We start from the raw sequence: 56,676 nt of genomic DNA on the forward strand, positions 1-56,676 counted from the left end.
CACGATCGAACCAGCCGTGGAGAACCAAGACTTACGGATATCAGATCGGCTGGTCTACAGAAGATTTCGACTGGGCCTGTCAGATTCACCGCGGAACACTCGACGCTGCCGGGATCGAGTCCCTACAGCAGCAACTACACCCCGGACAGCCGGTTGTCGGCACGCCTGAACTTGTCTTCGCCGGTACCGACGGATACTGAGATCAGAGGTGTCCGGGGGCCGATGATGCTTGCGAAGTTGATAGAAGCACTCGACCTGGTGACAGAGGAGCGACTCTACCGACTCTCAGAAAGGCAGCCACATGACCGAAACAGCCGCTCCCACACGCTTTGTCGTAATACCCCGCACCGAAGAACGCGGCGGATACGAAAACAAGTGCTTCACCCACTACGTCCAAGACAACGGCGGCCGCTACTGCCTCCGCGGCCGATGGTTCAGTGGGACGCGGAATGGCTCGCGAACAGCATGGACAGCAAGTAGGAATAACTCACCAAAGAAGGCCCGCACGGATTCGGTGCGGGCTTCACTGCTGTACCCCTACGCCGGGGCAGGACGCTCCCGCATCTTCATCATGGTCAGCTCCGCGCCGTCCTTGTACCGGTAAGCCCACCGACCATTAAACCCACCGGCCATCCGTCGTCAGCATCGTGCCGTCCTCGCCCTCGTCGGGGGCCGGGCTCCACTCTTGAACCTCATCCAGCTCTGCAAGTCTCGCTCATCTCGCTCGAGTACTGAACCATGTCGTCCATTATCGTTCGTGAGCTGGGTCGCCCGAGCACGCGCCTGTCGACGACAGTGATAGTGGTTATGGGGGCATCGTGCACAAGAACGCAGGTAGGGCCCTCGCTGTAGGGTGACGTCGTCGAGTCGTTTACGGTGATGAATGAGGTGCGAAACAATGGGATTCTCGGTCGAGCGGTTTGACCACATCGTGATCAACTGTCGTGATGTCGACGCCACAGCCCAGTGGTACGCGACAGTACTCGGAATGACGATCGAGCGATTCGGCCCTACGGCGCGCACTGCGGTGAAGTTCGGAAATCAGAAGATCAATTTGCGGCCGCTCGGAAGGGTGGAGCACGACCCGGGCTGGACGACCGGTGCCGTCGAGGCGGCAGGTTCCGAGGATTTGTGCTTCGTCACGTCGGCTTCGCCTGATGCTGTCAGTGCCCACCTGGAGAGCTGTGGGGTGGAGGTGCTCGACGGGCCCGTGACCAAGCTAGGTGCCCTCGGAGAGATGGTGTCGCACTATTGTCGGGATCTGGATGGCAATCTCATCGAGATTGCCGTCTATCCGTGAATTGAGCACGCCGAGAATGGCTTACCGTCGTGGCAACACGGTCCGATGTTGCCTCATTCGCGTTCGCATATTTCGTAGCAAGCAAGTAACGCACAGGGCCCGCGAGGAATGGTGGGTCTCCCGCAGGAGTTGACGAAGCCGCCGGAACCGAAAAGGTGTCCAGTGGCTTCACAGGGTCGGCGCCGGTCTTGCGCCTCTCGGCAAGTGGCCGCTCGAAGCGGCATCGAGAGGGGCGGGGTAGTCGCGGGTGAGCGTGAATCCGGAGCGAGCGAGTCGGTGTTGCGTCGTCATCAGTGCGTCCTATCGGGTCAGAGTGATGTGGATTGTGCCGCTCTCGGCTACTTCGGTCGTAATGGTGTGGGTGAGTTCTATGCTGCGCAGGTCGTCCCACAGTCGATGGCCGCGGCCGAGGAGAATCGGGGCGACCAAGAGGTGCAGGTCGTCGACCAGTCCGGCGCGCAGGAAGTCACGCGCCGTGCGGTACCCACCGCCGACGCGCACGTCGAGGTCGCCGGCGGCCTCTGTTGCCTCGGCGAGCACGTCCTCGATTGCGGTGTCGCGGAAGTGGAATGTGGTGCCCCCCTTGCATCGGGCGCGACGGGCGTGGTGCGGTGTGGGTGGGCACGTAGACGGCGGTGCCGAACGGCGGTGTATCGCCCCACCAGCCTTTCCAGTGCGCATCGTCGGGGAAGGCATGGAGCCCGAACATCCCCGCGCCCATGATCTCGGAGCCGATTCCCTCGGAGTGCGCGGCGGCGTATCGGTCGTCAACGCCGGTCGTGCCTGCGCCGCTGGTGTCGCCGAAGACGTTCTCCCGGAACGTACGGGTCGCGGCGTACGCAGTTGTGAGGCGCCCCCAGTCTTCGCCCATCGGGTTGTCCGGGGTCGGGTCGGACGGGGTGTAACCGTCCAGCGAGATGAATAGATCCATGCGAACGCGGGTCATGTCAGGTTTCCTTCGGGGGCGTGAGTGCTAGATGGATGCCGAGCCGGTCGGCTCGGTGTTCTGCGGGGGTTCGCGGCTCGCCGAGCCACAGGTGCAGCACGTCGAGGGCACCTGGTCGCAGTCTTACGGTGCGGAGCGTTCCTCTGCTCGTCGAGCGCATGGCGGGGGAGAAACTTTCCTTGCTGGTCGCGTCGTAGCCGAAGGTGTCCGCGGCAGAAAAGTCAGATATCAAACAGGCGAGAGTCTTTCTCGCATTGCTTAATTCGGAGATCGACGAACTGTCCGAGCGTATCGAATCCGCGCTGCGACTGGCGCGGGGTACGCGTCCGGCCGGATCGGCTCAGGCATCGGCAGCGCGCACCGACGCGGCTGCCCTGCGTAAGGACCTTCACCGAGTTCATCGTCTGGTCGAGCAATTGATCCTTCGCTTTCTTGCCACCAACTGTCCGGCTGATCATTCCTCTGCAGCCGATGGACTTCCGTTGCAACATTGATCAGGCTCCGCCCGCGGTCGAGCGGCTATCCTGAGTCGCCCTCCACTTCGCGGGCAGGAATCTACGGGGACGGTGAGCTGCGGGGATGGATCGGCAACCAGCATCAAGTACGGCCGCTGCTGTGGTCGACTGCGCCGTCTACGTCGACGGGATGCGACTCCCCGGCACCCACACACCGGAGAGTGCGTTGGGCGAGGTTTGGCGCCGCGGGTCAGGTTTCGTGTGGCTCGGGCTGTTCGCACCCACCTTCGAGCAGATGACGGCCGTCGCACAGACCTACGGCCTGCACGAATTGGTCGCCGAGGACTCGGTGCATGCGCATCAACGCCCCAAACTCGAACAGTACGACGAGGTGACGGTGTTGGTGATGCGCACGGCCCACTATCTCTCGCCGACGTCGATCCGGACCGCGCCACCCCGGCTGGTGAGGCAGCGCTGGTCGAGGACCGTGCGTCTTTGGCGGAATTGGCACGTGAAGTGCTCGGCCCGTCGTGGCCTGAGAACTGATCTCACCGAACAAGTTTCGTGGTCCTGCGGCATGCGGCGTAGATGAGCGTACCGATCGTGAGTACACCGATGCCGATGGCGACGGATGCGGTCGGCAAGAATGCCGCCAGCGCGACGCATCCGATTCCGCCGAGCGCCGGCACTACACGAGTGCGAGCGGTGGGGGGGCGGAGGCACCGAAGTTGATCAGACTCCGCCCGTGGGATGGTCCGACATCGTGTTTACGCCTAATCCCGGCACCGTCATGGATGGCACTTCCTCCGTGGTTTCGAAGAGTCATCCGCGCGCCATCCTCACGGCCAATGTGAACTGTCGCTCGGACGGTAGGTCTGCAATCCGGATCCTCGTGAATGGCAATGTGGTGAATAACAGTTCCGATATCGAGGGTTATGACGTTCGCGGCGGAACTGCAGTCGGCTACCCGTTGACCGCCGGGGACAGGGTGAAGGTTCAGTACAACGGAATCAGCCAGTTCGGCACCACTATCTTCACACGAATCGGCTTTACCGTTCTGTAAAAAAGGGCGCCTCTACCGGGATTCGGTGGGGGCGTCTTTTGCTGTTTCATACGGCGTGATTGGCCGAATAAACTGGGCCGAGTTGGTTGGCCCCGCAGCAGCGGTGGGTGGGCTCTGTTGGGACTTCAGCGGACGAGGCGGTGCCCGAGAGGTACGCCGAAGGGCTGAGTCGTGGCCACCGAACCGAGTGATCGGGTTACGAAGGCGATGACGAGAGCTCCGGTTATGAGGAGCAGTGCTTTTCGTTTCACGACATCTCCGTTTCGAGGTGTGTTAGATACGACGGGCTTCCTGCCGCAGGTAGTTGCCGAGGGTAACTAGATTTGGCGTTCTGCGCTCCGTAGCAAGGCAGCCCTGACGGCCACACAAGATAGGGGACCGTCAGGGCTGGTACACGAACAACTGTAGCGTTATGCGTTTACAATCCGACCATACCTGCAACGGTAGCCGTATCGTAACTTCGGGGTCTTTTCAGCTCCGACTTCGCCCTCTGCCTCAATTAGGCGGGGCGCGTGATGTGTGAGTTCGCAGTGGCAACCCGAGACGACGTCGAGAGCGACTCTCGGATCGGAATGACATCCGCAGGGCAGGAACTTCGGTGATCTTGCTGCAGTCTCAGCCGTTCGGTCGGCGAGATCCATGGGCCGTTGTAAACCACGCTGCTGCAGCGTCGGCATTGCGTGCAGTATGCACCGTTTTTCATCAGCTACTACAACTCTCGGCGTCCGGGGCCCGACCCGTAGAAGATCTTAGTCGGCGCAGTCGAAGTGAGCGCTGGCAACTCGTCGGACTGGGCCGTGTGGCTGACCGGGTTACCGACATCGAGCTGCCGCGGCAGCTGTCTACCGCGTGAGGGGAAGGTCAGACCTCAATCTCGTCGGGCATTTTCGAAATCCAGGGGTTACCAAGAAGGGCCACCAGCGAGTGTGTGATCAGCACGCTGGCGGCCCGGGGTGCGCCGAGAACCGAGGCCTGTAGCGGCGCACCGTTTGTGGTGCCCCGCCGGCTGTCTGGGGGATCGCGTCGGCAGGGCTACGCCATACTCGAAGTTTGGGGGTTCGAGCGATGCCGCCGAGGAAAATCTACGGATCCGAGGGTTCCGATACCAATCTTCGCGGCGTCACAGATACTTGAGTGTTGAACTATCCCCTATTCATGCACAGGGCATGGGGATTACTGATCCGGCTGCGCAACTCTCGAAGTGTTTCGCTGCGCGAAGGTTCAGAAACTCCGTGGGAAAATGACACCTATGTCGTCAGGATTCGCAACTTGGGTTCGTGACCAGATCGCGGCCTGCGGCTATCAGAGCCCCGAGGAGGCAGCTCGGGCGCTGGGTGTCTATCCATCGCAGATGCTTCAGTGGACGAGGATCTCGCGATCACCGACCCCGCAAGTGTTGAGGCGCGTCGCAGCGTTGTTCGATGCGCCTGTGCAGGAAGTGTTGATCGCCGCCGGGTTCATGACTGAAGAAGAAAACGTGCCGTTGTCGCCGACAAGAATGTCGCTGCAGCAATTGTCGAACAAGCAGATTCTCGACGAGATTCGGCGCCGGACTGCCGGAGACTTGGGAGGGCCGCCGATTCCTGTGCGCGTAAACGGAGTTCTTCATTCGCCGGATGGCCCGCCCACAGTGTTCGTCAGTTACACCTAGGCGGGCCGCGCACGCCGAGCCGGCAAAGGCGAACGTGCACGAGCGATACTACTTCTCGAGTATGGGGCCGAACCGCGCTTGGCGGTTGCACACGGTACTTAAGTATCAGGCAGGCGCGTCGCCAGCGCGTCCATAGTGCCTACGGTTCAACGTGGCGGCGTGAGCGTTTGGAGAGACCCACCCCCGGCGAGTGCACAGCCGGAGGGCAGGCCTTGCGCGGCCGAACTGATCACTCAGAATCGCCGCAGCAATGAAATGATATCCAATTTCCGCGTTCAAAATGCCAGATAGTACTTCGAGTGTGCGATCCAAGTGCGAAAATTCATTGCCGATAACTTATATTTTGCCATGCTAACTTCTGCATATATTGTGCCGCAGCGTCTTTCGCTTGCAGTGGCAGTCCAGCTGCCACCGCGAAACTGCACCGCGGTTTATGCAGTATTCGAAAGCCAGCCGTCGAACGAATTAGGGCGCAGTGCTAGCTGGAGTCGAGGTTTGGGCTGGTCAGACGATGCCGCCCAAACCTCCCATGCGTGTCGTACAACCGCTCCTGTCCTTCCACACAGCGACACCCTCCACGAGTCGCGCGCTCATGAATCCGCCGCCGTCACCCCACGGCCATGCGGTACCAAGGTCGGCCACAACGTCCTGGACCGAATCAGCCATCGCCCACAGCGCGAATTCTTCGTCCGAGTCGACGTGGGTCCCGATCCAGCTACCATCGAATTCGCCCGGATCGACGCCGGCAACCGTCACCGCGCTCAGCAGGAACACACCGTCGATCTCGGGGTCGTAGTCGATCTCCCAATCGACGTGTTCAATATCGTTGCCGTACTGGCGCACCCACAGGTCGCGGCCCAATCGAGACAAAGCCAACGTCCACGGCTCAGACAAGTCCGAGTGCACCACCCGAACCCCCAGCAAGGGAGACCACGTGGCACTCAAAGACAAATCGTGGTGACGCACCGAGCCAGTCTCTCAGCCCAGTGGTCCACACCCGACGTCGCGGGCGCGCCCCCCAGCCTGGCTCATTCCCCACGAACTCGGAACAATACGACCAATCTTGATATGCAGCGTTGTCAACAATGATCGAAATGTGCAGTGCAGCAACGAAATACATTCGCATTGAACGTGCATCGCGGTGTCGCTACCAGAGTGGGAGCGGACGTCCTGCAGCCTCGGCCGCGGCGATTCGCTCGTCGATGACGTCGCTTCCTACGTTCTGTTCGATCCCGGTCCGGATCGCGGCGGCGATGGCACGAGTGCGACCCGCGGGCCCGCGAACGTCGGCGAGTGGGCTGGCGATGTTGCGTCGCCGGAGCTTGTATTCGCCACGGGTTGCTGCGATTGGTTCCCAACTGCATGTGTGCCGGGTTGGTGCAGCCGGCGAAGTCGACGATGCGGTGCTGTGCCATCAATGCGACGCCGTATTCGGGCTGGTAGGCGAACAGATGCGCCGGCACGGTCCCGTGTCGTGACAGCCCGGGCAGGCTCGCCGCACGGAAAGATCCGTGCCCGGTCGAGGACACTCCGCCGATCCACGGCCAGCACTGCTCTCGCCGTCGGTAGCGTTTGGATTCGAAGCGGGACACGACGGCAGGATCGTCGAGCCAGGAACGCCACAGACGTTCGGGGATGCGTACAGGGTGGGGCTGCCCGATCAACATCATCTGGAACGCCGGCAGCGCGGGAGTGTTGTCGGGCATGCCAGGCAAGGGCGATGGAGCATCGTTGACGAACGTCATCAGCTGCTCCTGGCACTCGATCCGGACTGTTACCCGAACCGACTGTAGGAGCGTGCACCGACAGGGCCGTGCTCACGGTGGTCTCGGACGGACACGGGTAACAGCTCCAGCGAACGACAGCGGCATCCAGCACACTCGGCTCCGCGCGTTTCCTGAGCATGCGACGCTGGGCCCGAACGAAGTTGCTCTGTCAGAATCAGGCAGATGACCGACAAAAACGGCAAAAGCAAAGACGTGGCCGCAGTAGGTGCCCGAGTTCGAATCACGGTGTCAGACTCCGATGCTGATGGCGCCGTGACATGCACGGGTGTGGTGATCGAGGACTACGCGGACATGGTCATCGACTCCGGGTCGGTAGGGCGGGACTGGGCTCCGGTACATCGCTGGGCGATCGCACTGGATGACGGACGACTGATCTTCGCCAACGACGAAGACCTTGCCCCTGCAGACTAGAAGCACCCCGCGGCGCGTCTCGCTCTTCGAAAGCGGATTCGGCACAGAACTCCTGGATCGGGTAACAGCGCCAGAGCCGGACTGCGCCGTGGGAAGGTAGTCATCCGCGACGCAGAGCGGGAGTCGTTTCTCGGCTATGCGGTGGGCTGCTGTTCCTCGATGGTGTCGTCTGTTCGGATACGGTTGCCGGTGAACCGGTCTCGGTACTGGACGAGGTGCGGGGCGCCGATTTGTTGCGGCCAGAGTTGGACGTGGGGTCGTATCTGCCTCTCGATTGCGTATGCCGCGGGCCCCGGAGAATGTAGGCCGCCAGGATCTCAGCGAATAGGCAAGCGCGTTGTGGGGTCCCCGTTGCGGGTAGTCAGGTCAAGGGCTGGATGACCGTCTCAGCGGAACTGCTTGGCGTGGGATTGCTTCATTGAGCCAGGTTCCGCGCGTAAGTTCGATGCGTTTTTACGTGTTTACTGCCCTGCGGATATCCGCAGCCGAGGGGATTCGGCCTGTGGCTCTGCGAGTTTCACAAAATCGTTGACTTAGTAAATTTTTTCAGTATATTGAACGTAGCGCACATCACAGGAAGGACTTCTAATGACGCTTGATGCTACATCGCCAGCTGTCATGAAGTCCCTCCTCGTTAGCGTCGGAATCCAGGTCAAGGCATTGCGCAAGGAGCGGGGTCTCACGCTCTCGCAACTTTCTGAACTCACGGGGCTGAGCCCCGCGATTGTGAGCCAGATTGAACGCGGACTAGCGAACCCGTCATTTACTACACTCGCTCAGCTCGCCCACGGACTGGGGATCCCCGTTGGACGGTTCTTCCCTACCCAAGAAGAATCCACGTCCCCGGTCGTGCGGAAGGATGAACGGCGCAACCTCAAAGGAACTGCGCGAGAATCCGACGGGGGAGAGGTCTACGAACTTTTGACCCCCAATCTCAACGGATCCTTGGAGGTGCACTGGATTGTCAGCCCTCCAGGGTCCGACACCAGCTCCACCCCCTTCCGCCACGGCGGAGAAGAATTCGGTGTTGTGCTCTCCGGGAAGAAGGACGTCTACCTCGACGGAGAGTTGTACGTTCTCGAGGCCGGCGACTCGATCACCTATGCCTCCGATGTCCCCCATTGGTACATGAATCCATACGACGAAGCCTGCGTCTCCATCTGGGTGAATACTCCACCCACCTGGTAATAGTTCGCTACACCTAGCAGGCGTTTCCCCTCACTGATTGGCTCTAAACCGTTGTGCATTGTGCCCACCGGTTCCTCAGTCGATCCTTCATGCGCTCTGACGGCGCAAGTGAAAGAAGGAAATCATGGTAGAAACCGTTGTCTCCCCAGCGGCAAAACGCAACACATCACGCTTCTCTTCCGAGGTTCGCCGAGGCCTGTTCGGGCTCGGACTCGGCAATGCCCTCGAATGGTACGACTGGATGATCTTCGGTCTCTTGTCGGCGTTCATTGGGCCAAGTTTCTTCCCCTCGCACGATCCTGTTACCGCAACCCTCGGTGCCCTGGCCGTGTTTGCGGTGGGGTTCGCGTTCCGCCCTCTTGGCGGCATCCTGCTTGGCACCCTTGCCGACCAGATCGGCCGCCGGCGCGTGATGCTCCTGTCGATCATGATGATGGCAGCTACAACATTGGTCATCGCACTCACTCCCACCTACGCACAGATCGGTCCATGGGCAGGAGTCATCCTGCTGCTGTGCCGCGTTGTTCAGGGAATTTCGGCCGGTATCGAGGCTCCATTGTCCACCGCACACGCTCTGGAACTGGCGCCAGAAGGCCGCGAAGGTGCCGTCGCCGGCATCATGACGTTCTACGTCAACATCGGTGTCTTGCTCGCCTCGATGGTCAGCTTCTTGTGCAGCCTGGCTCTGAGCGGTGATGAGATGACCGCGTGGGGTTGGCGCATCCCATTCATCATCGGGGCAGTCTTCGGGTTCGTGGTTCTCTATCTGCGCCGCACGCTCCCGGAAACGATGAAGCCGGAAGAGTTGGCGGAAACGACGACGAAGTCTGTTTGGGCCGGTGTACGCAAGAACTGGCTGAGCGTTCTCGCGATCGTCTTTGTTGTCGGTGCGGTCCAGGCCTACAGCTACGCTTGGACCACCGGCCTGCCCAGCGCCGCACGCAGCGGCTTCAAGGAAAATCCGACTTCGGTCTTTGCCGTGACCACGATTCTTGGCGTGATCATGGTGGTCGGCAGCTGGATCATTGGAAAGCTCGTTGACGGCCGACCCATGTCGCGCTGGTTCATCGTGACGCGGATACTCGCGGTCCCTTCCGTTTTCCTCATGCTGGCATACACCGAGCCCGGCATCGGAGGATTCGCCGTGGTGCTTCTGGGCGGTTCGGTGGTGCTCGTACTGAACCTGACCCTCTACAACGTGGTCTCCAGCTCCCTGATGCCCAAGGCTTCACGTGGTGCCGGCGTATCACTGGGCTACGGCGTCGGCGTCGCACTCTTCGGAGGCACCGCTTCCTATCTGTTGGTGTGGCTGCAATCGGTCGGTGCTTCATGGCTCTTCCCGGTCTATGTAGCAGTTCTCCTCATTCTCAGCATCGTCTTCTACATCCTTGCCCGCCGTGCCAACGGCCTCTACATCGGAAAGTGAAGAACCACAATGACTGCACTAGACCTTCGAGTCACCCCCGCGACCTTGAAAGCACCCGTAGTTTCGCGCTCCGACGTCATCGTCGTGGGCGGTGGACCCGCCGGTGTGTCCGCCGCGGTCACCGCAGCGCGTTCCGGCGCCAAAGTCACTCTGCTGGAGAGGTACTCATACCTCGGCGGGCTCGCCTCCGGCGGCATGGTCCTGGTACTCGATGACATGGTCAACGGGTCGGAAATCTCCGTCACGGGCATCGTCTCCGAGTACATCGAACGCATGGACCGGCTTGGCCTCGTGGTGGTTGCACCGGAGGAAGACCGCTACGCATCGCGCGAAACCTGGAACAAGTGGGGCAGATACGGTCTCTTCGACTTCCATTCGCATGTGCAGCCAAAGCCGATCTGCTATGCAGCGGCGTTCGACCCCGATGGCTGGAAGCGGGTCTCGAACGACATGGTGCGGGAAGCCGGCGTCGACCTGCGTCTCCACACCTGGTTCAGCCAGCCCGTCGTTGAGAACGGCGTGATGAAGGGCGTGATCTGCGAATCCAAGGCCGGCCCGCAGGCATACCTCGCCGACATCGTCATCGACACCACTGGCGACATCGACGTTGCCTCCCGCGCGGGCGCCAGCCACATCCAGGACAGCTACCTGACCACCCTGGTGTTCCGGCTCGGCGGCGTGGACACGGATGCCGCGGAGCACTTCGAACAGGAAAACCCCAAGGAAGCACGCGCCATCAACCGCATCATCAAGCGCCTGCTCGGCGGAGCCTGGGAACTGTGGTGGCTGAAGACCCCGCTGCCCGGCGTGGTCTGGTGCAACGCTCCGCACATGACTGGCTACAACGGCGTTGACCCCGTCGATCTCACCCGCGCCGAGTTGGCGGCCCGCGACCGGATCGCCGAGGCTGCGTCCTATGTGCGGGAGAACTTGCCGGGCTTCGAGAACAGCTACATCGTCGATGCCGCACCACAGATCGGTGTGCGCCAAACGCGCCTGCTGCAGGGCGAATACGTGATGACCAAGGACGATGTCACCACCCGCCGCCACTTCGCCGACTCGGTAGCACGCGGTCGCGACTACTACTACCCGTACCGCTCATTACTTCCCAAGGAAGTCGACCAGCTGCTCGTCGCGGGCCGCCACTACTCGGCGACTCCCGACGCCCAGAAGTCCTCGAGGGAAATCCCCCCGTGCATGGCCATGGGACAGGCCGTCGGCGTGGCCGCAGCCATCGCGCTGGACAAGAACCTCCTGGTCCGGGATGTTTCCGCAACCGACATTCAGGCAGGCATGAAATTGCACGGAGCCGACCCCGGCGACGTTCCTGCCACGAACGCAACCATCGACGCCCCCGAGGAGGCACTGGTATGAGTATCACCGACACCCGTCCGAATGACCTGAGCGAACCAGGGGCAAAGGCCCTGCCGCTCCCGCTGGCCGGGATCACCGTTGTTGACTTCACCCAGGTCTTCATGGGGCCAAGTGCCACCCAGATGCTCGGGGACTTCGGCGCCGACATCATCAAGATCGAGCGCCCGGGCCTCGGCGACATCGCCCGCAACTCGTTCCCGGACAAGGACGGGCAGGACAACCCGATCTTCCTCTCGATCAACCGGAACAAGCGCAGCCTCTCGATCGACACCCGGGAGGAGGAAGGCCGCGCGGTACTGCGACGCATCATCGCCGAGGCCGACGTAGTGGTCAGCAACTTCCGCCACGGTGTCATTGAGCGCATGGGCTTCGGCTACGAGGAACTCTCGCGTGAAAACCGCGGCCTGATCTGGGCTTCCGGCACAGGATTCGGCAACGAAGGGCCGTACGCACACAAGGGCGGGCAGGATGCGATTGCGCAGGCCTACTCCGGAGTGATGTGGCGCCGCGAATCGCCCGAGATCCCCCTGTCCATGTACCCCACGACCCTCTGCGACTACACCACCGGAATGCACCTGGCCCAGGGGATCCTGCTCGCCCTGCGCACCCGCGACCTCACAGGGCAGGGCCAGAAAGTGGAAGTCACGATGTACGACTCGATGCTGCACATGCAGATGCAGGAGGCCTGCATGCAGCTTAACCGCGGCTACGAGGTCAACTGGGCCGAAATGCCGTTGAGCGGGGTCTTCGAAACCACCGACGGCGCCCTGTGCCTGGTCGGCGGATTCACCCAAAACCCGTTGCACCATCTGTCCCGGGCACTGGACCTAGAGGACGACCTCAGCGAGCGCCCCGAGTACGCAACGCTTGAACAGCAGTTCGCCCAAAAGCCGTCGCTGCAAAAGATCTTCGCCGCAAAGTTTGCCACCAACACCACCGCGTACTGGTGCCAACGGCTGGAGGACGAAGGGCTGCTCAACGCCCCGGTCAATTCCCTTGAACAGACGCTCGCGGATCCACAGACCGCCGCCAACAACATGATCGTCGAGGCCGAGCACCCGGTGGTCGGCACCGTCAAGATGTTGAACGCGCCGATCAGGCTTTCGGCCAACCCACCCGAGGTGCGCCGGGCCGCACCCCAACTCGGCGAACACAACGTCGAGATCCTCCGTGAGTACGGCGTGGACGACGCGACCATCGAAAAGCTGCGCGCGGACGGGGTGCTGCGATGAGCACGCCATTCGAGAAGCGCGACGGCGTGAGCTTCGAAGTCGCCAACCACATCGCCCGGGTGACGATCGACCGGCCCCAGGTGCTCAACGCGGTGGACGGACATGCCTTCGACCGACTCAACGAGATCTGGGATCGCATCGAGGCGGACAGCGATGTCCGCGTGGTCGTGGTGACCGGCGCGGGGGACCGCGCATTCAGCGTGGGGGCAGACATGACCCCCTCCGCGGTCGCCAAGACCGGCCTGGAGTACTGGGCGGACATGGATCCCAACGGGTTCGGAGGCCTCAGCCTGCGCAACACCCTCGACGTGCCGGTCATCGCCCGGGTCAACGGCTACGCGCTTGGCGGCGGCATGGAAATTGTGCTCGGTGCGGACATCGTTGTTGCCGCCGAGCACGCTCGTCTGGGGCTCACGGAACCCAACGTCGGGCGGCTCGCACTTGACGGTGGGATCGCGCTTCTGGCTCGCAAGATTCCGCACAACGTGGCCATGGGCATGCTGCTCACCGGCCGCAAGGCCAGCGCGCAGGAGCTGCACAGTCACGGGCTTGTCAACGAGGTTGTCCCGTACGCCGAGCTCGACGAAGCCGTCGAACGCTGGGTCCAGCAGATCCTGCGCTGCGCACCCACTTCGGTTCGTGCCGTCAAGCAGATGGTGACCCGCACCGAGCGCCTGTCGGCACGCGACGCCCGTGCGCTCCTGGTGCCGGCACTCACCGACGCACTCATGAGCAAGGAGCAGGAAGAGGGAGTCCTGGCCTTCCAGGAGAGGCGGGAACCGGTTTGGAGCGGCCGCTAGGCCGGACACCGCGCGTCGAAGCAACCAAACGAAGCAAGCAAGTGAAGCAACCACCGGAATGTTGCACACCAAGGAGTTTGAATATGACCACGAAGCGCACGGAAGGGCTTGTCCCCGGGGTCTGGGGAATCGTTGCCACGCCGTTCCAGGGAAGTACCTTCGACATCGACGAGGAAAGCCTTGCCACTCTTGTCGAACACTACGAACGAATCGGGGCGACAGGCCTCGCCGTGCTCGGCGTCTTTGGAGAGGCGGCAAGCCTGACCGCCATCGAGCGCGAGACCGTGATGGAAGTCGTGGTCGAGAGCACGACGCTGCCGCTGGTCGTCGGGGTGGCGAGCCTGCACACACGCCCCGCGCTCGAGGAATCCCGGCTGGCGTTGGAAACCGTGGGGGACCGGCTTGCTGCCGTGATGGTGCAGATCAACTCGGCGCGTCCGAACCTCGTGGTGGACCACCTGACGGCAATCCACGACACCCTCGGCGTCAAGATCGTGTTGCAGGACTACCCGGCGGTGAGCGGGGTATCGATGTCCAGCGCATCCGTCGCCGCCATCGTGCGGGCCTGCCCGTTCGTCATTGCGGTCAAGTCGGAGGCCCCGCCCACCAACCTTGCGATCGCGGAGCTCCGCGAATCCGTTGACGTCCCGGTCTTTGGCGGGTTGGGCGGACAGAATTTGCTTGACGAGCTGCTCTCGGGCGCCGCGGGCGCGATGACCGGTTTCTCCTACCCGGAGGGACTGATCGCGTGCGTTGACGCCTGGCAGAGCGGCGGTTTCGAAGCCGCCCACGAGGCGCTGGCCCCGTACCTGCCGCTCATCAATTTTGAGCAGCAGCCCCGCATTGCCCTCGCCGTGCGCAAGGAGCTGCTGCGCCAGCGGGGCTTCATCAAGGAGTCCGGAGCCCGCCTTCCCGCTGCGGCGTTCCCGGAGATCCTGCACGGTTCGCTTGTCACGCACCGGGAAGCCCTCGAGCGCGATCTGCTGCAGACTTCTTCAGCTCCCGTGGAGGCATAGTGGATCTCGGAGTTGAGGGACGCGTCGCCCTCGTTGCGGCATCGACCGGCGGCCTCGGGCTTGCGGTGGCCACGTCCCTGGCAGCCGAGGGTGCACGCGTGGTGGTTACCGGGCGCGATCTTGAACGTGCCCGGTCCGTGGCCGCGACACTGCCCGGCGCCACCGCCTTCCACCTGGACCTCGGCGTCCCGGGTGCGCCTGCGGAAACCGTTGACCGGGTCACCGTGGAGCTGGGTTCTGTCGAGATACTCGTGACGAACGGGCCCGGCCCCAAGCCAAAGCTCGCAAGCGACACGAGCGCCGAAGACCTTTCCGAAGCAATCGACGGACTGTTGCTGCCCCAACAGCGGCTGATTGCCTCGGTGCTGCCCGGCATGGTCAAGCGCGGCTGGGGTCGCATCCTCGCCATCGGCTCGAGCGGGATCACTGCGCCCCTGCCAAACCTCGTGCTGTCCAACGTCGGGCGCTCGGCGCTCGCCGCGTACATCAAGACTCTTGCCTCCGAACAAGCCCATCAGGGAGTCACGGCAAACCTGCTGCTGCCCGGCCGCATCAACACCGATCGCGTCGATGCACTTGACGCGGCGGCCGCGTCACGGCGGGACACCGACGTACAAACGGTGCGCGCCGAATCGTTCGCGGCAATACCTGCGGGCCGCTACGGCCGCCCGGAAGAATTCGGCGCCGCGGCTGCCTTCCTCTGCAGCGACTCCGCCTCCTACATCACGGGGGTTGCGCTGCGGTGCGACGGCGGACTTGTCCGCTCCCTTTAACCTGACACGGCATTGGAGAACACCATGACCAGCACCCTCGAAGCCTCAGCCATCGCCCAAAACCTCATCGGTGGTGAATGGGCCGGAACCTCGGATTTTGAACGCATGAATCCGGCCCGCCCCGGCCAGATCGCCTCCGTTTCACCAAGTTCCACGGTCGAAACCCTGAGTAATGCCATCGGCGCCGCAAGCGCCGCGCAAGGCAAATGGGCGGCGCTCCCCATGCCGGCCCGCGGCGCAATCCTCATGGCCGCCGGAGAGATCCTCCGAGGCCGGATTGGCATCGTTGCCGCCGACCTTGTCCGCGAAGAAGGGAAGACCCTCGCCGAGGCCACGGGCGAGGTGAATCGTGCCATCGATGTGTTGCGCTTCTTCGGTTCACTCGGGTGGGCCGCAAGCGGCGATGTGTTGCCCAGCGGGTTGCCGGGAACGAGCATCCACACGCGCCGCGAGCCGCTCGGGGTGGTGGGGCTGATTACGCCATGGAACTTCCCGATCGCCATCCCGGCATGGAAGATGGCCCCCGCGCTCCTGGCCGGCAACTCCGTGGTGCTCAAGCCGGCAGAGCTCACGCCGATGTCGGCAACACACCTGGCCATGGCCCTCATGGATGCCGGTCTGCCCGAAGGCGTACTCAACGTCGTCCACGGCAAGGGACGGGTCATCGGGGAGGCGCTGGCCAATGACAAGCGCATTGCCGCACTCTCGTTCACGGGATCAACAAACGTGGGTCTCGGTCTGCACCGCGCGCTGAGCGAACGCCGCGCCCGCGTGCAGCTTGAGATGGGTGGCAAGAACGGTGTGCTTGTCCTTGACGATGCATCCCCGCGTGACGCGGCACAAGTGATCGCGGCCGGCGGTTTCGGCCTCACCGGCCAGGCCTGCACCGCCACTTCCCGCGTCTACGCGACCCCCGGCATTTTCCCTGCGCTGCTCGACGAGCTCGCGGTCCTGGCACGCAACTATGTCCCGGGTGATGGCCTTGATCCGGCGACCGCCATGGGCGTGGTGGTGAGCGAACAACAGCTGGCAACGGACATCGCTGCCGTTGAAGGTGCGACCCGGCGTGGTGCGCGCGTGGTGCAGGGTGGCCGCTCAAACGGCCAGGCCTTTGAAGCGACGGTGATTACCAATGTATCCAACGACGACCCCGTCGTTACCGACGAGATCTTCGGCCCCGTGGTCGCGGTTCTTGAAGTCCCCGACTACGAGGAGGGGCTTGCCCAGATCAACAACTCCCCCTATGGCCTCACCGCAGGCATCTGCACCGACAGCCTCGCTCGATCAACCGACTTCACCCAGCGCGCCCAAGCCGGGGTCGTCAAGGTCAACCGACCCACTGCGGGGTTGGATCTGAACGTACCGTTCGGCGGGATCGGGGATTCATCGACAAACACCTTCCGGGAACAGGGCCACACTGCGCTGGAGTTCTTCTCCTGGGGCAAGACCATCTATACGGGTGTCTAGGAGCTGTGAAAAATGGCCTACGTCATTGCACTTCCCTGCGTGGATGTCCTGGACCGGTCGTGTGTCGAGGCCTGTCCCGTTGACTGCATTTATGAAGGTGAGCGATCAATGTACATCCACCCGGGGGAGTGCATCGACTGTGGGGCCTGCGAATCGGTTTGTCCTGTCGAAGCAATCTATTTTGACGAGGATTTGCCTGACATCTGGGCTGGCTATGCCAGCGCGAATGCCGAGTTCTTCACTGACATAGGCTCTCCGAAGGGGGCTGCAGCTCTGGGACCAATGTCCTTTGATGCAGCTCTCGTTGCAGCACTTCCCCGGCAAGAAGTAGCTGCCCATCAGGCATAGGAGTATCCCTATCTCCAAGTGTCCACCAGGCACGGATGACCTCGAGGTCGACGACAGCGCCGTAGCCTTCGACAATGTCGTCGAGATGTTCAGGGTGGCCAAGGGTCAATGTTGCCAGTTCGGACAAGGGATCGCCCTGCGCGGCTTCGGACCAGTCGATGACACCGGCGACGGCACTGGCACGTTAATCGAAAAATGAAGCAGCGAAGCATGTTTAGTGCAGTCGGCTACAGGATGCCACTGGCCCGTTCACTTTCACGCAACAACACCGGTCGCGGCGACTTCCCGCCAGACCGCGACCCGGTGGGTCATCTCGGTATGCCATTCGGGCGCCGGGAGTCTGTGTCGGCGGGATCGGAAAGCGGTGAAATACCCGAGAAGGTGGACAGGAAGCGTTTCGCGTGCCGGGCCGATGTGCACCGTTTCATGGCCCGTTCTCGCTGCCTGGCGGGTTGATGCGAGTTCTCGGCTTGATTGTCCAAGTAGTTGGATCGGCGATGCTCGACCGAGGCCAGCAGCTCGCGATGCGCCACTTGGTGGCTGCCGAGCTTTTCGGTGACGATTGCTCGCGGCACATCGTGCAAGCCGCTCGAGTAGCTTACGGAAGAATCGCTTGGCGGCGTTGCCGTTTCGTCGGGGCTGGACCAGTACATCGAGTAGGTTGCCGTGCTGGTCGACCTCCCGCCGCAGGTAATGTTCCCGGCCGTTGATTCGGATGAAAACCTGGTCGAGGTGCCACTTGTCGCCGGGTCGCGCCCGCCGTCGCCGCAATTGGTTTGCGTATGTCTGCCCGAACTTGGCGTACCACCGCCGGATCGTCTCATCGCTGACCACGACACCGCGTTCGAGCATGAGTTCCTCGACTTCACGGAAGCTGAGCGGCAAACCGAAAGTACAGCCACACGCAGCGGTTGATGATCTCGACCGGGTAGCAGCGACCTTTATCCGACGGCATTGGGGTGCCCATTCATTCTCCCAGTTGCCGTGAGCAACAACGTGACAGTGCCCTCAAGGGTATATCCCTCGCGTAGCCGTCAGTTGTTCGATTCTGTCACCACGCGCGTGATCTTCGGAAGCACCCGGATGGAGCGGACGAAGAAACCTACGGATGGGATGCAGTCGCGCAGCCGCTCTCGAAGTGGGCCTCTTTCAGAGTTGCCCTAATTGGGCCCCTCGCGTGCAGGCCGCGAAAGATGTTTTTTAACAAGCTGTCTGAGCCGCCACGTGCGGTCGGATTCCCATTCGAGGGCTCCATTGACGCTCGTCCAGTACCAGCCGTCGTCGAATGCTTGCGAGGTCGTCAGACTGTCGGCAAGGTCAGTCAGCATGGCGCTGATTGAGACCCAACGGGGTCCGGGTTCGTCTGCCCCGGTTTTGTCGAATTCGGTTACGCAACCGTGCATGGGGCCGGGGCGGGTGTCGACGCACAAGAAATTGCCGTCCATCCCTGCGAAAGGCACGAAATCCGAGAGGAAGGTGTCGGCTTGAAATCCCGCCTCGGTAGGGGCTTCAACGGGGCCATCGCCGAACAAGCGCGCACTCTCGTCCCAAATCTGAATAGACGATTCCCAATACCAGAGGACATCGTCCAACGTGAGAAGCGCGAAACGGTGGAGCAACCCCAGCAACCTTTCGTCGGAAACTCCGTCGACCAAGGTGTATAGCTCGATCAACTCGGCCGGCCAGCTTTGTCCCGTTCTCTCGATCGCGGCGTCCACACGGTCACGCTCGGCTCCAGTGATCGCCATGCCGGGAAAGTGGACTCGCAGCCACTCGGTGATCCGGTTCCACTGATCACGAACTGAACCCGCCGGCGTTGAATGCGCGGCTCTTCGCGCGTGCGAAGAACYGTCGATCATCGCCTCGACAGCGGCGCGGCGCTGTGCGTTCTGCTCCTCGGTGACACACCGGCGGATCTCGGCTTCGAGTTCAGTACGGCCAAGACTCTGGTCACCAAAGCCCGACACCCGAGCGTTCGCGCTTCCCAACGACACCCAGATCATCGGCCGCGAACCGTCCTCCGCCGTAGCAAACTGCAGACCTACGTCTGCGATCTGCGCGATCGCGGCATCGTCACCGACGACGTAACCATCGCGTACGAGAACCTCACCGGAACCCGAGTCTGGCCGAGCAACCGCCCAATAGGTCACGAAGTGCTCCCTTTCATCCGACAATGGAAACCGACTGTCTGTCTCCGGGGATTGTCTCAGCCGAGCAGGGCGGCACGGACAGTGGCGTTGTCCGTATTCGTAGTGTTCGCGTTCGGAGCAATTGATCCCGCGTCGCGTACCTGGTCGGGAGGTGGGAACGGCATTTCGTGTCCTGCTTGACAGGAGTTTTTTGAATTTATTTGTGGGGCAACACCTTTGAGGCGACCTTGAAGTCGCTCGTCGGATCGTCATCCGCGAGGCCCAACCCGCCTAAGTCCATCGCGGCAATATAGAAATCCAGCAACAACAGGCGTGGCATCTGAGCTCGGGTGCTCGTGCGCCAGGAGGGTTCGTTGGCGAGACTGAGTCGTGGATCGGGTTCAGTGCCGTCGCCATAGAGTTGACGGGGTCAGCGCCGAACGCGGCTGTCGTCGAGCGCTACCTCTCTGGCATTGGGGTAATTCATTTGTCATGTGACTGAACACCTTCCGGGTGGGGTGGATATTCAATGTCGCGGGGGATGTCGTGCGAGTTTGTATGTGCACCCCACTGGTGGCGAGGATGGTCGGTGGCGCCAGTTCTCGGCACGGGGCGGTGGAGGTGAACGCACCTGCGTCGGTGGAGGCTGCGATCATCGAGCGTTGATGGCGATGTCCTCGTCGTACCGGCGACCAGGTCGACTTCCCCTGCGTCGCGCTCGCGAACGAGATCGATTACAGGAGATCAACGTACTGAGGTCGGGCCTTCATGGCGTGTATGAGTAGCTCGTTTCCGCTGTCGAAGCGCAGCACAACCAGCTCTAAGAGACGCCCGTTCGGGTCGACGCCCAGCCGGAACTGGCGGGCAGGATTGTCGTCGTCCAAGTCGGCGACCAACACGTGGTGCTCTGCCGCGTAGATGCCGGCGTCTTCGCTGATTGCGTGTTTGAGTGCGGATTTATGGGCTTTCACGCGACCTGGGTCCAGGCACGCACTGCTTCTCTGATCGCTTCGGATCGGGAGACGTGTTCTTGCTCTGCGCGGGCGTTCAACGCTTCGAGCAATGCGGCGTCCATTCGTACGGGCACTACTGCGCCGGGGCCTGCTCCGAGAGTGGGCCGGCCCCGTTTGCGCAACTTTTCGACGTCGTAACCGGTTTCGGCTTCGTCTGCCCATTCTTCCATCATGTTGTCGGTGACGGGCTGATCGTTGATCGTTTCGTCAGTCATAGTTATTAGTGTAATACGAAATTGTGGCGGTGAACGATCGTTCCGGATCCGGGTCCGGTGTGTCATCACAGGCGTCCGTAGCCAAAATCCCGTCCCTACCCGTCTGGAGTGCATCGGGATGCGTCGGCGAGGCGCAGCAGGGCGGCACCACGATGGCCAGCATCGTTCGGGACGCCGGTCCTATGTTCTGGGTTCTGCTGCAGGACCGGCCATGCCCTGATCATCTGGTTGCTGACCGAGTCAGCCAGCCGAGGCGAGTTATCGGGAGTGTGCGAGTACCACCAGGGCATCAAGGTGTCCTACCGGTATCGAGGGCTTGTGCACTATTGGGGCCGCTTTATTCGCCGTTCGCCTTTCGGGAAAGATATCGAGACTCTGGCTCGTTCTTCGTCATATCCGCGGCCGCGAGGAAGTCTTCTCTCGCCGCGACGGCATCTCCTTCCGCTTCGCGGAGGTGTGCACGGATCGCGTGCGCGCGATGCCGGGTCAGGGGATGCTGGAGAAGTCGGTGGTCGCGATCTAGTTGCTCCAGCAGGACGGTGGCGCGAGCAGGGCCGAAGGCGTGGGCAACGGCGACGACTCGTGCGAGCATGACGAGCCCGCTGGGCTCGACTTGTTCGAGCGCCAGGTAGAGCGCAGCGATCTGTTTCCAGTCGGTTTCCTCGGCGATAGGAGCGGATGCATGAACGGCGGCGATGGCGGCCTGTAGGCGGTACGTTCCCACGTTCCCTTGCGACCATGCGGTGAGGATCAGTTCCGATCCTTCTTGGATAGTTGCGTGGTCCCACCGCGTTCGGTCCTGGTCGGCTAGCGGAATGAGATCACCGTTCTCCGTGGTGCGCGTTGCGCGGCGCGAATCGATCAGCAGCATGAGCGCGAGAAGGCCTGCCGGTTCGGGATCATCGGGAACGAGCGCGTGGAGGAGTCGCGTGAGGCGAATCGCCTCGCCGGTGAGGTCGGTTCGGGTCAGCTCTGAACCGGTGGTCACCGTGTATCCCTCGTTGAAGATCAGATACAGAATACGCATCACTGCGGAGAGGCGGCCCGAGAGGTCGTCGTCCACCGTGAATTCGAATCGGGCACCGCTCTTTTGGATCTGCTGCTTTGCGCGGCTGATCCGCACGGCCATGGTCTGTTCGGTTACCCCGTAGGCGTGTGCGATGTCTGCGGTCGTCAACCCGCCCACCGCGCGCAGTGTGAGGGCGATGCGGGACGCGAAGGACAGGGCGGGGTGACAGCACAGCAGCAGTAGGTTCAGGCTGTCGTCGTGGTCGGTCAGGGGTGGGTGCGAGAAAGGAGTGTTCGGCTGGGCCGCCACGTACTCTTCTTCGCGGCGGCGGTCCGCGGACTCGGCGCGGAGGGTGTCGATCATCCGGCGGTAGGCGATGCGAATCAGCCAGGATCTGGGGTGTTCGGGGAGCGCGTCTGGGTGCCATTGCTGGCTTGCTGTTAAGAGAGCGTCCTGTACTGCTTCTTCGGCGATGTCGAAGTGGCCGAAGCGACGCACCAAAGCTCCGAGGACCTGCGGTGCCTCGGAGCGCAGCAGGTCCTCGATCGCGTCGGTTCGGGCGGTCACGCGAAGTCGTCGCCCATGATGGGTCGTATTTCCATCGGCTCGCCGAGCATCTCAACCATCCGTGCGACGATGTCTTTCGCTCGCTCCAATCCGGACACGTCGATGACAGCGAACGACGCGAGGACTTCTTTGAGCTCCACGAATGGACCGTCGGTTATGACGATGCTCCCGTCGGTCTTGCGCACGGTCGTCGACATGGCTGGGTGTCCGAGTCCTTCTGTGCTGACGAACTCACCGCTGGCACGCAGCTCCGCTTCGAATTCCTGATATGCGGCGAATGCGGCAAGCGCATCTTCGGTGGGGGCATCCGCGGTTGAGGCGTCCCAGCTGCTGCTCGGCGTGTAGCCGAGGATGAGGAACTTCACGTTCTCGTCTCCTTGGGTAGGCGGGAGTCCAGGCTAGCGAGGTACGTCGGCGACTTCAGCAAGGCGATGGCCGTCATGGTGCACCAGCCGAAGGCGAAGAGTCCGGTGATCGCCACCTGGATGCTGGCGATGTCGGGGATGACAGGGGCGAGGAGGGCGATCGCGACGATGCCATTGCCGATACCGGCGGCCACACGACGCTCGCGGATTGCGCGCACGAGGGCGATGATGGCTGCCACGGCCAGCGCGGTGAACGCGACGATTGCCGCCACCATGTGAACGAGAGCGTGCCACGTGGGCTCGGCGACCGGGCCGTCGGCCACGCCGAGGGGGAACCCGTTCGCTGGGTCCTGCGGGAAGACGCCGGCGGCGATGAAGCCCACCCCGCTGATCGCGACGAGGACTGGAATGGCGGCGCGGCCGAGGCCGCTGGCGGCGACTCGCCGGTGGCCGATCGAGAGGCAGATCAGTCCGAGCCCGACCAGGACGAAGGTGAGGATTTGGATCCAGCCCTGATCACCGGTGGACAGCTGACTGAGTGGATGGATGCGAAGGTCGAATCCCGGGCGTGTCAGCATCTGCACGATGGCAGACAGATAGAACAGCGGCCCGGCGAACGCACCGGCGAGCAGAAGGGACCGCGTCGAACGAGGCAGAGCTCTGCCCGCGCTGTGCGTGGTGCGTGGTGCGGAGTGGTTGATGGTCACCGTGTGCTCCTCGTGTCGATTTGAAGGTCGTTGCACAGATACCTCGGAGCCAAATGGCGAACCTTGACATCTTGCTGCCGCGACCTTCGTCCGACCGTCCGCGGGCGAATCGTTTCCAACGAGTTTCCGCACAGATGTCAATCGGCACCGTTCGGCTCCGAGGTATCTGAAAAGGCTGCCCGCCGGGCCGCCCGCGAAAGGACATCTGATGAACGAGAACCCGCTGGAGAACATCACGGCCGAGCAGATCGACGCCTACGGACTCGGTGAGCAGCCCACGCCCAGCAGCGCGGTCACGGCGCTTGACCGACTGGTCGGCGAATGGACAGTGTCAGGGGGCGCTGAGGGCGTCATCCGGTACGAATGGATGGCTGGACGATTCTTCCTGCTCCAGCACGTCGAGCTCGAGCAGTTCGGCCAGGCCATCACCGGCATCGAAGTCATCGGTCAGCTGCGTCCCTTCGGAGAACCTGCCGGCACTGACGTCGTTTCCCGGTTCTATGACTCGATGGGCAACACCCTCGACTACGTCTACGAACTGGAGGGCGACAAGCTCACCATCTGGGCGGGAGCGCAAGGAAGCCCGGCCTACTTCACCGGCACCTTCAGCGGTGGCGATCGCGTGCTCGATGGTGCCTGGGTATACCCCGGTGAAGGCGGATACGTGTCCACGATGACTCGCCGCTGAGACAGTCGACCTCTCGAAACGGACGGAACCACAATGCCGAAAAACAATGCCGCTCCCGATCCCTCGCTGTACCAGGTCACGTCCGCGGACGGCACGGAGATCTCGTTTGAACGCAGCGGGCAGGGACAGATTGTCATCCTCGTCGCGCAGGCGTTGTCCGATCTTCGGGACAACCGTCGCCTGGGCGCTCTGCTCGCAGTCACCCACACCGTCGTGAACTACGATCGGCGCGGCCGCGGGAACAGTGGAGACACCGGCGCCTGGAGTGTCGTTCGCGAGATCGAGGACATCGAGGCGCTCATCGATGCGCACGGAGGTAGGGCCGTCCTGTTGGGTGCATCATCCGGCGCGGTCCTCGCGTTGGACGCAGCCGCAGCGCTACCCGCGAAGGTCGTAGGACTCATCGCCTACGAGCCCCCCGTGATCGTGGACGATCGACGCGCACCCGTTCCTCGAGACCTCGCAGACCGCCTCGAGGAACTTGTCAGAGACGGGCGTGCATCTGATGCGGTTCGCGAGTTCAACCGAGTCGCTCTCGGTGCGTCCCCCTTCATGATCGGGGCGATGCGATTGATGGTCGGTCCATGGCGAACCATGGTCGCGATGGCCCAGACGACGGTCTACGACACGCGGCTCTGCGTGGGGCTGCAGGACGGAGTACCTTTTACCGCCGACCGGTGGAAAGGCCTGCGGGGGCCCTCTCTCGTGCTCGTCGGAAGCAAGAGCGAACCGTTCATGCAAAGCGGAACCCGTGAGCTGTCATCGTTGATCGGAGCCAGCTACGCGACGGTCGATGGCGCACATCACGCGACGCCGATGATGAAACCGTCCGCGCTGATTCCGTCGGTCCTGTCGTTTCTCAGCGCCGCACATCCATGAGGTCGCCCCCGCCGATTCGATGAGCCGAACCATGTCAACACGGAGGACGGGAGGTGCGACTTGATCTCAGATGAACCCCCCACAGAGAGGCGGACCGTGGCTTTCTGGCTGGGGGACGCCACCCGGCGCGACATCCTTGCGCGCGTGCTGCGCGAGGAGCAGTCGGTCAGTGCGCTCGCGCGTCGCTACGACATGAGCTTCGCGGCCGTACAGAAGCACGTCGCGGTGCTCGAACGCGCTGGACTCATCGTCAAACGTGCGCGCGGGCGGGAACGGGTCGTGAACGCAGAACTGGCGATGATCCAGCGGGCGTCGCAGCTGCTCCGCGCCTACGAACACTTTGACCAGGAGCGGGCGACCGACTCGCCAGATTCAGATGACGTTTGGAGGATGAGTGTGCTCGAGATTCCGCAGCCTGATGATGTGACCCCCTCGACCAGGGGAGACTTGACGAACGTGCGTTTCCTCAAGAGTGATGTCAATTCGCCTTTGATCGAGGCCGGTGACTATACCTACTATGACGATGAGGGTGCAGGGGGCCGGTTCGAAGAAGTGAACGTGAAGTACCTCTATGGTCCGCAACGACTGATCATCGGGAGGTTTACCGCGCTCGGACCAGGCGTGACGTTCCTCATGCCTGGAGGAAACCATCCGATGGTCGGGCCTTCGACGTATCCGTTCACGATGTTCGGCGGAACCTGGGGGGACAACACTCTCGAAACCTTCATGGCGATCGAACAACCCGCGGACACGGTCGTCGGCAACGACGTATGGATCGGCCGTGAAGCCACGATCATGCCGGGCATCTCCATCGGTGACGGCGCGATCATCGGCGCGCACAGCGTTGTGACCCGGAATGTCGAACCATACGCAGTCGTCGCAGGCAACCCCGCACGGCGGATCCGGGTCCGGTTCGCCCCTGAAGGTGTTCAGCGGCTGATGTCCAGTCGCTGGTGGGACTGGCCGATCGAACTCATCACAGAGCACGCGGCGACGATCATGGCCGGGACTCCCGCTGAGCTCACGGCCATCGACGATGAAAGGCGGATGAACACGTGACTGACACGACTGAGCCCATCGCTGCACACAGCGTTGCGGTGCTCGACTATGGAATGGCCGGTCCATACGCCGTTGCCTTCGGGCCCGGCGGGGACATGTGGGTCACGCTCGTCAATACCGGAGAGCTCGTGCGGCGGTCCCCGGACGGGCGCGAGCGCCGGTTCACCATCGGTGAGCGGCCCGGACAGCTCACCGTGACCTCCGAAGCGACCTGGTGCGCGGTCACCGGCGCAGATCGGATCGCCATCATCACGAGCGATGATCGGCTGAACTTCATCGACGTTCCAGGTGGGCCTTACGGCATCGCGGCTGACGGCCCCGGTGCGTTGGTGACGCTCACGCAGGGCAATAAGCTCGCCGTGGTCAGTCGAGACGGAATCCGCAGCGAACTCGCCGTCCCACTGGATGGCGCATACCCGGCAATGGCCACCGCCCATCGCGACGGTTCCGTCTGGGTTTCGCTCAACCAACGCGGGGCGCTCGCGCGAAGGGATGCCGCAGGCGATACCGAACTCATCACGCTGCCCGACGGCGCAGCCCCAGTCGGCATCGCGGCAGCAGGGGAGCATGTCTGGTCCGCCGACATCGCTCGAGGAAGCATCCTTCGGATCGACGACGATCTGCACGTCAGCGACTTCGCCCTCGCGCCCGACAGCCGGCCGCACGCGGTGATCGCCGACGACACCGGGTGCTGGTTCACAGAATGGGGAACGAACAGGCTGGGCAGAATCACGGCGGAGGGCGACCTCGCCGAGTTCGATCTCTCAGGCATCGGAGAGGAACCGCACGGCCTGGCTCTCGATGGTGACGGCGTCGTATGGGTTGCTTTCGAAAGCGGGGTCGTTGCCGGCATCAGGCTGTAGACGGCGGTTCGACGCGCGCTGCGCCGCTGCAAGTTTCCTTATCCACGACGTCATGGAGCGATCACAGAACACGAACAACTCCACACGTATGCCTCAGATACGGCGTCTGCAGATCGACTCGCTGATCAGGCCTATCCGGACAGCACCACGGCCACCCAAACGCTGCCGTAAACATTCGTATTCGGCCCACGAATCGACCCGAATCGGCGCGGTCGGGCGGACACGCGAAACTGTCGACCGGAACTCATCCAAAAACAAATCGACCGAAACGGGCGAGTAAACCGTTTTCGGTCGTTCGATTGATTTGCTCATGCGAGGTTCTGGTGTGACTCTCGGAATTAGTTGGCAGGTTTTTCACGGAAGTAGTTGGCATGGGGCGCTCGATGGACGCGGTCGGCCGTAAACTTGGCGGATCGCCCGACTGCGCGAGATCAGAGTGCCAGGAGTCTTTCAGCGTCCCGCTCGGTGCGTGCCAACTCGATATTCGCGTATAGCGCCGAACGCTTCAAACCTGTATTCCTACAAAGTGTTTCGATATTGAACTGGCCAGTCTCATAGGTTTGCAGCAGGTATGCGCGCTCTTCCGGTGTGAGCTTGTGCTGACGACCTTTCATTTTGCCGGCTGCAGCAGCTGCCGCAACGGCGTCCCTGGTCCGGCTCCGGATCAGGTCTGACTCGAATTCGGCCATCAGCCCAAGGACACCGATGAACATCTTGCCCATCGGATCTGCCGGGTCGTAGATCTTCCCGTCGATCGACAACGCAACGCCCTTGGCTGCAAGGCGCCCGACCGTCTCGTGGAGATCTTTCGCCGATCGGGAGAGGCGGTCGAGTTTGGTCACGCAGAAGACGTCGCCTTCGCGGGCGGCGTTGATCGCATTGTCGAGTCCGGGGCGCCGGGTCTGTCGACCGCTGATTCCGTGATCGACGTAGACCCGGTCGCGATCGACTCCCTCGTTGGAGAGAAGCTCGACCTGAATCGACGAATCTTGAGCCGCCGTACTCACTCGCGCGTAGCCGATCTTCATTCCACTCCCGATTTGCGGCGTTCAGCCTTGTAGCAGACAAACTGTCCGCTAGAAACTATGCCATAACGGATTATTCACCGGACAGCAAAATGGACGAAACGTGCCGAAATTTTCCCAGGTGAATCGCACGCAGGAGTGCGTTCGAGATCGTCCGGTATGACGATGGTCAAAACGCACACCGAAACCCGCAGGAAGGCTCTCAGCCGGTTCTCGGACTTGAGCGCTGCTGGCGATGCCTCTTGATATCTAGCTAGGTGCGCAGCCTACGAAAGCGAGTGGGGCAGAGCGCGTCGTCGCAGTGGAGGTGCTCCGAACAGAAACCAGGTTGCTGCTCCGACAATGGGGATCACGATGACGAGTGCGGACCACCAGAATTTGGATGCGGCGCGGTCATGTGGCGTTCGAAAGATGGAAACCAATGCAGCGACGGTAAGGAGAAAATATCCCAGCACCATTATTGTCCACGTGATATCTAAACCTATTGGGGCAGTGGGATTTTCGGCGTTGCCGGGGCTTTCATTCATCTGCTTGCTCCTGCCGGTTCATTCTCCATGTATCGAGCTCGGCGAGCTTCCGATCGGGGCTACAACCTCGCCGCGCAGCATCCGTGTTTCCGCACCGTCGACTATTCCGGGATGAAGCCATTCGTCGAAGTCCCTGGAAGCTGTGCGAGGCCGAGTTATCTTGTTGTCATGCATTCGGTAATGGATTCCTCTGTTATCTCAGGAATTGAGCATGAGTAAGAAGTCCACCCTTGTTTAGAATATTCATCTTGTGAATTGTCTACTATTACTTCAACCTGAACTGAGTCGGGCAGTACACGTATGTAATCGACTATCTCGTCTCCTTCTGTAGTTGTTGAACGCATGGTAAATTCAGATCCTCCGGAAGTGCGTGACTGTCTCATGCAATCGATTTGAGATGATTCGAATCGGTTTCCTTTGCTAGCGTTCGTGATTTTGGCCTCCCCGCAACTAGGGAGCGGCGTTCGGGCGGTGAAGAAATCGGGATCTTCTGGCGGTTTCGAACATGATGCGCAGACCAAAAGGCAGCCAACTATCACTACTTGGAAGATTGAATTCTTGGAAGTTTTCATCAGGCAATTATATCCTGCGTGAAAAATCTTGTCTTGATTGGAAATATATCGGCTGTGATTGGATCCGGCGATGTGGCACGCCTTGCGTCTTGGAAGCGGCGACGAATGATGGCAGGGGCACTTTCGCGACCCTGCCATCATCTGGTTTTTGTGAGACCTCTACGGCGTCTGGGTCGGCGTCGTCGGGGGTGTCACTGAAGTCGTCGTAGTGACAGGCTTCGTCGTGGTCGATGGTGCTGTCGATGTTTCACCTGGGCGAGGCCCCTCACTCGGCTCTGCCGAGGGTATGACAGACGGCGGAGGGGCGATAGTCGTCGTGACCGTTGGCAGACTTGTGCTGCTTGGTACTGACGTTGCGCCTTGTGGGCTTGGATCTCCGGCAGCGCCCGCAAAAGGTATTTCGTTGGCAATCGCATCCTGCATGGCAGTTCGAACACTGTCCTGATTCTGAGAGTCACGACCCTCTGCTCCACGGGATCGACTGTTGTCGCCAGACACTGGAACGTCTCCGGTGATAGGGATTGCCGTATACCATTCTTCCGTCGCTGAGTAGCGTGCGGCGATCAGATATGTCACGCCTGGAGTCAGAAGCGCGCTTCCCTCTTCTACTGAGACGACCCCATCTTTTAGTCCTCCGGTCTGGTTGATTTTAACTTTTCCGGAGGCTCCACCCTTGAGGGTCTCGGTGACAGTCCCACTGAATTGCGTCTCCAGGACTCCCCGCTTTTCGGTTGATCCGAGATTTTCCTCTATATCGGCGAAGAATATGTCGGATGCGAATCCTGCCACTTCAGCTAAATTTTCTCTGTCAATGACGCTGCTGGAATGTGCATAGCTGGTTTCGTAGGTCGCCGGGCTTGGTGTTGAGCTAACAGAAGGATCTTCGCTTAACGAGCAGCCGGACAAGAGGACGGCTATGGTCAGTGTCGCTATTCCACCTCCGACAGGAGCGAATTTTCGTATGTTCAGACTTTTTGCGCTCATTCTCAGCTCCATAGATGACGGTATACAGCCTGGTCAAGGCTCTCGATATTTGTGGTGGTGCGATCATCGTCCGTGGGGCCCATGATCTGCGAGTCGCATGAGTGACTCAATCCCATTGCGTGGCCAAGTTCATGGGTCATCACCGCGCCGCGATCTTCGGGGGTGTAACTGTCGGTGTAATGCTTGTTCAGCACGATTTGATCGGCCAGTGGCCCGCGATAATTGTAGCGTCCACTGTAATCGACCTCGCTGAGGTTTACGTCGTTGACGGTTACGTCATATCCGAATGTGCCAGATGGATGGACATTGACCAAGCCTAGTGCGTTCCATTTGTTGACGGCTACCGACCATGCAGTGGCCGAATTCGGATCACCAAAGGTCGCACTGTAGGCTATTTCATTTCCGTTATCGACGGAACTGTATCCCGGTGTGTATGTTCCAATATTTGAGACTAAAGCGCCACCTTGGAACTTTTGAGCAGTCTGTCCACATCCGACATTTTGTGTATCTTCTATGGGATATCCGTACTTGCCATTTTCCCAGTTAGCTGCGCCCCATTGGGTACCAATGTCTTGTAGCACTACGCGAGCGCCGGTATCTGGGTGCCAATAGATCCACCCACTTTGAAACTGTTGACCTCGCCCGTTTCCGGTCGTGACATATTCGTCAGTGACGGGAAATCCTAGAGGACTATTCTCCCATCCAAGCCCAGCCCATTTGTCTCGTATAAGACCCCAGACGGCATGCGCACCATACGCTTGGGACCAGTAGATAGAGCCACCTTCGAAGTGGTTGAATTTTCCTGGCTTGGTAGGGGTGTTTGTTTCACGAGTCGTGGGATAGCGCAGATCGCCGTTCTCTCGACTGTAATCGTTCCATTTGTCGAGGATTGCGCCACCCACCTGGTTGGCATGGCCTCCGGTTACCAAGGGATGCCAATAGATCGTATTATTGTTGACGAACGGCTGCCAGCGACCGTCCCGGGCAGCGGGCAACTCTACATTGGTAGCATTCCCGACAACGGGAAAACCTCCAATCTGAATGTACTCTTCGAGAATCTTACCGCCAATCCAGTACCCGTGAAACTCATCAGCTTGCGCCGCGGTCGGTACAATCAGAGACGACACAATCGATAACGCACCGGCTGCCAATAGGGTCCTCTTCCGGTTTTTGTATCGAGTGCGTGAAAGTAGTTTTCTTTTGAACAGCATGATTGTCCTTTCGATTTTTCGTGCGGAAAGATTGAACTCGAACGAAGGTGGAAAGTTTGAGGACTGGCTGTAGCTATGAGGTGACGGTGTGCCCTGTCGCCGCAACCCATTTGATCCAGCCGCCCTGAAAATCATTGCGGCGTCCGTCGGGAGTGGCATATTCGTCGGAGGTGGGGAATCCGAACCGTCCGCCTTCGTAGCCGTGGCGGCCGTATTCGGTGAAGATGGTGCCATAGACGCAGTGGGTTCCGGCTTGTGGATTGAAGTAGATGTTGCCTTCGGCGAAGCGGTTGAAGCGGCCGATTCCGTTGGGGGTGCCGAGTTCTCCGCTGGTGGGCCACCCCAGGGGGCTGGTGGGTCCGCCGAAGTCGAGGTACTTCTGCGCGATCAGCCCGTACGTTTCCCACGCTCCGGTTGCGGCGCTCCAGTAGATGCGGCCGTGCTCGAAATCCTGCACCCGCCCGTTCGCCAGCGCCTGTTCGTCGCCGGTCGGTGCGCCGAGAGGGGACGTTTCCGCGCCAAGTTGTGTGTAGCGGGCGCCGATTGCGCCGCCGACGGTGTACACAGGGCCGGCAGGGGTGACGGAAGTTTTGAACTGCATCGCATGATACGGAGTACCGGTAGACGTATTCCATTGCGAGACAATCAAATGCAGATTGTCCAGGGTGGAGGCGGGATGGATGTAGCCGCCGTAGATCTGGCCGTACGTCCCGTCATTTGCTCCCCAGTCGCCGCCCTTGACCTGAACTGTGGGTTCGGACCAGAGGCCGTCGATGCGGGCCGCAGTACGGGTGACGATCGCATAAGCCTCCGGATCGAAATATGCGAGGACCCAGGTGCCCTGGACGTAGCGGACACACATCTCGCCGATCCGACCGGGAATGATCGGTGTCGGGGCATTGCCCCAGGCCCAGCCGGTCTGCTCGGTCCACCCCCACCCTTGGTAGGCGGCGGGGGTGAGGATCTGCGCTTCCGGGACTCGTCGCAGGATCATGCCCGCGGGCTTGTTACGTCCGAACGCGGTGGAGATGACGTAGACGTATCCGCCGTGTCGTTCCATCGTCCAGCACTGATCCAAGGCGCCGGGATGATTGTCCCAACGTGCCTGCGAGAGAGCCCAATTCTCTCCCGCGTCGTCGGAGTAAGCGAGGTAGGTGAAGTTCGTTTTCCAGTCCTCAGAGTCCCAAGCGTGCACGCTCATCACCGACAGGTACGTGCGTGTTCCGATCGTGAGTGCATCGCCGGGGATGACCGTGAACTCCGTGCCGGGAGCTTCGATGCTCGGCAGCTGCCGGGTGTCGTGTGCGTTCGGCAGGATCTCCTTCGCGTATCCGCCGCCGGCAGCTGAGTTGAACACGATCCCTTGATCGAGATTTGTTGTCGTGGAACGCAACATCACCGGGCTGCGCCACCCCGGCCCACCAGGGGCAAGGGACTCGAAGGTGTCGCCGAAGAAGAACCCGAAGCGACCGTCCCGCAAACGCACAGGAAACCCCAGATCAGTGCCACCCACGCCCCACGAACCGGTTTGGGACGAGCCGGTCAGATTCTTCACAAATACGGCAGAGGCAACAGGAGTAACGAGAATGTCAGGCACGCAAAACCTTCCAACACCGAAGAAATCGCATCAACCCAAACTGAGAATGCTGGGAATCTCCTGCGAAATGACTGTGAACCCCGAACGCTGCTTACCGTAAAGAGTTACTCATCAGTTTCACAGGAATCATTCATATCAATTTGGTAACAGACCGGTCTGATTTGTTTAAGATGCAGGTGGGTGGGTTTCCGTGTGTGAAAGTTAGTACTTTTGACGGAGCCTTAAATTGTGGGGCATTTGGTCCTGTATGTGACATCTTCCGTAAATCGTTGATCTCCAACACTTCTGGATTCTTCAACACGGATCGCTGCCACCTATCGGTGCCGCTGGCGGCGTCCGGGCGCGCCTCGTGGTGTCCGGTATGACGATGGTCAAAACGCACACCCAAACCCGCAGGAGGACGCTCAGCCAGTTTTTGGTTTGTACCGACAAGCCCTGCGATTCAGAGAGACGACGACTAGAGAAGGCCGTGCACGAATCATGAATGAGCCGTTGGGTGCCGGGAATTGTCTGAATCTCGACAGGTAGCGTCGAGGGGGAATGCTGCGTATACATATGGCTCATTGTGAGGGGGGCGGAATGACTGACACCCGTAGGGCGATACTGGCAGGCGGGTGTTTCTGGGGTATGGAGGACCTGATCCGCCAGCAGCCTGGAGTGCTCTCGACGCGAGTTGGCTATACCGGAGGGCAAAATGATCGGCCGACCTATCGCAACCATCCGGGTCACGCGGAGGCCGTCGAGATCGTCTATGACCCTGCGCGAACGGACTTTCGGGCGTTGTTGGAGTTTTTCTTCCAGATTCACGATCCGACGACACTGAACTACCAGGGCCGAGACTTCGGATCCAGTTATAGGTCTGCGATCTTCTATCTCGACGACGATCAGAAGAGGGTCGCGCTGGGCACCATCCTCGATGTCGAGGACTCACGTCTGTGGCCCGGCAAAGTAGTCACAGAGTTGACCCCCGCCGGCACCTTCTGGGAGGCAGAGGCCGAGCATCAGGACTATCTGCAGCATTACCCGGATGGCTATACTTGCCACTTCCCGCGGCCAAACTGGAAGTTGCCGAGGAATCGAACCACCGCCTGAAATCGTCTGTTTTGGCGATGGTCAAAACGCACACCCAAACCTGTAGGAAGCCGCTCAGCGCGTTTCGGTCGGTTCTCGCCCATCGGCGGATTATCTGACTTCGTGTGCATTCCCGACCTGGCAAACTCACTGAAATGAGAATCTCGGTGGGTGCCACGACGCCCTGGGCGGTCCTGATGTTGGCAGGGACCTTGGTGGCCTGTTCGTCAGACGAAAACCAAGTCGAATCGTCTGACAGTCGGTACATCCAGTCGGGTTCGGTGCAAACCCCTGATGGACAGCTGATGATCGCCGGGCCGATCTCGTCGTGGGTGGAGGGACCTACGGGGATGCCGCAACTTCCGTATGCAATCTTTTCTGCCGATGACGCGCGTATCGGTGCATCTGCTGATGACGGCGTTGTCATCATCCATACTGGAAATCAGTACGGACCCCGCGTGGAGGTCACCGTCAGTTCGGTGCAATCGCAACCTGTCGACGAAGAGGGTTGGGAAGAATCGTTCGATCTCGAGTTTTCGACGGTCGACGGTCAGATGTACTTGTATGACATGGAATCGTTCTCGTATGCAAGTGGTTTCGAGCGGCCGATCACCTTCGACGGGCCGGGTGAGTACGGTATGCGGGTTTCTACCAGAGGGCGGCTAGCGATACCGCGATGGTCAAAACGCACACCCAAACCTGCAGGATCGAACTGTGCGTGTGTCTATTTCGAGGGGCGTCTCCGATCGGAGGATGACGCATGCGCTATCACAAATATCAGAGACATGTACGGCCCGATGTACTGTGAACCATGCCGCTATCGTTCCGTCGTGCGTTGAAGATCGTCGCGGTATCGCTAGTAGCCGTCGTCGCGGTGTCCTACCTGTATTTTGCTTCCGCATATCGCAGCGCCAATGTATTCGCGCCTCCCGAACGCATCACGTCGCTCGGGCGAACATACCTGATCAGCAATTTTCCGCCACGCAGTCATGAAGAGCTCGAGCGGCGCTACTCGCAGGGCCATGGCACGAGCTACACCTTCGAACGGGTGAGCTCTTTTCCGGTTCCTCTAGGCCTTCCCATATATCAATGGCAGAACGACCAGATCCGAGGCTCGGCAACGTCAAGTGCCTATCTCGAGTGGGGTGACAGCTACATCAGCTATCAGCTCTCTGGTGCGCCGTAATCTAAAGGGCAATTTGTAAGTTAGTGACCCGCGACACTGACCGCCGGTGCCGAGGTAGCGAGCGTCTGGCTATCGCGCAGGGACGACGGTGAAGGTGAAGCGGTTGGGTTGCTTGGCGTTGGTCTCCGTGAGATGCGAATTGAGCAAGACGGCAGCGTCTGTTGCCAACGACCGTGCCGCGTCTGGTGTACGACCTCGCGCCGTCACCGCCAGGCCCGATACGTCCGTCGCCGACGTGATCGTGAGGTCGGATTCGTAGTCAGAAGAGCTCCCACCACGAGTTTGTGCAAGCAGTTCAGCAGTCTTAGTCAGATCGTCTGGTGCAGCTTCGACGTCGATCAGACTGAAACTTACCGAACCGTCGGAGGGCTGGTGGGTGCTGAATTCGACTACCGCTGTCTTTGTGAAAGCAATCGTTTTCGTCCACCACAAAGCCACCACCACAACAACCACAACCATCGCAGCAGCAACGGTCAGTGCTAAGCGGCTACGGATGGCGAAGTTTCTCATCGGTTAGTTATACAGCGTCACTACTAACCTCAATCTTTCACCAGCAGCACCTAGATACGCATTCCGGACATGACTGGTCGACCCGTGTGCAGTCGGGATCCTGCCGGATTCCACTTTCCGGGGTCGTGTTCTTTCCATTCGTACCAACAAGGATTCGTCAGGCTCTATGTTGGTGCCGGCGACGCCTCAGCCTGGTCAACGCCAACGCCAACGCCAACGCCAACGCCAACGCAACCAGACTGGACCACGGCGCCGCCCGGACAATCGCAGACGCGTTTTCCGTGATTGCCGGGCATGTGCCCGGCAATGGAGAACAGCCGTAAGCAAAGTCGTTTCGGTTTCCCGGCGTGCATCACTACTGGTCAAGGTCAGTATCTGCATCCACGCTGTCAACTCGGAAGCGAGCGTGACGAGCGCCAACCAGATCTCGTTCTGGGGGACACCGAGCAGCGGTAGGTTGGCCGCTCGTCGCCGAGCAACAGTCCGGTATGTCGATGGTCAAAACGCACACCCAAGCCCGCAGGATCGAGCTCAGGCGCGATTCGCTTCCTTGCCTTGGCCGAGCGGTTTCGGCACCTGTCAAAGCCGAAGGTTTCCTCTCTCGTCGCATACAACTTCCGTCCCGAACAGTGAATACGATGCGGCTGATGCTTCGTAGAGCCGATAGACGAATCCCGCAGCAAACTGGGCGGGTTCGCGAATAATCGGACCGCCGCCGGGTAGAAGGAAGCGGCCGAACGTCATCTGATTGAGGCTGGGGATTTCGAACTCCAGTTGGAAGCATCGCTTTTTGAGGATCCGTTGAAAGGTGAACCGGACGATTCCGCCGTGGAGCCATTCGAGGGAGAGGGCTCTGATGTCGCTTCTGATTGCTGACCTGCGAGACACGGCGCCGAGGGTGGCAGCGAATGCTTCGCCGAGACCGGAACTTTCGGGTGGCGCGGTGACGCGAAGAGTCCAGTATCTTCCTCGCCGGTCCATGTACGGCTGATAGAAATCGCGGTTCAGGGAGTGATACACCGGTGTCAGAGGGCCGAGAATTTTATCCGCACGGTACACAGTGAAGTCCCGAAACATGTTGGAGTACTTGCGCCAATCGAAATCCGGTGGGGCTTCGGCCATGGTTCCAGAACCGGAGAAGAACGCGGCAACACGGTATCTCAACCATGTCTTTTCGAGATCTGGTACGTAGATGTAGACAGGTCCCAGGTTCACCGGTGCGGCGTGCCGCACGACTTCGATAGCGGTCGAAGGTTGCAGAACAGAACCCGTGACGGCGAAGCTGAGCATTCTGTTTCCGGTGTCAGGAATGAATGTTCCGTCATCGTCGACGCAGCGCCGGGCGACGGTGATCCGGACCGGGGTACCACCGATTTCTGCCCGATACCCGGGCTGGGGGATTCTGCTTCCGCGCAGAATTGCCTGGACGTCGATGCCGTCGGCGCCGAGGGGCACTGGTTCGGGCTCACGCATGTGCGTACGCTCCTGATGACTCCGTCCAGAGACGAAGAGATCAACTTTACAGCTTCCGGATGCGCAGATGCGATCTGCTGGCGGAGGTCGTCGTGAAAGCGCGAGGTTATCTTCCGGACGTGTGTTTTATCTGTCGGGGAGATTCGGCCTCTGTTGCGGGCCACATGTGGATCAGGTAGTCCTCGACAGGATCGCCATCGTGATGCGCATCGAATCGGATACTTTTCCCGCGGGCGTAGATCCGCACGCGATACCGACGTTCCCCTGGTGGTGTTAACCCGAGAATATCGGCGGCTTTCCCGTCTGCGTTCATGTTGTCCCAGAACGAAACGATGTTGACACGGTGGGCAATGTCCTGAGTCAAGTCGCCTTCGACGGAGCCTTCCCATGCGCTGTCGTCATAGAAGGGCGGCGTGTGGTGTACCTCGACGGTGACGTTCACCGGCCCGCTTTTGACGCCTACGTTTACTCGTAAAAGGTCGCCGGCGAACATCGCGAGCGGAAAGTCGGGATTTTGGCCGTGGATCAGCTCCCGCAGTGGGCCTGCTTCGATCATGAACTGGTGATAGTCGGTGTCGATGACTGATTGGTGTCGTTCGATGGTCACTTTCGAGCTTCTTCCGACTGGTGTGGTGGGGGTTATGTGCAGGTTTCGGTGATCATGGGTTCGATCGGCATTTCGGACAGTGACGTCACCCCTGCAATTCGGGCCTGTAGGCACACACCGGCAGACATCCATTGTTCCCAGTCAAGTCCCAGTTCCTCGGCGAGATAGCCTTCAAGACTTGTCTGATCGGACGGATCCGCTATCCGGCCGAGTTCGAACCGACGCTCGACCACACCTTCGCGTGCGAGAACGAATGTGGACAGCATGTTGACATCCCACTGGACAGTGATGCTGGTGCCGAAAGCGGCGGACAGCCGTTCTGGCAACGGGGGCAGTATGGCGGCGATCGCCAGTTCCTCGAGTATCCACGTCCAGCCGCCGACCGAGGCTGCATGGCGCATCGCCAGAGCCTCCTCGTCGGTAAGCGAGTCCAACCACTCTTCGGTACCCGTCTCGGTTGGTTTGCGTAGCTTCCGAGGATTGGCCGAATCGAATACTCCAGCACGGCTTCGACATCGGTGGAATGAACAAGTGTGAAGCAGAGTCCGAGATCGAAGCGATCGTCCTCCTCGACCCAGGCGAACTCATCCTGTAAAAACTGATCACTGTTCATCCGGCAAGCATCTCATCCTGCAATTGAAGTTTTAGGCGGGCGCAATGGTGTAGTTGCCGAGCGCATCGTCGACAGTCACGAAATATGTCCGTGTGTCTTCATTCGTCGTGTAGACGTTGCAGGAAAACTTGATCCCAGGTTTCGCCGGAACGCGCGATTGAAGGCACTGCGCCCTGTCGACGGGAGCCGGCGCTAAGTCTGCGACCGCTTGTGCATACACCGACCTCTCGACTTCGCGTAAGTCGAGTTCGAGAGTGGCGGCGGAAAGCGGGTAGTCGATTGCATAAGGATTCGGAGTGGGAGGCGGTTCATTGGGATCGTCTTGAGCACCTGGACCTTCGGCTCCGATGACGACGATCTCGCCGAGCGAGGGGCTTTGCTCAATCGATTTTTGACTCAAGGCAACGACCCCAACTGCGACAAGAGGTGCGGCAACGCAGCCGGCGACAATCGCAAGCCTGACACGGGATGGCATGTTTCTTCCTTTTCGCTGCCGAGATGTATTGCTTCTCTGAAACTGGTGTACGCCGTTACAGGCTATGACCTATCCAGCGCTCGTATCGGTCTGCTGGGGCCAAATGTCTGCACACGGACACCGGGCGTCGAGGGGCGCTGATGGATGGCTGTCGTCATCGCCCCTATCGAACTGATTTCACCGACTGCATTGGGTCCGAGAAACGATCGAGTGAGAGAGGACCTACAGGCTGCGTTGCCTAGCGGTGGGTCCGGCTTGCCGATCTTGCACGTGATCATGGTGGAAGGATGCGGGGATGCGCCCGAACAGGTACCTCGACGATTATCTGCATGGGCTGGAGTTCCTGGGTGGGGTGTACCCCGATGATGCGGGGGTGATCGCCGAGCACGGCATCGTGGCCGCGCTCGATGATGATGATGCGTTCGTGTTCTTGCTTCGCTTGGTCGGTCCAGAAGCCCCGGCGTTCGCGGATGAACTGTGGCAGTTGATCAGTGGTTTTCTGAACAGTCGCCGCGTCGAGGAGTTGTTCGGAGGCTCTGAGGATGCAGGGTTGACGGATCTCAACACAGTGAGAATCCCGAGATACCTCCCGCCTCCTACTCGACCGAGGATCTTAAGGTGAGAGTGTCTGACGACTACGGGGCTGAGTGTCAGGTGATTTGAGGTGACGGCGCGACCTGATCGGTATCGTCGCGATATGACCCGTTCCGATGTTTCCTGGCAGAGCCGAGAGATAGCGTGGCCGCTGATTGTGCTTGAGCAGAACGGAATCTTACCGGTCTAGGGACGACGAAGGAGACACAGCGTGAGCGGCCCTCGTGACAACGAGATTCTCAGAGCACGTACACCGGGACTTGGGTTCGCGGTCGCCGCAGTTCCGTTCCTCGCTGTGCTGGGTGGGGTGCGCTACGACTGGTGGCGATACCCCCGGCCCGCTGTTGTCCTCCTCGAACCTGCAACAGTGGGGTTAGCTCTCCTAGGGTTGACGGTGGTCGGTGCTCTCTGGATCTTCCGGTCCTACGGTTACTGGACACGTGAGCAGCGGTTGTCGTGGAAGATTGGGCTTGCCCCACTGGCCGTGGCGACGACAGCCATGGTATTTGTGCTGGTGCCGACGCCGACAGAGGACGCCTTCGACCGTGCCCGGGGCGGGATGGAGGAGCTCGCAAACTCGATGCAACAGAACCTCATGCCCTATACCGGCCGAAGTACCGTGATCGACGGGCTCGAGTTCCACGTCTATATCAGAGAGGATAACTGCGTGTATTTCGCCGATCTCAAGCAGAGCGTCGTACTCAAGGCCGGATGGATATACACGGCGAACTGCACTCTGGACCCGGACCAGCTCCGTCGTTATAAGCCCGTCGCCGACAATTGGTACGCATTTCCGTAAAGAATGGTCCACGTTCACATCGCTCAAACACATAATCGCGACCGGATCCGACTTAGTGGACCCCGTCAGAATCCTCGGAATATCCGATCTTCCGCCCTGTCAGCAGCACTCGCGAAATCACTGAAATCCATGTTTGCCAAAGACAGCTTATTCTCGATCGACCAGCTCGACGTCGGAACGACACGGACTGCACGCCCAGGCTCCCGATTCAGGTCGACAGCAAGTATCGGTCGCTCCGGATGGCTGAAAGTCACTGAATCGGCGAGGAATACGAAGTACGGAGGTGGACTCGGGACAAGTCCGGCGATCTCATCTGCAGTCAGACCGTCAAGATCCAGATCACTGACGCACGCCAGGCTTGCACAGAAATCGGAATACTCAGGATCTGGGCCGTCAGGACCCGTCGCGACGTCGCACAGAAGCTGCCACGCATCATCATCACTGAAATCCGCCCGAACCAACAACGCCCTACCTTGCGTCGGTCTGGGGAGTTCACGGGTCATCAGATGACCCTACAGATTCTTGGCTCCCGCCTGTAAACCGAAGGCCCTCAGGCCGATTCTGCGGGTTTGGGGGTGCGTTTTGACCATCGCCAAACCGGACGATATGTATCGACCAGGCTCATCGCCGGTCGTATGTCAGTAGCAGAAACCTGAGGTACGGTCGGTCATGTCATCAATCCACCTTCCCTACCGTCGCCGACCACCGGGAACATTGACGGCTGTGTGCACGCTCGTTTTGTCGCTCGGCATCGTTTTCGCCGTAATCGATTGGTGGCCCGGTATAGGTCACAGGGTGGACAAACTCACCAATCTGCTGATCCTGTTAGCACTTTCAGGCATGCTTCTGATCACCGGAACTGTCTGGGCTGTCCAGACTTTCGGCATCGTGCGCCAGGAACGGCGATGGTCGTGGTCGGTCATGGTCACCCCGATCATCGTCCTGACGGCTCTTGTGATCGCAGTACTCATTCCCGCACCATCATTTCAGTCCGCACGCGACGACTTCGAGATGGCTGTGCGGAATCTTCCGGACACCCCTGAATCCACCTCAGTCACTGACGTACACGTCGGCCCTTTCACGATGTCGAGGATCACCAAGCATCCTGCGGGGACGGTCTACTTTCATGACGCTGATCAGGGCTGGTTCCGCTCGGCCGGGGGTTGGGTGTATTCACCCGGCGGCAGACCAGCGGGCGACGAGTATTACGAGAAGTTCGACGTCACCCATATCGACGGACCGTGGTATGAATTCCGTGGCACCCTGCCAACTTGGTAGAAGTCAGATACACGCTGCTTCGATGCGCGGGGGACAGTCGAGGTCATGCCCAAAGTACAGAACGATGAACTATCGCCGAGACGTACCGTGGTCCTCGCCGCGTTGCTTCCCATTTTGCCGATCGTTGGACTTCTCGGAATGCGGTGGGACAAGCCTAAGTTTCTGTCCCGGATGACCGGTCCCGACGAGCTTCTCGTCGGGGGCTTGCTGACGTTGCTGCTGGCGGCGGTCGGGCTGTTGTGGATGATTTCTACGATTCGTGTCGTCGGTGAGGACCGATGTTGGACTTGGTGGATTACCGTAGCCCCGGCCGTCATGATTACTGGAGTAATCCTGTATCTCACTGTTCCAGGCTCGTGACCTCCCATCTGATGAGAGAAACTCGTCTACTCGGAAGGTGCCGACTTCCATACCTGCAATAAATATCTTTCCGGAATCGAAGAATTCGCATCGTTTTGATTCGCTATCCGGCCTCGGGCAGAAACCCGCATGGTGTACGTACCAGCGCCGTCAGAGGTGATGGGTTTTTCAAAACCGTTCGCATATGAGAACGAATTCAGGTCATACACGTACATCTGGCCGTCTGCAGTCGAGAATTCGAGATCGAATGATTCTTCCCAGCCCTCTTCGTCTGGTGGTGGCGATTGCACCGAATTGACGGTGACCTCCACGCGGGGCCCGTATTGATTTCCGGTGTGGATGATGACGACGCCGTCGCCTGCGGATGCACCTCTGCGCGTGTCGGCGGCCGAGAATATCGAGTGTGGGAGTTGCGGCATGCCCGTAGGGCCTTCCGGCCAAGTCGCAATCGGGCCGGCGATCATCAGTTGTCCATCAGGGGTTTCAACAGACCCCGACTGGTTGTGGCGGTTATCGGACGACTCGATTTCTTCCTCACCAGGTGAACAAGCCATCAACGCTCCGGCCAACATCAGGATCGTCCAGGCCGTACCCAGTGAGCTTCTCATGCATATAAGCCTGCCATGGCGGAGTTCACACGAAATTAGATAGTCCTTCAATGGACGAGTAGCAACTCCAGTCCGATCAGATCGTTCATGCGGGTTTGGGTGTGCGTTTTGACCATCGACAAAACAGACAACTTTCGGACCCAACGACCTGATTCCCGTCGTCGTCTTGAACCTAATGGGGAACGACGGACAAGCTTGAACACCCGAAGAAGAGCACTAAGCTGCAATATTGTCCGAATTGTATGGGCCTGGGATCTTCTACGGCCGGGGCGGCACGCCCTCGCCCTGCTTCGCAGCTCAGCTGGTTCCGGACAGGGGCCCGACTTTCGGGAGGTGCCTGTCGTCGTTCGGCTTTCTGATGCAGCTCGCCCGGCAGCGTGGTCTTGGACATACTGAGGTCATGACGAGCCGAGGAGTGGTACGTAGTTGGGACGTGGGGGTATGCAGGGCGTGATCGACTCCGCAGACACTCCGGGCGGTAGCTGGACCTCATGGACATCTGTAGTGGTCCACGGGTTCCCGGGTTTGGTCGAAGGTCAGGAAGTCGAGTTCGAGTGGAATCAACTCGACGAGGCGGCAGACGGTTACGACTTTCACACCGTGCAGGCGTGGCCAGTCGGCGAGGACCACACGCCGCCGGGACCGTCCGGTTTCAGGGTTTGGGATATCGATCCCGACGGCACCGTTCACGAGGTCACCGATCTAGACATCACCGACCTCGACGATACGATCGCGCCCCCGATCGGCACCCCAGCGATCGGTGTCGTCACCACCTGGAATGGCGAGGAAGGCTGGGGGGTCATCGACTCTGCGGACACCCCGGGCGGTTGTTGGACCTTCTTCGGCGCTCTCCACCCCGACGAAGTCCTCAATGCTCAGCCGAGCGGCAGTTTCAACATCAGCGGAGGAATCAGTGGTCTCGTCGTCGGCGAGCGGGTTGACTTCGAATGGGAGCCGGTCCTCGATGAGGACGGATACAAATTCCGTGCGATCAAGGTCAGACCGCAGCGCGAGATCCCCCCTTGGCACATCAAACGAATCGATAGGTAGCGCTCGGAGTCGCCAAGGAACGGACCTCGGTCTGCGACCGAAAGACGGTGCGAGAATTCGACAGAGCCCTACCGTGGACGGATGGAAACGGCAGGCAAAATAACTCGAGCTGCTCGGAACCCTAATCACGATGGTCGGACTATGGTCCGCGTGGTCGAGAGCGTCGACGAGGAACAACACACGGCTCGTTGCGTTCCTCGGAGTCGCCTTCGGCCGCCTGGCCGGATCGACAGAGCAGGAATTGCGAACAGTCTATGGAAGCGACGTTGGCATTGGGGCCGACCACGCGAGAGTTCTGAAACACGACCAACTCATTGACCATTTGGTTGATCTCCACCGTGAGCTTGATGCGGTGAGGGCTGAGTCGCACGCACATGCCGACGCGGCCCGTAGTGAAATCGAGACCGCGTTCTCGAAAGCGATCGATCACATGAAAACAGAACAGAATTCCCATGCGATAGGGGATCTAAAGTGGGCGCTCGTCGGACTCGGAACGACAGCCACTGGGATCTTGATCGGGATCTGCGTTTGATTACGAAACCACAGCAGCACAACCTAATCCGATGAATTCGCCGAGAGCTGTCAGGCTTCCCTCATCGTCGCACGGGCCAACATTTGTTCCATCTGAGGCGACCCCAACGGCAATGCTGTGTTCTGCATCCTCATGCGGACATTCCACTCCGGGGCGAACGCGTCCCACAGCACTCGTACAGCAGGTGCCGAAACATCGCGCTCGACTGTTTCTACAGTTCCTGCATCCCAATGAGGTTCCCCGTCAACAGAATCCGGCTCACCGAACACCGAGATCAAACGATCCGGCACGTAACCCAGCGCAACCAAGTCTGATGCACTGAAATGATCCTTGCTCACAAAACCCCACCTTCACCCCAAACTGCAACGACCACAACATCTTGCCGCACACGCTCACCATCGCGGATCCCGCAGAACATGTCGGACCCCAGAACTATCCTTAAGGCTGCGACGAGCACCAGGTCGCCACTCTGACCAGACTGAAGCGAAAGCCGAAGTCCTGACCTGCAACAACCTTTGCAGATCGGTCACACGTGGCGGCCTGATACTCATTCCCCACCACAAAACCAGAGCTACCGCGACACCACCCGTGACCGGCCTGCGCAGCTCCCGCACAATCACCTTTACGTTGGAGGAGCCTGAGGTAGTCGCTTCAGGCGCTCGTCGGCGGTCTGGGGCGTGGCTCCACAATCACCTGCTGCCCCGATGGCTTCGCGTGGAAGGCCACCCCGGACCGTGACCGGTCGTTTCGGCCGCTGATTGAGATGTGTTCGCGAAGTTTGTCGCTGTGTAAAGGTGTGCCGGCGAAACAACCCTGACGAGCCCCACGTATTCGCAAGGAGTGCCTATGGTCGAAATTGTCTGGGTTGGAATCGATGTCGGCCGCCACGCTCATCACGCCGCCGCCGCAGTCGACGACAGCGGCGCTGTGCTGTGGTCACGCCGTATTCGCAACGACCAAGCGGATATCGAGACACTGCTCGAACGAGTCGCAGATGTCGGGTCGGTGGTATGGGCGATCGACATGACCGCACCGGAATCTGCCTTGCTCCGTGGCGTGCTGGCTGCGCACGGTCAGCAGGTGCGGTACGTGCCTGGCAGGGTCGTCCACAGTATGACCGGTGCCTTTGCAGGCGAGGGCAAGACCGACGCCCGCGATGCGGTGGTGATCGCGCAGACTGCACGTCTGCGCAGCGACCTCGCTCAGGTCGCAGTGCCCGACGATGTCGCGATCGAGCTCGAGCTGTTGACCGGCCACCGAAGCGAGCTTGTAGCCGAGCGAACGCGCGGCATCAATCGACTGCGTGTCCTGCTGACCCGCATTTTTCCTGGTCTGGAGCGGTGTTTCGACTATTCGACGCTGACCGGTCTGGCGTTCGTGACCAGGTATGTTACGCCGTCGTCGATCAACGCGGCCACCGACGAAGAAATCTACGATCACCTGCGTACTCACGGGGTTCGCCGACCCACGATCCCTAAAATGATCGGTGCGGCTCGTACGGCAGCCCTGGCGCAGCCCATCGCACTGGCCGGTGAAGCAACCACCGCAGTCTTGATTCAGCAGGCAGCCAGTTCGCTGATCCTGCTCACCCGGCAGATCACCGATCTGGACAAACAAATCACCGGTGTCTTCCGGCAACATCGGCACGCACGCATTCTCGAATCCGTGCCCGGCATAGGAACCCGAAGCGGAGCCGAACTCATCGCGATCACCGGCGGTGACCTCACTTCGTTCGGCTCGGCCGCCAAACTCGCCGCCTACGCTGGCCTCGCCCCGGTGCCGCATGACTCAGGAAACCGACACGGCACTTTGCGCAGACCTCAGCGCTACCACCGTGGCCTCCGGAAAGTGTTCTACATGGTTGCGCTCAACAGCTCCCAACGCGACGGACCGTCCCAGGAGTTCTATCAGCGCAAACGAGGCGAGAAACGCTCGGCTGTGCACGCTTTGATTGCGCTCGCTCGTCGTCTCGTCGACGTCGTGTGGGCGCTGATCCGCGACAACCGCGAATGGACCCCCGAACCCGCGACCGAGCGCCACCAATCTGCACCGAAAGCCGCCTAGGACAACCACCACCGATGACGCTAGTGGTCCGTGTCGAGTCGGATGGGTGAACGTAAACGGAGGGAGGAAGACGTCGAAGGTACTCGCAGTGCACGCGTGGCTCATCTTGATGGCTTGGATGATGGTCGTGTCCTAGCTGGGTGAGCGGAGATGTCACGGGCGCACTTCACTGGACTACCCGGCGCGGCAACGGCAGCAAGCTCTACGCCTTCGGCATGATCGTTTGCATGACGAACGTCGCGAACACAGTCCAGAGTTCATACTCCAAATGGTCCGAGAAGTACGTCGAAGTCGCCGGAGCGATCTCAAAGACTCATCCCTCCGACCGAGCCCTCGTCAGCACCTGGGCCGACAGTTTGACCGGTCCGGTTCTCGATGCGGGTAGCGGACCTGGACAGTGGACAAACTTCCTCGCGCAGCACGGACTCGACGTACGCGGAATCGACCTCGTTCCGGAGTTTGTCGAGCACGCTAAGGCGACCTACCCCGACCTCACTTTCGATATCGGGAGCTTCGAGGCAATCGACGCGGAGACAGGCTCCCTTGGCGGAGTGCTCACCTGGTACACGACCATCCATCATCAGCCCGAGGATCTGCCAGCTGTACTCACCGAGTTCGCGCGCGTAATCCGGCCTGGCGGCGGGCTTCTGGTCGGCTTCTTCGAGTGGCCCAACCTCGAACCGTTCGAGCATGTCGTTACGCAGGCGTATCGCTGGCCGGTAGGAGAGATGCGCGAACTCATCGAGGCTGCAGGGTTCGACGCCCTGGAAACACACACCCGGACCGAGAAGGATGTGCGGCCACACGGCAGGATCGTTGCCCGACGCACGCTATGAATAGGTACACCTACGACACTCGCACCGGCGAGCCGCCTCCTCCTGGGCCGAGTCAGAGTGGGCTGCGCATCTACCACCTTGCGCTATCCGAAGGGTCAGCGAATGACGCTCACATTCGTTAACAGCCGACGCTCTGATTGGTGGACACAACCACATAAGCGGTGATCGGAATATCACCGCCAGACTTGCTTCCCGCATTGAGATCCCCGCCAGCGCACCAAGTGGGAGGTGCCCACCACCGCGCACACCCACCGCCTGCCACACACCAACAACCGAACGACACTTCCGGCGCTGTTGCCGCTACGCAGCCCCGAGTGGTCAAGAAAGTCGTCGTACAAGTCGCCCCAGAGCACCATGCCGGGGTCCCGACCCGTCAACCCACGCTCCGCTCTACGGGGTTGACCGCCCACCCGTTATCTTCTTGATGGTCCCTTCATTGGGGCCGGTCTTCCGTTCCGGTATGGCTTACACGCCCACTGGCCGATTGCGGGTCTCGTCGAGTGACGCCGCCGGATCGGATGGCGCCGGTTCACCGCTGATAGAGGCATGGCCAAAACGAACACCGAGGGGTCTGCATAACGTGGGTGACGGGGATCGGTGCCGTGACCATCAACGCTGACAACCGAAATGGAGTGTCTACGTGAGCGAACCGATCTATGACGTCTTCTGCGGAATCGACGTCGGCAAAACATCCCATCATGCCGTTGCGCTGGCACCTGACGGCCAGCGGCTCTGCGGCACTGATCTGCCACAGGACGAGAGCAGAATCCGCTGCCTGCTAGAGGATCTCGCACGGCACGGCCGAGTGTTGGTGGTTGTCGATCAACCCCGCAACATCGGTGCCTTGCCGGTCGCTGTGGCTCGCGAGTGTGGAGTCGACATCGCCTATCTGCCTGGATTGCGGATGCGCCGTATTGCGGACCTGTATCCGGGCCGGTCGAAGACTGATGCGCGGGACGCGTTCGTGATCGCCGACGCGGCACGAACATTGCCTGACACCCTTCTGCGGATCGACGAACAGAACGACGTGGTGGAAGGACTGCGACTGCTGGCGGGATTCGACGCAGACCTTGCCATCGAAGAGAACCGCCTGGTCAACCGAATACGATCGGTCCTTCTCTTCGTTCATCCCGCTCTGGAACGCACAATCGGTCGGCAAATGCATCGACCGGTCGGCCCGGGACTACTCGCGGAGTTCGGCGGGCCCGAAGGTTTCACAGCCGCAACACGGCAAACCTTGGACGAGAGTGCCCGAGCTTTCGCACCTCGGTTGTGGAAGAAGATCACCGACGAGATTGTCGACTCCCTCGGTCAGCAGTCGGTGACCGTACCTGGTGCGGACAAGGCTGACTTCGTCATTCGTACGCTGGCACGACACCTGCTCGAGGTGCGGCGTACACGCGCCGAGCTCGCGGAACAGTTCGAAACCGAACTGGGCAAGCATCCTGACGGGCCGATCCTGATGTCTCTGCCTGGTGTCGGTTGCCGCACCGCGGTCACGATGCTCGTCGAGATTTCGGGCATCGACCGGTTCGTCAACGCCGGCCACCTCGCCGTCTACGCAGGCGTGGCACCGCGAACACATCGATCGGGAACGTCGATCAAAGGCGAACACCATAGGTACGGTGGAAACTCCAGACTCAAACGCGCCATGTACCTTTCGGCGTTTGCAGCACTGCGTGATCCGCTGTCCCGTACGTACTACGACCGCAAGCGTGCCGAAGGTAAGAACCACCGATCCGCTTTGATCTGCCTCGCCCGGCGGCGGAGCAATGTTTTGTACGCGATGTTGAGCAACGGATCGAAGTACACCCCCACGCAGCAAGCGATCCCCTCTGATGTGTCAACCACACGCGACGCAGTCCGAAACGCTGCTTGACAGGTCAAACGGACTGCGCGCGCGTTGCACCCACGCAGCGCGCGCCGTAATCGTGACCGGGTGTTTATCGACGTCTCTACCGCTTCCGTTAGATCGACAGCAGTGCCGGGACGGAGACAATCGAGAGCAGGAGGAACGTCCCTGGGAACGCGATGTTGTAGTACACACGTGTCTGGATGTGGCGAGCTACCGCTCCGAGGAAGAAGAGGACGAGGCCGACCGCAGCGAGCAGCCCCACCGGTCGACCGCCGAACAGGCCGATCAACAACCCGAGACCACCTGCAAGCTTGGCTGTACCCAGCATCGGGAGCCATGACGGTGGTACGCGGACTTCAGCGGAGTTGGCGAGCACGAACTTCGCGTGGGCGTAGTCGGCGATACCGAAGCCTGCATTCAGGAGCGCAGTCAGAAGGACAATTCCCGTGGCAAGTGCGGTCATTTCGAGGTTTCCTGGATTGGGGCGAGCATGTTGTAGTTTCCGACGACAGTAAAAGGTTTCGGGGCGGCGTTGTCGGATGTCCAGTTCGGGAGTGCTCGGCGGAAGTGCGCTGCCGTGTCGATGCCGAGTAGTGGATTTGCTGCCGGATCGGCAAGGTTGAGCATCAGGAAGAATTCGCTGCCCGACCGAACTGCAAGGTACTGCATGTCTTCTGGCGCGACTGCGGTGACGGCGTGGAATACGCGGCGAATTTCCGTCTCGGCGGAAGCGATGGATTCGTCGTGGGTAGTGAAGCGGACGATCTGTAGTGTGCTCATATCGGGATATGCGCTTTCGATAGACGTGGGACTTGGTCATCCCTTTGACGACTGCCGCTCCCGAAAGGTGACTCATGGACAGTGAGACCCTCGCCCGACGATTCGACGAACTCCGCCCGCACCTGATGTCCGTGGCTTTCCAGGTCGTCGGCTCCATGCCCGACGCCGAAGACGTAATCCAGGCCGTGTGGTTGAAGGTTGCCTCATCGGATACGCGTGCGATCGCAAACCTCGCCGGCTGGATTACCACGATCACCACACGAACAGCACTCGATACGCTCAAAGCGCGTCACCGTCGCCGCGAGACCTTGGCGGGCGACGATCTTCCGCACGAAGGCGAAACAAGCGGCCCGGACGCGGAAGTGCTTCTCGCTGAATCTGTCAGTCGCGCACTCCTGGTCGTCCTCGAACGTCTCTCCCCGGCCGAGCGGGTCGCATTCGTGATGCACGACGTATTCGCCATGCCCTTCGACGAAATCGGGAACATCCTGGATCGCACTGCGGCGACGAGTAAAAAGCTGGCGAGCCGAGCCCGCACCAAAATTCACGCCGCCCCCACCCCAGCGTCCTCACAGGTGACGGAACACACCAAGATCGTGAAAGCCTTCCTCGCCGCCTCACGCGGAAGCGATATCCCTACCTTGCTCGAACTTCTTGCACCGGACGTGATCCGAACAGTAGATCCAATCCTCGTTGCGCCCGGAGCATCGACATTCATTCGCGGGGCCGCCGAGGTGGCAGACGAGACTCGGCAGTTCACCACACGCGCGAAAAAGGCAGCAGTGGTGCTCATCGACGGCGAACCTGGCGTCGTGATCGCCCCGTCCGGACGTTTACTTGCCCTGATGACCATTTCATTCAACCTCAACGGGCAGATTCGCCGGATCGACATCACCGCCGATCGTTCCTACCGCGATGCCGCGACGCTCACATTGCCAACAGATGGAGGCGAATAAACCTTGTTCGAGGTTGCGGAAAGAGATAGAAGCACTCGACATGGTGACAGGGGAGCGACTCTACCGACTCGCAGGAAGGCATCACCAGACCGAAACAGCCGCTCCCACACGCTTTGTCGTGATACCCCGCACTGAAGAACACGGCGGATACGAGAACGAGTGCTTCACCAATTACGTCCAAGACGGCCGCGGCCGCTACTGCCTGCGAGGACCGATGGTCCAGTCGGACGCGGAATGGCTCGCGAACAAGCTGAATACGCAGTTGGGCTAGCCAGCCAACAAGGCCCGCACCGGATTCGGTGCGAGGTGCCCACCAGCGCACACACCCACCGCCGCCCACACACCAAAAACCGACCGCCGCCTCCGGCGCCGTTGCCGCTACGCAGCCTCGAGTGGTCAAGAAAGTCGTCGTACAAGTCGCCCCAGAACACCACGCCGGTGCTTCTATCTTTTCTGCAATCACTCCTGCGGGCCGGTGACGGTCTTAGTTTCAGTCCTAGTAGTTCGATGGCGTCGTCGGCGGGGCGTAGAGATCGCTAGTGCGAGAACGCCGAGCGCGGATAGAGCCGATCCTGCTGTGAGGCTTATTGTCGCGGTGGTGAATTGAGCGATCAATCCGGCTCGGGCGTTGCCGAGTTCAGGGCCGGCGATCTCGACGATGTGGTCGAGGGCGCTGATCCGCCCCCGGTGGGTGTCGGCTATTTCTCGCTGAACAATCACTCCTCGGGCGACCACGCTGGCGGTATCTGCCGCGCCGGCGATGGCCAGAACACCGAGGGCCGCAGCCAGGTGCGGGGCGGCGGCGAGTGCCAACAAGGAGATCGCCCAGATCAAGGCAGCTCCGAACATCAGGGGCGCCGGCCGGTGGGAGTGCGCGAAGTATTTGGACGCTGCGCCCGCCAGGATGCCTCCGAGCGCCAGAGCGGCGAACATCAGGCTCAACGTGTACGTCTGACCGCCGAAACGTTCGGAGTTCAGAGCCGGGAACAGGGCGGTAGGCATGGCGAGGACCGTGGCATTGAGATCGACCAAGAACGCCCTGCGTAGGGCCGGTGTTCGCCATCCGATGCGTAGGCCGCTCAGCAGGCCGTCAGAGGTGCGTCGTGGTCGCGGGGTGCGGGGCTGTGGAGGCGTGCGCGGTAGGCGGGCGATTCCGTAAACGGCCGAGGCTGCCAGTGCTGTCGCGAGCGCGAAGCACCCCGCGACCCCGTGGGTGGCGGCGACGATTCCGCCGATTGCCGGTCCGAGCAGCACGCTGAGTTGAAAGGAGGTTGCGGTCAGCGCCAACCCTCTACCCCATGTATCGACTGGTAGGAGGGTGACGACCAGGGCCTTGCGGGCTGGAGAACCCACGGATGATGCGGCGGAGAGGAGGGCGAGGAGGCAGAAGATCACCGCCGGTGAAATGTCGGGGCCCAGTGCTGCCGCTGTCATGGCGACCAAGGCGATTGCCTGGCCGAATGTGCTGGTGAGAGCGATGGTGCGGCGATCGATTCGGTCGGCGAGCATGCCACCGACAAGTGCGAACACGATGATCGGTACTGATTTAGCGAGACCGAGCATCCCCATCCACAACACACTGCCGGTGGCGTCCCATATCGCTACGAGGGCAGCGAAGGACGCAACCTGGGCTGCGATCGCAGTGAGCGTGGTGCTCGTCCAGAGCTTGCGAAACATTGGCGACTGCACCAGAGGTGAGGGTCGCCGCGCCGGAGTGCCCCGAGGGCAGTGTCGTCGTTTCCTCGGCCGTCGAGACATGGCGTTTGGCATCTATGGTCTCCGATATCGCTTGCGCGAGAACGAGACCAATCTGCACTGACACTAGGAGCCCGGGCAGGAATGATCCCGGGCCTCGCTGGGTTGTCAGCTGAAAAGGGCGCGCCGGGTATCCGGCGCTGCTGTGCACATTTGAATCGTGACCATGGTCAATGACAGTAACAATGTCCGTGCGCGTGCGTCGGTTGAGCATCACACCATCCCCGGCGCACGAGCAATGTTCTAAATGCGATGTTGAGCAACGGATCGACGTACACCCCGATCACCCAACAAGCCGGCCCCTCTGATGAATTAACCACACGCGCCGGAGTCCGAAACGCTGCCTAACGGGTCAAGCGGACTGCGATGAATCCATTACGAACGAGAAGGGCTTCTCCGCGTGAATTCATCCAACTGTCGGCGGTGAGTTCCCTGCCGCAGCACTGGGCGCTTGGAAGATCGCGCGTAGGGCGGCGATGTCGCCGTCGATGACGACGGCTGGTGCGATGGCGTCGATGGTCAGCACCCCTGCTGCCAGACCCAGCACGATAGGGGCGTCGGCACTCAGAACGGCGTCGACATCCCTCCCGTCCGGCAGACCGACGTCGACACCAGTGGGTGTGGCGCGGAGTTGGATACAGTGGTCTGCAGCCGAGATGTTCACCGCCGCTGTCTGATCGGCTGGGACACGGCCTGTGAACAAGGCCGCGAGGGCCAGCGACATCCACTCGGGCCGGAAATCGTCGTCTTCTGGACCGCGGATCATCAGCGGCGTCGACCACCGGATCAGTCCGTTGATCGGCTCGCGGAGTTCGGCACCCCACGGCGTCAAGGCGTAGGTGATGGCATTCCCGCCTTCGGACAGGCGTCTTTCGAGCACACCAGCGGTCTCGAGGTCGCGTAGGCGACCGACCAACAGGTTGGTGGCGATGCCGGAGAGCGCTTCGCGCAGGTCACCGTATCGAGCAGGCCCCAGCAACAACTGACGGACGATCAGCAAATTCCACCGGTCACCGATCACATCGAGAGCTCGGGCGAGTCCGCAGTACTGGCCATAGTCGCGGCTCATAACACCTGCTTTCTAAAAATAAAGTGTGCTTCACTATATCAACCATTACTTTGCGAGGGGCGCGCATGACGACGACAACAAGGCCATCCTGGGTCGACGACGACTTGTTCCCGTTCGAGAGTCGATTCGTCGACATCGACGGAAATACCGTCCACTACGTCGACGAGGGATCTGGTCCCACATTACTTCTGCTGCACGGCAATCCGACCTGGTCATTCCTCTGGCGCGAGGCGATCAGTGCGCTCCGCTCCGACTTTCGATGTATCGCCCTCGACTATCCGGGCTTCGGCCTCTCGACCCCCAAGCCCGGCTACCGCTACTTTCCAGAGGAACACGCCGACGTCGTCACCGGATTCGTCGACGCACTCGGCCTCGACGACGTCACGTTGGTCGGCCAGGACTGGGGCGGGCCGATCGGGCTGGCCGCCGCCCAGCGGCGACCGGGTGTTATCGATCGACTGGTTCTGATCAACTCCTGGGCGTGGCCGGTCAACGGGATTCTCCACTTCGAGGCATTCTCTCGCATCATGGGCAGTCTCCCGATCCGTTTCCTGGTTCGTCGGGCCAACCTGCTTGTCAACGCCTTCCTCCCCACCGGGCACCACCGCCGGAAACCGACCACGGCCGAGATGACCCACTACAGGCTGGCGCTCGATACTCCGGAGCGACGACAGGCCACCGCCGTGCTTCCCGGCCGGATCCTCGCCAGCCGTGACTTCTTCGCCGAGGTCGAGGCTGGCCTCCCCGACCTCGCTCACCTACCCACGCTGATCGTGTGGGGTGATGCGGACATCGCCTTCCGCCGGCAGGAGCGCGAACGCCTGGAAGTGACGTTCCCCGACCACACGACCGTGATCGTCAAAGGCGCAGGCACCTACGTCGAATCCGACGCCCCAGACGAGTTCGTCGCCGCAATCCGCGACTGGCACACACCCACGGCGTGAGAAGTTGCCGTCGGCGACGTGACCCCACGATGTCATCACGTATCGCAGCAATGTCGGGACACCCCTAGGGCTGCATTGGGTTGCGAAGTTGATAGAAGCACTCGACCTGGTGACAGGGGAGCGACTCTACCGACTCTCAGAAAGGCAGCACCATGACCGAAACAGCCGCTCCCACACGGTTTGTCGCGATACCCCGCACCAAAGAACACGGCGGATACGAGTACAAGTGCTTCACCCACTACGTCCAAGACAGCCGCGGCCGCTACTGCCTACGCGGACCGATGGTCCAGTCGGACGCGGAATGGCTCGCGAACAAGATGAACACACAGTTGGACTAGCCAACCAAAAAGGCCCGCACCGGATGGTGGATTCCGTGCGGGATAAGTAAACGACGGCATCATCTATGAGCCAGGATGTACCAGATCAAGATTGCGAAGAGGGATGCCAGCGAGCAGTAGGCGAGGAAGCCTCCCATATCAATCCAGGTCCGTTCCGCGAAGGGGCCTGGGCTTACCAGCGACACCTGGACTTCACGACTGCTGCGTCGGGCGAGGTGGATCCACCACACATCAACATTGCCCACGCCCCATCCCAGCAGTAGCCACATGAGCACCCTGTTGGCTTTGTCGACTGAAGTTCGGTCCTGACTGCGTTGGCGCATGATTGAGTGTCCGCCGTCGGCGGGAATACTGCACGTTTCGAATGCTGCACATCCGCCAGTCAACCTGCCCGGACGCCACTGACCACCGAACATGACGAGCAATCAGCGCTGAAACAGACGCATCAATGTTGCATCCGATGCAACCTTCACTCAGCTGATTGACGGTCTCGTCCCCTCCGCGCTCTCGACGGGCCTACCCGGGTTGATGTGGGGCCGCACACCCGCGCGCCGGGCTAGGCTGCGGGCGTGTCGAGAGCAGTGTGGTGGATCTTTGTCGGGGCTGCGTTGGCCTTCACCGTGTGGGTCGGCGCCTCATGGACGATGGCTGAAGTGTCGTTGGCGTGCTCGAAGACCAGCGAGAGCGGATCCTCCTTCCGGTGCGATGACCACATCGTCCACGTGCTAGGTGCCTGGCCACTGATCGGCCTGGGACTACTGCTCGCAACACCACCTGTGGTGGCCGCATTGGCAATGCGAAAGTGGGTCTCGTGGTTGGCCGTCGCCGCACTCGTTGGTTTGTCCATCGCCGGGCTGGCGAACTGGAGCTCTTTTTGGGGATCTCTTCTCTTCGCGGTCCCCTTGGCAGCCCTTGGGTTGGTCGCCGCCGCAACGCAAAAGACCATCCCGCGCCCGGGTACACCACTGAGAGGTTCTGCGGCAGCGGCTGCGTAGACGCGCGCCGCTGCCGCCTCTGGGCGAGTCAGTCGTCAGACATGCCCTAGTTGGGGCCACGCTGATTGCGTTCGAAGAGGGCAACGAGGTGAACGGCTAACAGCTGACCTGACGGATACATTCAGGAGATGACTCTCACCAATGTATGGCGCCGGTACATGCAGGTCCTTCACGAGAAGGCACCGGTCACGGCAGGTGCGGTTCGCCCGCCACGGCCGCTCTCCGAGCGAGAAGACGCCGAACGCGTTACAGGACCGTGGACCCCCGAGCTTCGAGAGTTCTTTTCCCTTCACGACGGCCAGAAACGACCGATCGGTGAAGAAGACTTCGTCGGAAGCGTGTTCCCGAGCTTCGAGCTTCTCCCGCTCGCCGACATCATCACACAGCACCGATCTTTACGAGATCACCTCCACGACACCGAATACCTCGGCGACGACTGGGGAAATATCGCCCGGCAACATCCGGCCGGCGAGATCGCGCACATGTTCCTCAGTGAATACATTCCGTTCGCAGAGCACGGATGCGGTGATCTGTTGTGCGTGGACACGCGCGGCGGGGAGCGGCAAGGCTGTGTCCGCGAGTTCGGCGCAGAGGGCGCTGATGAACGCGATCCGGAGTCGGCGTCGTTGGCGGAGTACGTCGATTCGGTACGCATCAGCCTCGAGTCAGGTGTCGAACACTCCGGACTGGTCTCTACCGTCGAGGACGGCACCCTGGTCTGGGATGTCGAATTTTGTGACAACCAGGTGCGCATTCCCGTGCCTGAGCCGGTGATGATCCACCTACCGTTCGCTCTGACGAGTTTCCAGCCGTCACTGATCGGTCCCGACGATGACGTGATCGACCTGGATGTCGTTCGGCGAACAGTGATCGACACGGCCCAGTCGCTACACCCCGGCTCGGTCGTAGAAGGCGGCGGGTCGATCTTTCGCCGGGTTCCCCGTCAACGCGGTGTCTCGGTGAGTTGGTTCGTCGAAATCGATGGTCAGACTGTGGCTTTCGTATCCATCGTCACGGGCCTCGGTGATGAGGTGATTGTTCACGAGCTGCCGGAAGATGGCAGCGTCAGGTTCGTGTTCGACGAGTGATTGTCGAGATGTAGCGGGGATCAGCAGGACACGCTGCTCCACTGTGACGGATTCCGGGTGTGTCGCGTTCTGTCGCTGATCTAGGTGGCGCGAGTCCGGTCGAACCGCCCTTCCGGTGTGATGCCGGGGCGCGTCCTGTTTCTGCTGTCCTGTCGGTATGAACGATGGTGGCAGCCCACCCCCCCGGGTCGGG

At 60.7% G+C, this 56,676-nt stretch carries 59 protein-coding genes and 6 pseudogenes; 37 read left to right on the plus strand and 28 right to left on the minus strand.

The features are described 5' to 3' along the window. Window positions 1-200, plus strand: a pseudogene (locus tag AC1DVN_RS25980) (hypothetical protein); the annotation flags it as partial. A 698-nt stretch (window positions 201-898) separates the two neighbouring features. Next, the gene (locus AC1DVN_RS25985; RefSeq protein ID WP_397509193.1) at window positions 899-1,300 is read left to right on the plus strand and encodes a VOC family protein; all 402 of its coding nucleotides are present in this window, start codon (window positions 899-901) and stop codon (window positions 1,298-1,300) included. Between the two features lie 300 nt (window positions 1,301-1,600). On the opposite strand, the gene AC1DVN_RS25990 is transcribed toward AC1DVN_RS25985, so the two are convergent. Together AC1DVN_RS25990 and AC1DVN_RS25995 are read right to left on the minus strand one after the other, a co-directional pair. Continuing rightward, a complete protein-coding gene (locus tag AC1DVN_RS25990; protein ID WP_477846683.1) occupies window positions 1,601-1,801 on the minus strand; it encodes a dihydrofolate reductase family protein in 201 nt (66 codons plus the stop codon). Then, window positions 1,767-2,246, minus strand: coding sequence for a hypothetical protein (locus tag AC1DVN_RS25995; RefSeq protein ID WP_477846684.1), 480 nt, complete (start codon window positions 2,244-2,246; stop codon window positions 1,767-1,769). The genes AC1DVN_RS25990 and AC1DVN_RS25995 overlap by 35 nt, the downstream gene beginning before the upstream one ends. 254 nt (window positions 2,247-2,500) lie before the next feature. On the opposite strand from AC1DVN_RS25995, the gene AC1DVN_RS26000 reads away from it, so the two are divergent. The 3 genes and pseudogenes from AC1DVN_RS26000 (at window position 2,501) to AC1DVN_RS26010 (ending at window position 3,764) form a co-directional block, all read left to right on the plus strand. Further along, window positions 2,501-2,740 carry a hypothetical protein gene (locus tag AC1DVN_RS26000; protein WP_477994357.1) on the plus strand — a complete coding sequence of 80 codons (240 nt, stop codon included), beginning with the start codon at window positions 2,501-2,503 and terminating at the stop codon, window positions 2,738-2,740. An 85-nt stretch (window positions 2,741-2,825) separates the two neighbouring features. Continuing rightward, a pseudogene (locus AC1DVN_RS26005) lies at window positions 2,826-3,152 on the plus strand (CorA family divalent cation transporter); the annotation flags it as partial. 456 nt (window positions 3,153-3,608) lie between these two features. Further along, a complete protein-coding gene (locus AC1DVN_RS26010; RefSeq protein ID WP_477994358.1) occupies window positions 3,609-3,764 on the plus strand; it encodes a hypothetical protein in 156 nt (51 codons plus the stop codon). 125 nt (window positions 3,765-3,889) lie between these two features. Here the strand turns inward: AC1DVN_RS26010 and AC1DVN_RS26015 are convergent, their stop codons facing one another. Then, a complete protein-coding gene (locus AC1DVN_RS26015; RefSeq protein WP_477846687.1) occupies window positions 3,890-4,015 on the minus strand; it encodes a hypothetical protein in 126 nt (41 codons plus the stop codon). A gap of 998 nt (window positions 4,016-5,013) precedes the next feature. On the opposite strand from AC1DVN_RS26015, the gene AC1DVN_RS26020 reads away from it, so the two are divergent. Next, complete coding sequence (locus AC1DVN_RS26020) at window positions 5,014-5,415, plus strand: helix-turn-helix domain-containing protein (protein WP_477846688.1); 402 nt, start codon at window positions 5,014-5,016, stop codon at window positions 5,413-5,415. A gap of 504 nt (window positions 5,416-5,919) precedes the next feature. On the opposite strand, the gene AC1DVN_RS26025 is transcribed toward AC1DVN_RS26020, so the two are convergent. Together AC1DVN_RS26025 and AC1DVN_RS26030 are read right to left on the minus strand one after the other, a co-directional pair. Further along, on the minus strand, window positions 5,920-6,309 hold the full coding sequence (locus AC1DVN_RS26025; protein ID WP_477994359.1) for a hypothetical protein: 390 nt from the start codon (window positions 6,307-6,309) through the stop codon (window positions 5,920-5,922). A gap of 253 nt (window positions 6,310-6,562) precedes the next feature. Next, window positions 6,563-7,160: pseudogene (locus AC1DVN_RS26030) on the minus strand (hypothetical protein). Window positions 7,161-7,364: 204 nt separating this feature from the next. Here AC1DVN_RS26030 and AC1DVN_RS26035 point away from each other — a divergent pair. From AC1DVN_RS26035 to fdxA, 11 genes and pseudogenes are all read left to right on the plus strand, one after another. Then, window positions 7,365-7,613 carry a hypothetical protein gene (locus AC1DVN_RS26035; protein ID WP_192713390.1) on the plus strand — a complete coding sequence of 83 codons (249 nt, stop codon included), beginning with the start codon at window positions 7,365-7,367 and terminating at the stop codon, window positions 7,611-7,613. 618 nt (window positions 7,614-8,231) lie between these two features. Continuing rightward, a pseudogene (locus AC1DVN_RS26040) lies at window positions 8,232-8,411 on the plus strand (helix-turn-helix domain-containing protein); the annotation flags it as partial. A gap of 51 nt (window positions 8,412-8,462) precedes the next feature. Next, window positions 8,463-8,801, plus strand: a complete 339-nt coding sequence (locus tag AC1DVN_RS26045) for a cupin domain-containing protein (protein ID WP_477994392.1) — start codon at window positions 8,463-8,465, stop codon at window positions 8,799-8,801. Window positions 8,802-8,925: 124 nt separating this feature from the next. Further along, a complete protein-coding gene (locus tag AC1DVN_RS26050; RefSeq protein ID WP_477994360.1) occupies window positions 8,926-10,227 on the plus strand; it encodes an MFS transporter in 1,302 nt (433 codons plus the stop codon). Between the two features lie 9 nt (window positions 10,228-10,236). After that, complete coding sequence (locus AC1DVN_RS26055; RefSeq protein WP_477846690.1) at window positions 10,237-11,601, plus strand: FAD-dependent oxidoreductase; 1,365 nt, start codon at window positions 10,237-10,239, stop codon at window positions 11,599-11,601. Next, the gene (locus AC1DVN_RS26060) at window positions 11,598-12,833 is read left to right on the plus strand and encodes a CaiB/BaiF CoA transferase family protein (protein ID WP_477994361.1); all 1,236 of its coding nucleotides are present in this window, start codon (window positions 11,598-11,600) and stop codon (window positions 12,831-12,833) included. The genes AC1DVN_RS26055 and AC1DVN_RS26060 overlap by 4 nt, the downstream gene beginning before the upstream one ends. After that, window positions 12,830-13,633, plus strand: coding sequence for an enoyl-CoA hydratase-related protein (locus tag AC1DVN_RS26065; RefSeq protein WP_477994362.1), 804 nt, complete (start codon window positions 12,830-12,832; stop codon window positions 13,631-13,633). The genes AC1DVN_RS26060 and AC1DVN_RS26065 overlap by 4 nt, the downstream gene beginning before the upstream one ends. A gap of 83 nt (window positions 13,634-13,716) precedes the next feature. Next, the gene (locus tag AC1DVN_RS26070) at window positions 13,717-14,649 is read left to right on the plus strand and encodes a dihydrodipicolinate synthase family protein (protein ID WP_477846692.1); all 933 of its coding nucleotides are present in this window, start codon (window positions 13,717-13,719) and stop codon (window positions 14,647-14,649) included. After that, window positions 14,649-15,422: an SDR family oxidoreductase gene (locus tag AC1DVN_RS26075; RefSeq protein WP_477846693.1), complete on the plus strand. Its 774-nt coding sequence runs from the start codon at window positions 14,649-14,651 to the stop codon at window positions 15,420-15,422. The genes AC1DVN_RS26070 and AC1DVN_RS26075 overlap by 1 nt, the downstream gene beginning before the upstream one ends. Window positions 15,423-15,446: 24 nt before the next feature. Continuing rightward, the gene (locus tag AC1DVN_RS26080; protein ID WP_256520818.1) at window positions 15,447-16,889 is read left to right on the plus strand and encodes an aldehyde dehydrogenase family protein; all 1,443 of its coding nucleotides are present in this window, start codon (window positions 15,447-15,449) and stop codon (window positions 16,887-16,889) included. Between the two features lie 12 nt (window positions 16,890-16,901). Then, a complete protein-coding gene (gene fdxA / locus AC1DVN_RS26085) occupies window positions 16,902-17,237 on the plus strand; it encodes a ferredoxin (protein WP_477846694.1) in 336 nt (111 codons plus the stop codon). 255 nt (window positions 17,238-17,492) lie between these two features. On the opposite strand, the pseudogene AC1DVN_RS26090 reads toward fdxA, so the two are convergent. The 7 genes and pseudogenes from AC1DVN_RS26090 to AC1DVN_RS26120 form a co-directional block, all read right to left on the minus strand. Next, window positions 17,493-18,204 (minus strand): annotated as a pseudogene (locus tag AC1DVN_RS26090) (IS6 family transposase). A gap of 193 nt (window positions 18,205-18,397) precedes the next feature. After that, window positions 18,398-19,240 carry an SMI1/KNR4 family protein gene (locus AC1DVN_RS26095; RefSeq protein ID WP_477994363.1) on the minus strand — a complete coding sequence of 281 codons (843 nt, stop codon included), beginning with the start codon at window positions 19,238-19,240 and terminating at the stop codon, window positions 18,398-18,400. Window positions 19,241-20,100: 860 nt separating this feature from the next. After that, window positions 20,101-20,337, minus strand: coding sequence for a toxin (locus tag AC1DVN_RS26100; RefSeq protein ID WP_477846696.1), 237 nt, complete (start codon window positions 20,335-20,337; stop codon window positions 20,101-20,103). After that, complete coding sequence (locus tag AC1DVN_RS26105; RefSeq protein WP_477846697.1) at window positions 20,334-20,594, minus strand: ribbon-helix-helix domain-containing protein; 261 nt, start codon at window positions 20,592-20,594, stop codon at window positions 20,334-20,336. Before AC1DVN_RS26105 ends, AC1DVN_RS26100 begins: the two co-directional genes overlap by 4 nt. A 337-nt stretch (window positions 20,595-20,931) precedes the next feature. Then, a complete protein-coding gene (locus AC1DVN_RS26110; protein WP_477846698.1) occupies window positions 20,932-22,170 on the minus strand; it encodes an RNA polymerase sigma factor in 1,239 nt (412 codons plus the stop codon). After that, window positions 22,167-22,535 carry a YciI family protein gene (locus AC1DVN_RS26115; RefSeq protein ID WP_477846699.1) on the minus strand — a complete coding sequence of 123 codons (369 nt, stop codon included), beginning with the start codon at window positions 22,533-22,535 and terminating at the stop codon, window positions 22,167-22,169. The genes AC1DVN_RS26110 and AC1DVN_RS26115 overlap by 4 nt, the downstream gene beginning before the upstream one ends. After that, the gene (locus tag AC1DVN_RS26120; RefSeq protein ID WP_477846700.1) at window positions 22,532-23,242 is read right to left on the minus strand and encodes a DUF998 domain-containing protein; all 711 of its coding nucleotides are present in this window, start codon (window positions 23,240-23,242) and stop codon (window positions 22,532-22,534) included. The genes AC1DVN_RS26115 and AC1DVN_RS26120 overlap by 4 nt, the downstream gene beginning before the upstream one ends. Before the next feature lie 208 nt (window positions 23,243-23,450). Here AC1DVN_RS26120 and AC1DVN_RS26125 point away from each other — a divergent pair, with 208 nt between their 5' ends. The 4 genes from AC1DVN_RS26125 to AC1DVN_RS26140 all read left to right on the plus strand — a co-directional run bounded on the left by AC1DVN_RS26125 (window position 23,451) and on the right by AC1DVN_RS26140 (window position 26,731). Continuing rightward, window positions 23,451-23,930 (plus strand): hypothetical protein, encoded by a 480-nt coding sequence (locus AC1DVN_RS26125; protein ID WP_256520826.1) that lies wholly within the window; start codon window positions 23,451-23,453, stop codon window positions 23,928-23,930. A 33-nt stretch (window positions 23,931-23,963) separates the two neighbouring features. Next, the gene (locus AC1DVN_RS26130) at window positions 23,964-24,809 is read left to right on the plus strand and encodes an alpha/beta fold hydrolase (RefSeq protein WP_477846701.1); all 846 of its coding nucleotides are present in this window, start codon (window positions 23,964-23,966) and stop codon (window positions 24,807-24,809) included. 96 nt (window positions 24,810-24,905) lie between these two features. Further along, complete coding sequence (locus AC1DVN_RS26135; RefSeq protein ID WP_477846702.1) at window positions 24,906-25,868, plus strand: helix-turn-helix domain-containing protein; 963 nt, start codon at window positions 24,906-24,908, stop codon at window positions 25,866-25,868. Next, window positions 25,865-26,731, plus strand: a complete 867-nt coding sequence (locus tag AC1DVN_RS26140) for a Vgb family protein (RefSeq protein ID WP_477846703.1) — start codon at window positions 25,865-25,867, stop codon at window positions 26,729-26,731. Before AC1DVN_RS26135 ends, AC1DVN_RS26140 begins: the two co-directional genes overlap by 4 nt. A 431-nt stretch (window positions 26,732-27,162) precedes the next feature. On the opposite strand, the gene AC1DVN_RS26145 is transcribed toward AC1DVN_RS26140, so the two are convergent. The 4 genes from AC1DVN_RS26145 to AC1DVN_RS26160 form a co-directional block, all read right to left on the minus strand. Further along, the gene (locus tag AC1DVN_RS26145; RefSeq protein WP_477846704.1) at window positions 27,163-27,759 is read right to left on the minus strand and encodes a recombinase family protein; all 597 of its coding nucleotides are present in this window, start codon (window positions 27,757-27,759) and stop codon (window positions 27,163-27,165) included. Between the two features lie 263 nt (window positions 27,760-28,022). After that, a complete protein-coding gene (locus AC1DVN_RS26150) occupies window positions 28,023-28,283 on the minus strand; it encodes a PLD nuclease N-terminal domain-containing protein (protein WP_477846705.1) in 261 nt (86 codons plus the stop codon). A gap of 1,558 nt (window positions 28,284-29,841) precedes the next feature. Further along, window positions 29,842-31,050, minus strand: a complete 1,209-nt coding sequence (locus tag AC1DVN_RS26155) for a hypothetical protein (protein ID WP_477846706.1) — start codon at window positions 31,048-31,050, stop codon at window positions 29,842-29,844. A 73-nt stretch (window positions 31,051-31,123) separates the two neighbouring features. Further along, window positions 31,124-32,647, minus strand: a complete 1,524-nt coding sequence (locus AC1DVN_RS26160) for a DUF4185 domain-containing protein (protein WP_477846707.1) — start codon at window positions 32,645-32,647, stop codon at window positions 31,124-31,126. 579 nt (window positions 32,648-33,226) lie between these two features. On the opposite strand from AC1DVN_RS26160, the gene msrA reads away from it, so the two are divergent. After that, window positions 33,227-33,739 (plus strand): peptide-methionine (S)-S-oxide reductase MsrA, encoded by a 513-nt coding sequence (gene msrA / locus AC1DVN_RS26165; RefSeq protein ID WP_477994364.1) that lies wholly within the window; start codon window positions 33,227-33,229, stop codon window positions 33,737-33,739. Window positions 33,740-34,529: 790 nt separating this feature from the next. After that, window positions 34,530-34,904, plus strand: a complete 375-nt coding sequence (locus AC1DVN_RS26170; protein WP_477994365.1) for a hypothetical protein — start codon at window positions 34,530-34,532, stop codon at window positions 34,902-34,904. Between the two features lie 69 nt (window positions 34,905-34,973). Here AC1DVN_RS26170 and AC1DVN_RS26175 read toward each other — a convergent pair whose 3' ends face one another. The 5 genes and pseudogenes from AC1DVN_RS26175 to AC1DVN_RS26195 form a co-directional block, all read right to left on the minus strand. After that, entirely contained in the window at window positions 34,974-35,414 is a 441-nt protein-coding gene (locus tag AC1DVN_RS26175; RefSeq protein ID WP_477994366.1) for a hypothetical protein, read from the minus strand. Between the two features lie 157 nt (window positions 35,415-35,571). Further along, window positions 35,572-35,876: pseudogene (locus AC1DVN_RS26180) on the minus strand (transposase); the annotation flags it as partial. Between the two features lie 117 nt (window positions 35,877-35,993). After that, window positions 35,994-36,887: a hypothetical protein gene (locus AC1DVN_RS26185; RefSeq protein ID WP_477994367.1), complete on the minus strand. Its 894-nt coding sequence runs from the start codon at window positions 36,885-36,887 to the stop codon at window positions 35,994-35,996. Between the two features lie 106 nt (window positions 36,888-36,993). After that, the gene (locus tag AC1DVN_RS26190) at window positions 36,994-37,494 is read right to left on the minus strand and encodes a hypothetical protein (RefSeq protein WP_477994368.1); all 501 of its coding nucleotides are present in this window, start codon (window positions 37,492-37,494) and stop codon (window positions 36,994-36,996) included. Between the two features lie 32 nt (window positions 37,495-37,526). Next, window positions 37,527-37,928 (minus strand): hypothetical protein, encoded by a 402-nt coding sequence (locus tag AC1DVN_RS26195; RefSeq protein WP_477994369.1) that lies wholly within the window; start codon window positions 37,926-37,928, stop codon window positions 37,527-37,529. Window positions 37,929-38,429: 501 nt separating this feature from the next. Between AC1DVN_RS26195 and AC1DVN_RS26200 the strand changes: the two genes are divergently transcribed. The 3 genes from AC1DVN_RS26200 (at window position 38,430) to AC1DVN_RS26210 (ending at window position 39,975) form a co-directional block, all read left to right on the plus strand. Further along, the gene (locus tag AC1DVN_RS26200; protein ID WP_477994370.1) at window positions 38,430-38,723 is read left to right on the plus strand and encodes a hypothetical protein; all 294 of its coding nucleotides are present in this window, start codon (window positions 38,430-38,432) and stop codon (window positions 38,721-38,723) included. A gap of 154 nt (window positions 38,724-38,877) precedes the next feature. Then, complete coding sequence (locus AC1DVN_RS26205) at window positions 38,878-39,204, plus strand: hypothetical protein (protein WP_477994371.1); 327 nt, start codon at window positions 38,878-38,880, stop codon at window positions 39,202-39,204. Window positions 39,205-39,387: 183 nt separating this feature from the next. After that, entirely contained in the window at window positions 39,388-39,975 is a 588-nt protein-coding gene (locus tag AC1DVN_RS26210) for a hypothetical protein (RefSeq protein ID WP_477994372.1), read from the plus strand. 65 nt (window positions 39,976-40,040) lie between these two features. Here the strand turns inward: AC1DVN_RS26210 and AC1DVN_RS26215 are convergent, their stop codons facing one another. After that, window positions 40,041-40,478: a DUF6924 domain-containing protein gene (locus AC1DVN_RS26215; protein ID WP_477994373.1), complete on the minus strand. Its 438-nt coding sequence runs from the start codon at window positions 40,476-40,478 to the stop codon at window positions 40,041-40,043. A gap of 292 nt (window positions 40,479-40,770) precedes the next feature. On the opposite strand from AC1DVN_RS26215, the gene AC1DVN_RS26220 reads away from it, so the two are divergent. Beyond that, window positions 40,771-41,253, plus strand: coding sequence for a hypothetical protein (locus AC1DVN_RS26220; RefSeq protein ID WP_477994374.1), 483 nt, complete (start codon window positions 40,771-40,773; stop codon window positions 41,251-41,253). Between the two features lie 386 nt (window positions 41,254-41,639). On the opposite strand, the gene AC1DVN_RS26225 is transcribed toward AC1DVN_RS26220, so the two are convergent. Then, window positions 41,640-42,221, minus strand: a complete 582-nt coding sequence (locus tag AC1DVN_RS26225; protein WP_477994375.1) for a hypothetical protein — start codon at window positions 42,219-42,221, stop codon at window positions 41,640-41,642. A gap of 450 nt (window positions 42,222-42,671) precedes the next feature. On the opposite strand from AC1DVN_RS26225, the gene AC1DVN_RS26230 reads away from it, so the two are divergent. Further along, window positions 42,672-43,271 (plus strand): hypothetical protein, encoded by a 600-nt coding sequence (locus AC1DVN_RS26230; protein ID WP_477994376.1) that lies wholly within the window; start codon window positions 42,672-42,674, stop codon window positions 43,269-43,271. 582 nt (window positions 43,272-43,853) lie between these two features. Here the strand turns inward: AC1DVN_RS26230 and AC1DVN_RS26235 are convergent. Further along, window positions 43,854-44,141, minus strand: coding sequence for a hypothetical protein (locus AC1DVN_RS26235; RefSeq protein ID WP_477994377.1), 288 nt, complete (start codon window positions 44,139-44,141; stop codon window positions 43,854-43,856). 502 nt (window positions 44,142-44,643) lie between these two features. Here AC1DVN_RS26235 and AC1DVN_RS26240 point away from each other — a divergent pair. The 3 genes from AC1DVN_RS26240 (at window position 44,644) to AC1DVN_RS26250 (ending at window position 48,582) form a co-directional block, all read left to right on the plus strand. Next, window positions 44,644-45,867, plus strand: coding sequence for an IS110 family RNA-guided transposase (locus tag AC1DVN_RS26240; RefSeq protein ID WP_477994378.1), 1,224 nt, complete (start codon window positions 44,644-44,646; stop codon window positions 45,865-45,867). Window positions 45,868-46,082: 215 nt separating this feature from the next. Then, the gene (locus AC1DVN_RS26245) at window positions 46,083-46,703 is read left to right on the plus strand and encodes a class I SAM-dependent methyltransferase (RefSeq protein WP_477994393.1); all 621 of its coding nucleotides are present in this window, start codon (window positions 46,083-46,085) and stop codon (window positions 46,701-46,703) included. A gap of 640 nt (window positions 46,704-47,343) precedes the next feature. Next, complete coding sequence (locus tag AC1DVN_RS26250; RefSeq protein WP_477994379.1) at window positions 47,344-48,582, plus strand: IS110 family RNA-guided transposase; 1,239 nt, start codon at window positions 47,344-47,346, stop codon at window positions 48,580-48,582. Window positions 48,583-48,670: 88 nt separating this feature from the next. Here AC1DVN_RS26250 and AC1DVN_RS26255 read toward each other — a convergent pair whose 3' ends face one another. After that, a complete protein-coding gene (locus AC1DVN_RS26255; protein ID WP_197941292.1) occupies window positions 48,671-49,021 on the minus strand; it encodes a DoxX family protein in 351 nt (116 codons plus the stop codon). Next, entirely contained in the window at window positions 49,018-49,338 is a 321-nt protein-coding gene (locus tag AC1DVN_RS26260) for a hypothetical protein (RefSeq protein ID WP_477994380.1), read from the minus strand. The genes AC1DVN_RS26255 and AC1DVN_RS26260 overlap by 4 nt, the downstream gene beginning before the upstream one ends. A gap of 74 nt (window positions 49,339-49,412) precedes the next feature. Between AC1DVN_RS26260 and AC1DVN_RS26265 the strand changes: the two genes are divergently transcribed. Next, window positions 49,413-50,294, plus strand: coding sequence for a sigma-70 family RNA polymerase sigma factor (locus AC1DVN_RS26265; protein ID WP_477994381.1), 882 nt, complete (start codon window positions 49,413-49,415; stop codon window positions 50,292-50,294). Window positions 50,295-50,412: 118 nt separating this feature from the next. Continuing rightward, window positions 50,413-50,565, plus strand: coding sequence for a hypothetical protein (locus tag AC1DVN_RS26270; protein WP_477994382.1), 153 nt, complete (start codon window positions 50,413-50,415; stop codon window positions 50,563-50,565). A gap of 188 nt (window positions 50,566-50,753) precedes the next feature. On the opposite strand, the gene AC1DVN_RS26275 is transcribed toward AC1DVN_RS26270, so the two are convergent. Next, window positions 50,754-52,064 carry an MFS transporter gene (locus AC1DVN_RS26275; protein ID WP_477994383.1) on the minus strand — a complete coding sequence of 437 codons (1,311 nt, stop codon included), beginning with the start codon at window positions 52,062-52,064 and terminating at the stop codon, window positions 50,754-50,756. Window positions 52,065-52,455: 391 nt separating this feature from the next. Beyond that, window positions 52,456-53,118, minus strand: a complete 663-nt coding sequence (locus AC1DVN_RS26280) for a winged helix-turn-helix transcriptional regulator (protein WP_477994384.1) — start codon at window positions 53,116-53,118, stop codon at window positions 52,456-52,458. Between the two features lie 65 nt (window positions 53,119-53,183). Here AC1DVN_RS26280 and AC1DVN_RS26285 point away from each other — a divergent pair, with 65 nt between their 5' ends. From AC1DVN_RS26285 to AC1DVN_RS26300, 4 genes are all read left to right on the plus strand, one after another. Then, complete coding sequence (locus AC1DVN_RS26285; protein WP_477994385.1) at window positions 53,184-54,062, plus strand: alpha/beta fold hydrolase; 879 nt, start codon at window positions 53,184-53,186, stop codon at window positions 54,060-54,062. Window positions 54,063-54,214: 152 nt separating this feature from the next. Then, on the plus strand, window positions 54,215-54,400 hold the full coding sequence (locus AC1DVN_RS26290; protein WP_477994386.1) for a hypothetical protein: 186 nt from the start codon (window positions 54,215-54,217) through the stop codon (window positions 54,398-54,400). Between the two features lie 569 nt (window positions 54,401-54,969). After that, window positions 54,970-55,395: an ABC transporter permease gene (locus AC1DVN_RS26295; protein ID WP_477994387.1), complete on the plus strand. Its 426-nt coding sequence runs from the start codon at window positions 54,970-54,972 to the stop codon at window positions 55,393-55,395. Window positions 55,396-55,523: 128 nt separating this feature from the next. Beyond that, on the plus strand, window positions 55,524-56,483 hold the full coding sequence (locus AC1DVN_RS26300; protein WP_477994388.1) for an SMI1/KNR4 family protein: 960 nt from the start codon (window positions 55,524-55,526) through the stop codon (window positions 56,481-56,483). The last annotated feature ends 193 nt before the right edge of the window (window positions 56,484-56,676 follow it).

The sequence above is a fragment of the Rhodococcus sp. P4_E4 genome, assembly GCF_056401575.1.

Excerpts from the sequence above, each read along its gene's own strand:
- AC1DVN_RS26245 (WP_477994393.1), top strand. The coding sequence starts at position 46,083 with ATGATCGTTTGCATGACGAACGTCGCGAACACAGTCCAGAGTTCATAC.
- AC1DVN_RS26070 (WP_477846692.1), top strand. The coding sequence starts at position 13,717 with ATGACCACGAAGCGCACGGAAGGGCTTGTCCCCGGGGTCTGGGGAATC.
- AC1DVN_RS26260 (WP_477994380.1), bottom strand. The coding sequence starts at position 49,338 with ATGAGCACACTACAGATCGTCCGCTTCACTACCCACGACGAATCCATC.
- AC1DVN_RS26050 (WP_477994360.1), top strand. The coding sequence starts at position 8,926 with ATGGTAGAAACCGTTGTCTCCCCAGCGGCAAAACGCAACACATCACGC.
- AC1DVN_RS26060 (WP_477994361.1), top strand. The coding sequence starts at position 11,598 with ATGAGTATCACCGACACCCGTCCGAATGACCTGAGCGAACCAGGGGCA.
- AC1DVN_RS26020 (WP_477846688.1), top strand. The coding sequence starts at position 5,014 with ATGTCGTCAGGATTCGCAACTTGGGTTCGTGACCAGATCGCGGCCTGC.
- AC1DVN_RS26280 (WP_477994384.1), bottom strand. The coding sequence starts at position 53,118 with ATGAGCCGCGACTATGGCCAGTACTGCGGACTCGCCCGAGCTCTCGAT.
- AC1DVN_RS26225 (WP_477994375.1), bottom strand. The coding sequence starts at position 42,221 with ATGAGAAGCTCACTGGGTACGGCCTGGACGATCCTGATGTTGGCCGGA.
- AC1DVN_RS26130 (WP_477846701.1), top strand. The coding sequence starts at position 23,964 with ATGCCGAAAAACAATGCCGCTCCCGATCCCTCGCTGTACCAGGTCACG.
- AC1DVN_RS26290 (WP_477994386.1), top strand. The coding sequence starts at position 54,215 with ATGACCGAAACAGCCGCTCCCACACGGTTTGTCGCGATACCCCGCACC.
- AC1DVN_RS26265 (WP_477994381.1), top strand. The coding sequence starts at position 49,413 with ATGGACAGTGAGACCCTCGCCCGACGATTCGACGAACTCCGCCCGCAC.
- AC1DVN_RS26185 (WP_477994367.1), bottom strand. The coding sequence starts at position 36,887 with ATGCGTGAGCCCGAACCAGTGCCCCTCGGCGCCGACGGCATCGACGTC.
- AC1DVN_RS26215 (WP_477994373.1), bottom strand. The coding sequence starts at position 40,478 with ATGACCCGTGAACTCCCCAGACCGACGCAAGGTAGGGCGTTGTTGGTT.
- AC1DVN_RS26035 (WP_192713390.1), top strand. The coding sequence starts at position 7,365 with ATGACCGACAAAAACGGCAAAAGCAAAGACGTGGCCGCAGTAGGTGCC.
- AC1DVN_RS25985 (WP_397509193.1), top strand. The coding sequence starts at position 899 with ATGGGATTCTCGGTCGAGCGGTTTGACCACATCGTGATCAACTGTCGT.
- AC1DVN_RS26285 (WP_477994385.1), top strand. The coding sequence starts at position 53,184 with ATGACGACGACAACAAGGCCATCCTGGGTCGACGACGACTTGTTCCCG.
- AC1DVN_RS26205 (WP_477994371.1), top strand. The coding sequence starts at position 38,878 with ATGCGCCCGAACAGGTACCTCGACGATTATCTGCATGGGCTGGAGTTC.
- AC1DVN_RS26065 (WP_477994362.1), top strand. The coding sequence starts at position 12,830 with ATGAGCACGCCATTCGAGAAGCGCGACGGCGTGAGCTTCGAAGTCGCC.
- AC1DVN_RS26125 (WP_256520826.1), top strand. The coding sequence starts at position 23,451 with ATGAACGAGAACCCGCTGGAGAACATCACGGCCGAGCAGATCGACGCC.
- AC1DVN_RS26080 (WP_256520818.1), top strand. The coding sequence starts at position 15,447 with ATGACCAGCACCCTCGAAGCCTCAGCCATCGCCCAAAACCTCATCGGT.
- AC1DVN_RS26275 (WP_477994383.1), bottom strand. The coding sequence starts at position 52,064 with ATGCCAAACGCCATGTCTCGACGGCCGAGGAAACGACGACACTGCCCT.
- AC1DVN_RS26155 (WP_477846706.1), bottom strand. The coding sequence starts at position 31,050 with ATGCTGTTCAAAAGAAAACTACTTTCACGCACTCGATACAAAAACCGG.
- AC1DVN_RS26300 (WP_477994388.1), top strand. The coding sequence starts at position 55,524 with ATGACTCTCACCAATGTATGGCGCCGGTACATGCAGGTCCTTCACGAG.
- AC1DVN_RS26255 (WP_197941292.1), bottom strand. The coding sequence starts at position 49,021 with ATGACCGCACTTGCCACGGGAATTGTCCTTCTGACTGCGCTCCTGAAT.
- AC1DVN_RS26150 (WP_477846705.1), bottom strand. The coding sequence starts at position 28,283 with ATGAATGAAAGCCCCGGCAACGCCGAAAATCCCACTGCCCCAATAGGT.
- fdxA (WP_477846694.1), top strand. The coding sequence starts at position 16,902 with ATGGCCTACGTCATTGCACTTCCCTGCGTGGATGTCCTGGACCGGTCG.
- AC1DVN_RS26170 (WP_477994365.1), top strand. The coding sequence starts at position 34,530 with ATGCCGCTATCGTTCCGTCGTGCGTTGAAGATCGTCGCGGTATCGCTA.
- AC1DVN_RS26145 (WP_477846704.1), bottom strand. The coding sequence starts at position 27,759 with ATGAAGATCGGCTACGCGCGAGTGAGTACGGCGGCTCAAGATTCGTCG.
- msrA (WP_477994364.1), top strand. The coding sequence starts at position 33,227 with ATGACTGACACCCGTAGGGCGATACTGGCAGGCGGGTGTTTCTGGGGT.
- AC1DVN_RS26105 (WP_477846697.1), bottom strand. The coding sequence starts at position 20,594 with ATGACTGACGAAACGATCAACGATCAGCCCGTCACCGACAACATGATG.
- AC1DVN_RS26175 (WP_477994366.1), bottom strand. The coding sequence starts at position 35,414 with ATGAGAAACTTCGCCATCCGTAGCCGCTTAGCACTGACCGTTGCTGCT.
- AC1DVN_RS25995 (WP_477846684.1), bottom strand. The coding sequence starts at position 2,246 with ATGACCCGCGTTCGCATGGATCTATTCATCTCGCTGGACGGTTACACC.
- AC1DVN_RS26055 (WP_477846690.1), top strand. The coding sequence starts at position 10,237 with ATGACTGCACTAGACCTTCGAGTCACCCCCGCGACCTTGAAAGCACCC.